This is a genomic window from Flavobacterium fluviale (assembly GCF_003312915.1).
GTDB lineage: Bacteria > Bacteroidota > Bacteroidia > Flavobacteriales > Flavobacteriaceae > Flavobacterium > Flavobacterium fluviale.
The window spans coordinates 1,730,142-1,787,812 of record NZ_CP030261.1; the positions used below are offsets into that span (position 1 = coordinate 1,730,142).

The window sequence follows — 57,671 nt, forward strand, 5'->3', positions numbered from 1 at the left end:
TTTAAGAGTTTCAACTGTTACTACAACAAGTGCAACTCCAAGTTGTAGCACTAGTGTCAATAAAGATGTTGTTTTAAATGTAAACGCAGCTTCAGTTGGAGGAACAATTGCATCAGTAGCGGCAATTTGCTCTGGAACTTCGCCGGCTAATCTGGTATTAAGCGGTAATAATGGTTCGGTTTTAAGATGGCAAAAATCGACAGATTCAAATTTTTCAACCCGAACAGATATTAATGTGGCTTCGGCAACATTAACAAGTACTAACATAGGAAACTTAACAGCAAATACTTATTTTAGAGCTATCGTACAAAATGGCGCTTGTGCTGCTGTTTTCTCAGATCCTGTTTTAGTAACTGTAAATGCATTGCCGGCAGTTCTTTCTCTAATAGGAAATACAATTTGCGTTTCGCCTGGCGGTAATGGAACTATTACTTCTTCAACTTCAGCAAATGGTATAAGTTATCAATTATATAATTCAGGTAATACCGCAGTTCAATCTGCAAAATCAGGTAACGGATCTGCATTAACTTGGACAAATCTCCCTGCAGCAAATGGTTATTATGTAATTGGAACAAACAATGCAACAACTTGTTCATCTAAAAGTAGTTCAGTAAATATCTTAACTACTCCAGATCCCGACGCTCTTGTTTTAACAGGAAGTACAATCTGTGTTTCACCTGGCGGTAACGGTACAATAACATCTTCAACTTCGGTAACCGGAATAGATTATCAATTATACAATTCTACCAATGCTACAGTTCAAGTCGCAAAATCGGGAACAGGATCAGCTTTAACTTGGACAAATCTTGCTGCCGGAAATAGTTATTATGTAATTGGAACGAACACTACAACTACATGTTCTTCTACAAGTAATACAGTAAATGTTGCCACTACTTTAAATCCCACAGCGCCTGTATTAACTGGAAGTGTAATTTGTGCATTACCTGGAGGAGATGGGACTATTTCTTTTACAGCCTCGGTAAATAACGTAAATTACCAATTATTTGATTCAAATGATGTTGCAGTTCAGTCTGTAAAATCTGGTAACGGATCTGCATTAACATGGACTAATCTTAATGCAGCAAACGGATATTATGTAATTGCAACCAATACAGCAAATTGTACAGTAAAAAGTAATGTAGTTAACATTACAACTAATCCAAATCCAACAATTTCGATTGGAGGGACATTAACAGCTTGCTTAACAACTACTTTAACGACAAATACAAATGTGAGTTCGCCAACTTATGTTTGGTATAAAAATAATATTGTAATTTCTGATGAAACATCATCATCATTAGTAGTGAATACTGATGGGGATTATAAAGTAAAAGTTACGAATACTTCGACTGGATGCGAAACAACTTCTGCTGCTGCAACTGTCAAAGTTAGTGATACAGAAAAGCCGGCAAAACCAATTTTGGCAGCTATCACAGCAGAGTGCTCAGCAACTGTAACACCTCCAACAACAACAGATAACTGTAAAGGAACAATAACAGGAACAACAAGTGATCCATTGAATTATTCAACTCAGGGAGAGTTTACTATCAATTGGAGTTTTAATGATGGAAATGGAAATACGGAAACAGCCACTCAAAAAGTAATAATTAAGGATACTCAAAAACCAACAATTACATGTCCTTCAACAGTTGTAGTTTCTGCTGATGCTAATTCATGTTCGGCGACAGCTGTAACTTTAGGCACACCAGTAACATCAGATAACTGTACGGGAACTATAACTGTAACAAATGATGCGCCTTCAAGTTTTCCAATTGGAAACACAACAGTAACTTGGAAAGCTGTAGATGCGGCCGGAAATACTGAGACTTGTACACAGACAGTAACGGTAAACGATACTCAAAAACCAACAATTACATGTCCTTCAACAGTTATAGTTTCTGCTGATGCTAATTCATGTTCGGCGACAGCTGTAACTTTAGGAACACCAGTAACATCAGATAACTGCACGGGAACTATAACCGTAATAAATGATGCACCTTCAAGTTTTCCAATCGGAAACACAACAGTAACTTGGAAAGCTGTGGACGCAGCCGGAAATACTGAGACTTGTACGCAGCTTGTAAAAGTTGTAGGACCAATTATCGCCAATAAAGACGCTGCTTCAATTAACGGATATGATGGAGGAACAGCAGTTTCAGATGTCTTAGCAAATGATCTACTTAATTGTGCTGCTATAGTAAGGAATGAAGTTATTTTAACTTTGGATTCTACTTTACCTTCAGTTTTAACTTTTGACACTACAACTGGAAAAGTTACAGTTAAACCAAATACACCAATAGGAGTATATTCATTTGACTATAAAATTTGTGAGATTGCGAATGCTGCAAATTGCAATAAAGCAACAGTTGAAGTAACAGTTACAGCGCCATCAATTTTAGCAGTAAAAGAAGATTTAGGTACAATTAACGGAAGTACAGGCGGCACGATGACATCGCTTATTGCATCTGATAAATTAAACGGTGTTCAAGCTGTTATCGGGTTATACCCAGGAGAAGTTACTTTAAGCGGAACAGCTCCGACAGGACTAACTGTAAATGCAGACGGGACAGTAAGTGTCAGCCAAGGCGTAAAAGCAGGAAGTTACGATATAAACTATACAATCTGCGACAACAATAATGCAGGAAACTGTTCATCAGCAACTTCAACAGTTACGGTAACAGCAGGGGTTCTGATTGCGAATCTTGATACAGTTTCAGGATCTGTAATCGGCGGAAACACTTCTCAGACGTTAATTAACATTTTTGAGAATGATACTCATAACGGATCAAAACTGAATCCTTCAGATGTTAAGATGACAGCAGGCGCAGATCCAAAAGGATATCTAACAATAGATACCAATGGAAATGCCGTTTTAGGAGCTAATGCACCAGCAGGAAATTATGAGATTACATATGAAATATGCGAGCTTTTAAACCCAGGAAACTGCAGTTCAAATAAAGTAGAAGTAACAGTTACAGCACCATCAATTTTAGCAGTAAAAGAAGATTTAGGTCCAATTAATGGAAGCACAGGCGGCACGACGACATCTCTTATTGCATCTGACAAACTAAACGGTGTTCAAGCTGTTATCGGGTCAAACCCAGGAGAAGTTACTCTAAGCGGAACAGCTCCAGCAGGACTAACTGTAAATGCAGACGGGACAGTAAGCGTCAGCCAAGGCGTAAAAGCAGGAAGTTACGATATAAACTATACAATCTGCGATAACAACAATCCAGGAAACTGTTCATCAGCAACTTCAACAGTTACGGTAACAGCAGGCATTCTGATTGCGAATCTTGATACGGTTTCAGGATCTGTAACCGGCGGAAATACAGCTCAGACGTTAATTAACATTTTTGAGAATGATACTGTTAACGGATCAAAACTGAATACTTCAGATGTTAAGATGACATCAGGCACAGATCCAAAAGGATATCTAACAATAGATACCAATGGGAATGCCGTTTTAGGAGCCAATGCACCAGCAGGAAATTATGAGATTACATATGAAATATGCGAGATATTGAACCCAGCAAACTGCAGTTCAAATAAAGTTGAAGTAACAGTTACTGCGCCATCAATTTTAGCAGTAAAAGAAGATTTAGGTCCAATTAATGGAAGCACAGGAGGCACGACGACATCGCTTATTGCATCTGATAAATTAAACGGTGTTCAAGCTGTTATCGGGTTAAACCCAGGAGAAGTTACTTTAAGCGGAACAGCTCCCGCAGGATTAACTGTAAATGCAGACGGGACAATAAGCGTCAGCCAAGGCTTAAAAGCAGGAAGTTACGATATAAACTATACAATCTGCGATAACAACAATCCAGGAAACTGTTCGTCAGCAACTTCAATAGTTACGGTAACAGCAGGGGTTCTGATTGCGAATCTTGATACAGTTTCAGGATCTGTAATCGGCGGAAACACTTCTCAGACGTTAATTAACATTTTTGAGAATGATACTCATAACGGATCAAAACTGAATCCTTCAGATGTTAAGATGACATCAGGCACAGATCCAAAAGGATATTTAACAATTGATACGAATGGAAATGCCGTTTTAGGAGCTAATGCACCAGCAGGAAATTATGAGATTACGTATGAAATATGTGAGCTTTTAAACCCAGGAAACTGCAGTTCAAATAAAGTTGAAGTAACAGTTACTGCACCATCAATTTTAGCCGTAAAAGAAGATTTAGGTCCAATTAACGGAAGTACAGGCGGCACGACGACGTCGCTTATTGCATCTGACAAACTAAACGGTGTTCAAGCTGTTATCGGGTCAAACCCAGCAGAAGTTACTCTAAGCGGAACAGCTCCAGCAGGACTAACTGTAAATGCAGATGGGACAGTGAGCGTCAGCCAAGGCGTAAAAGCAGGAAGTTACGATGTACAATATACAATCTGCGACAACAACAATCCAGGAAACTGTTCATCAGCAACTTCAACAGTTACGGTAACAGCAGGCGTTCTGATTGCGAATCTTGATACAGTTTCAGGATCTGTAATCGGCGGAAACACTTCTCAGACGTTAATTAACATTTTTGAGAATGATACTCATAACGGATCAAAACTGAATCCTTCAGATGTTATGATGACACCAGGCACAGATCCAAAAGGATATCTAACAATAGATACCAATGGAAATGCCGTTTTAGGAGCCAATGCACCAGCAGGAAATTATGAGATTGAGTATGAAATATGCGAGCTTTTAAACCCAGGAAACTGCAGTTCAAATAAAGTTGAAGTAACAGTTACTGGAGCAAATCTAGTAGCAAACGAAGATCTTGTTCCATCAGCAGTAGGAGTAAACGTTTCGCAAACATTAATAAATGTTTTTACAAACGATACTACAAACGGAAATGCTTTAGTACCATCAGATGTAAAACTTACGGCAGGAACAGATCCAAAAGGATATTTAACATTGGATGAAAACGGAAATGTAATCCTGGCGCCTAATGCACCAGCCGGCGATTATGAATTACTATATACTATTTGTGAAAAATTAAATACATCTAATTGCAGTTCAAATGTTGTAAAAGTAACTGTAACAGAACCAAAAATGACATTAACGGCAGATAGTTACTGTTCAAACAATGTTCCTTATGTAAATTACACAGTTACACCAGATAATTTTACAACAACAAATTTATTGACAATTAAATGGATTGACAGTGCAAATAATGTTGTAGCGACTCAGACTAACCTGCCACTAAGCGGTACTGTTATTTGGCCGGGTGCAGAAGTTGATGGAAGTGGAAATGGAGTAGACTGGCCAGGATGGGTTGTAAACAATGGACAATGGACAGAAGGTTCAGATGGTTTTGAGCTTACAAAAAATGGAGTAAAAATGGAGTTTTCGTTAAATCCAACCGTGACGGTTTCTGTAGCTTATCCTGCGGCGACATCTGGTTGTAACGCCCGCCCAACTTTCTCAATTAAAGCAAATGATGATGAAGCAGGACCAGTAGATGTGAAAAAGGGAGTGAACGCAGTAGTTAACATTTTTGCAAACGATCTTCTGAATGGTGTGAAACCAAATCCTTCAGATGTTATTCTATCAACTGTTGTTGCAAATTCAAATTTAACTCTGAATGCCAACGGTTCAATCGACATTGCAGCAAATACACCTAATGGAGTTCACGAATTAACCTATCAAATTTGTGATGCTTCCAATACAGGAAACTGCAGCCAGGCAGTAATTAAAATTACGGTATTGAATAGTGTTGATCCAGCTCCTCCAACAGCAGGTCAATTTAGCTTAGGAAACGATAGTAATATTAGTGTTGACGGAATAAATGGCTCTATAGAATTTGTGAATGTTTTAGATAATGATTTAATAAATGGACAGCCAATCAATTCTGCAGATGTTGTGGTAAAACCTATAACGATTAATGACTATTTTGAGTGGAATGCAGATGGAACTGTAAGTGTTAAACCAAACACACCTGGAGGAAATTACCCATTAACATATCAGGTTTGTGAAAAAGGAAGTGCCTTAAATTGTGCAACTGCTGTTCTAAATGTTTTTGTTGAAGTTCCAGCTATTGCAGTTGTCAAAACGGCAGTTTTTAATGATGAAAATAAGAGTGGTTTTGCAAATGCAGGCGAAACAATCACTTATAACTTTACAGTAACAAACACAGGAAATGTTCCGCTTATAAATGTATTAGTAACAGATCCTTTAACGGGAGTAGTGGTTTCAGGACAAGCAATCTCATTGGCTGTTGGTGAAACTAACAATTCTAATTTCAGTGCAGTTTACAAAATAACACAAGAAGATATCAATCGCGGTAGTGTAAGCAACCAAGCAACCGTAAAAGGAAGCAGTGCAAGAGGCGTTAATGTCGAAGATTTATCAGATGACTCGAATAACAGCGGCGATAATCCAACTGTCTTAGATTTAAACGGATGTTCAATTAAAGTCCTTAATGCTTTCTCTCCAAATGGAGACGAGAAAAATGCGAGATTCTATATTCGAGGTATAGAATGTTATCCAGAGAATACAGTAGAAATTTATAATCGCTGGGGAGTTTTAGTTTTTAGTATTGATCATTATAATAATACTGATAGATCATTTATAGGATATTCTAACGGACGTTCTACTGTTAAACAAACAGACGGTCTGCCAGTAGGAACTTATTTCTATATCCTGAAATATAAAGACAGTGCCAGTAATCCGCACCAAGAATCAAGTTACTTATACATTAATAAATAATATAGATTACCGCTTAGTGTAAGCTGAGCCGTATTAAAGCTTAATAAATGAAAAAATTAATTTTAATTTTTATGTTTTTTTCGATTGTGTCTAATGCGCAGCAGGATGCGCAGTATACTCAATATATGTATAATACAATCGAAATCAATCCCGCATACGCAGGTTCAAGAGGAGCTTTGAGCGTTTTTGGATTATATCGTACACAATGGGTTGGATTAGATGGTGCACCGGAAACAAGCACATTTTCTGTTAATACACCTTTAAGTAACAGTGATTTAGGTTTAGGGGTTTCTTTAGTGAATGATAAAATCGGACCAACGACAGAAAATACGCTGTCAGCAGATTTGTCTTATACCATTCCAACTTCAGAAACATGGAATTTATCTTTCGGAATAAAAGGAACAGCCAATCTTTTTAATCTTGACATCAATAAATTGACTATGGAAGATCAAGATGATCCACAATTTCAAAACCTAAAAAACAGATTTAGTCCAAATGTTGGTGCCGGAATTTACTATCACTCAGATCGAGCTTACATCGGATTGTCGGTTCCTAATTTCATCGAAACCAATCGTTATGACTCTGATGACACTGCTATTTTCAAAGAAAAAATCAATTATTACTTAATTGCAGGTTATGTATTTAATCTCGATCGTTTAGAATATATCAAATTCAAACCAGCTGTAATGACCAAAATGGTAGAAGGAGCACCTCTTCAGGTAGATGTTTCCGGAAATTTTATGTTTAATGATAAATTCGTTTTGGGTCTTGCTTACCGTTGGAGTGCTTCTGTAAGTGCGATGGCTGGATTTCAAGTTACAAAAGGAATGTATATAGGTTATGGATACGATCATGAAACGACAAGATTGAGAAAATACAATTCTGGATCACATGAAATTTTCCTAAGATTCGACTTCTTCAATAATTATAATAAAATGATATCTCCAAGATTCTTTTAATGATACCTATGAAAGTTAAAAAATTACTTTTGATCTTTTTACTGTCTGGCTTTTTTTCAAATATGAATGCGCAAAATCCATTCACTAATATGAATTTGAAATATGCAGATAAAAAGTACGATGAATACGCTTACGCAGATGCTATAAAAGTGTATGAAAATTTAGTAAATGCCGAAACGAATAATGAGAAAATAATACAGCGTCTTGCAAATTCATATTATTTTAATGCAGATCTGGCGAATGCTTTAAAATGGTATGAAAAATTATTTACAATAAATCCAGATCAGGAATCGGAATATTTGTACCGATATGCTCAATCTTTAAAATCTGTTGGAAATTATCGTAAATCTGATGAAGTTTTGCAAAAATTCAATGAAAAAGCAGTATTAGAAAAAAGAGCCGATTTAATTCGAAATGATAAAAATTATTTAGAGCAAATAAAAGAAAATTCAGGTCGATTCCAAATTGCAGATGCCGGAGTTAATTCTAGTTATTCAGATTACGGAAGCACAGTTTATAACAATAAAATAGTTTTTACTTCTGCGCGCGATACAGGCGGCGTGGTTAAAGCTAATTTTCAGTGGACAAACAAATCTTTTTCAAGATTATATACTGCATCTTTATTGCCGGACGGAAGTGTTGGAAAACCTGAACTTTTAGTAAAAAGAAAGAAAGACAAATTCAATGAATCAAGTCCGATTTTTACGAAAGACGGCAGAACAATGTATTTCACCCGCAATAATTTTACCGATGGTAAAAGAAGAAGCAATGATAAAAATGTTACCCTTTTAAAATTATATAAAGCAGAGTTAATTAATGACGAATGGAAAAATATTCAAGAACTTCCATTCAACAGCGATCAATACAGTACAGCGCATCCAGCTTTAAGTGTAGACGAAAAAACATTATATTTTGCTTCTGATATGCCCGGAACGTTGGGGCAGTCAGATCTTTTTAAAGCTGCAATTAAGGAAGATGGCTCTTTTGGGACACCAGAAAATTTAGGTCCTTCAATTAATACCGAAGGAAGAGAAACTTTTCCTTTTATTTCAGGAGATAACGAATTGTATTTTGCAACAGACGGGCGTCCAGGTTTGGGCGGACTTGATATTTTTGCTGTAAGAATAAAAGCAAACGGAACTTTTGATGAAGTTCTAAATGTAGGAGAGCCTGTAAATAGTAAACAAGACGATTTTACTTTCAGTATTGATAGTAAAAACCGTAATGGTTTTTTCTCTTCAAATAGAGACAGCGGTCAAGGATTGGATGATATTTACCGATTTACAGAAACCAGAAGATTAATCTGTGAGCAAAACTTAAGAGGAACAGTTACAGATGCTGAGTCTAATGAAATGCTGGCAAATACTTCTCTTACTTTGTTTAACGACAAGTTTGATCCAGTCGGAACAATTGTTACAGATGAAAGAGGAAATTACATTTTTCCTGCTGTAAAATGTGGCAGAAAGTATACTATTAGAACGTCCAAAGCAGATTATAACGCAAAAGAAGCATCAGTAAATATTCAAAAAGATACAGAAACAACTTTAATGATTGCATTAAATAAAGTGTTTGTACCTCTTGCAGCAAAAAAAATAGAAATCAAAAAAGTTGCAATCAGTCCAGTAAAATTAGGATCCATAAAAGTGGGAGTAGATTTAGCGAAACTATTAAACCTGCCAAAGAACTTTTTTGATTTGGGCAAAGCAACAATCAAAAAGACATCAGAACCGCAGTTAATGAAAGTGGTGAATCTTTTAAATGAATATCCAAATATGAAACTAGATATTCGCTCACACACAGACAGCCGTTCATCTTCAGAAAGCAATCAGATTCTTTCTGAAAAAAGAGCACAATCGACAAAAAACTGGTTTGTGCAAAAAGGAATAGGCGAAGAACGTTTGTTTGCCAAAGGTTATGGAGAAACCCAATTAGTAAACAAATGTGCAGACGGAGTTAAGTGCACCGAAAAACAACATATGCAAAATAGAAGAAGTGAATTTATCATTACAGCAATGTAAAAAAAGGAAATTTTCAATTTTTAAATTCCAAATTCCAATTGTAGAACCCTTTTCTAAATTTTAGAAAAGGGTTTTTTGCTAAAAAATGATCTATGGTTCTCTAGAATGGTCTTACTTTAATGTTTTTCCAAATATCCCTACGGGATAATATTGTGATGATCATAATTATTTTCTACCAATCCGTAACTCCTAGCGGAGTTGCTCCTCTAAATTATTATTCATATTGATATATCTACACGTGATAATTGTGGGATAATAATCAATATTTGTTCAACCAAAACATAACTTCTGAGGGATTTGCTAATTCATAATATTTAATTTCTGCAAATAACTCCGTTAGGAGTTAATGATCGGTAGAATCCCAAAAATATCGAAAAGCATTTTGTCCCATCGGGACATTTGATTACTATTTAAACAATGGAAATACATCTCATTACATATAAATCCTAAACGTTAAAAAATCAAATTTTCTTCAAAAAAGAATTGTAAAAAGTTTCTTTCTTTAAAGGATAATTTTGAAAATGTAAATTTTGGCATATTATATTTAAAATGAAATAGTTATGGTTTTAAAAAATCGATTTCGTTGCAAATTGTGTTTGTTTTTGTTTTAACTTTATAAACCTAAAAATTTTTCATTATGACTGTAGATCAAATACTTAAAGCAAAAGGAAGAAATGTCTATTCCGTTATTTCAAATTTAACGGTTTATGAAGCATTACAAGTAATGGGAGAAAAAAACATCGGAGCAATTTTAATTATTGACGACAATAATTTAAAAGGAATCTTATCTGAAAGAGATTATGCCCGTAAAATTGTTCTAAAGGATAAATCTTCTAAAGAAACTTTTGTTCATGAGATTATGGAAAGTAATGTTTTTACAGTAAAACTTTCAGATAATCTTGAAGATTGTATGGAACTTATGAGCGAAAAAAGAATACGTCACCTGCCTGTTTTAGAAGATGGAGTAGTGGTTGGAATAATCTCAATAAGCGATGTTGTTAAGGCAATTATCGAAATTCAAAAAGACACAATTAACCATTTGAATTCTTATATTTCTCAATAAAGCATAGCGAAAAGCGATAAAAATTTAAAACGAGTCCAATTTCTATTGGACTTTTTTTATTTACCAAAATGGATTTTAAGAAAAGAAAATGCTAAAAATACGCCATTTTAAAACAAGACTTATATCTTTGTAAGCTAGAATAAAAGCTAAAAATAATGAACAAAGAGAGTAAAAAGAGAGAAGCGTTACTGTACCATTCAGAACCTACTCCAGGAAAAATTCAGGTAGTTCCAACAAAAAAATATGCAACCCAAAGAGACTTATCATTGGCTTATTCGCCGGGAGTTGCAGAACCATGTTTAGCAATTGCAGAAAACATTGATGACGTTTACAAATATACAGCAAAAGGAAATTTAGTAGCCGTAATTTCAAACGGTACAGCTGTTTTAGGTCTAGGAAATATAGGTCCTGAAGCAGGAAAACCTGTAATGGAAGGAAAAGGGTTATTGTTCAAAATATTCTCTGATATCGATGTTTTTGATATTGAAATCGGTACAGAAAATGTTGAAGAATTTATTCAAACAGTAAAAAATATTGCTCCAACTTTTGGAGGTATAAATCTTGAAGATATTAAAGCACCAGAATCTTTTGAAATCGAAAGAAGACTGGTAGAAGAATTAAATATTCCGGTAATGCACGATGATCAGCACGGAACAGCAATTATCTCTTCAGCAGCTTTAATCAATGCACTTGAACTAGCAGGAAAAAAAGCCGAAGATGTAAAAGTAGTAGTTTCTGGAGCAGGATCTGCAGCAATTGCTTGTACTGATTTATACGTTTTATTAGGCGTGAAAGTTGAGAATGTTTTAATGTTCAACAGTAAAGGACTTTTAACAAAAGACAATCCTGCACTTTCAGATTTACAATTAAAATATGCAGTTGAAGGTCCAAAAATTTCTTTGGCAGATGCTGTAAAAGACGCTGATGTTTTCATCGGATTATCTTCTGGAGATATTCTTTCGCCAGAAATGTTACTAACAATGGCAAAAAGTCCGATCGTTTTTGCAATGGCAAATCCGAATCCGGAAATCGATTATAATTTAGCTGTAGAAACCCGTAAAGACGTTATTATGGCGACAGGACGTTCAGATTTTCCTAATCAGGTAAATAATGTTTTAGGTTTCCCTTATATTTTTAGAGGAGCATTAGACGTAAGAGCGACAAAAATTAACGAAGAAATGAAAATGGCTGCCGTAAAAGCGTTGGCTATTTTGGCAAAAGAACCAGTTCCAGAACAGGTTAACGTAGCTTACGGTGCAACAAAATTAGGCTTTGGACAAGAATATATTATTCCAAAACCATTTGATCCTAGATTAATTACAGTTGTTGCTCCTGCAGTTGCAAAAGCAGCGATGGAATCTGGAGTAGCAAAAAATCCTATTACAGACTGGGCAGCTTATGAAGACAATCTTCGTGAGCGTATGGGTAATGATAACAAAATGGTGCGTTTGATTACAAATCGTGCAAAATTAGACCCTAAAAGAATTGTTTTTGCTGAAGCAGATCATTTAAATGTTTTAAAAGCGGCTCAAATTGTTTATGAAGATGGAATTGGATTCCCAATTTTATTAGGAAATAAAGAAGTGATTTTAGAATTGAAAGCAGAATTAGGTTTTGATGCTGATCTAGAAATCATTGATCCTAAAACAGATGAAGAAGAAGCAAGACGTAATAGATTTGCAAATTCATTCTGGGAAACTAGAGGACGCAGAGGCGTTTCAAAATTAGACGCTGAGAAATTCATGCGCGAAAGAAACTATTTTGCAGCTATGATGGTAAATGAAGGCGAAGCAGATGCAGTAGTAACTGGACATTCAAGAAGTTATCCATCGGTTGTAAAACCAATGATGCAGTTAATTCCTAAAGCTCAAAATGCATCTCTTATTGCAACGGCAAATATGATGCTTACATCACGTGGTCCAATGTTTTTATCAGATACAGCAATAAACATTAATCCTACTGCTCAAGATTTGGTTAATATTGCAATTATGACTTCTAAAACAGCAAAAATGTTTGGAATTGAGCCGGTTATTGCAATGATTTCATTCTCAAACTTTGGTTCTTCAACTAGCGAAAGTGCTTCAAAAGTTAGAGAGGCAGTTGCTTATTTGCATAAGAATCATCCTGAAATGATTGTTGATGGAGAAATTCAAGCAGATTTTGCTTTAAATCCAGAAATGCTGCAAGAGAAATTCCCATTCTCTAAATTAGCAGGAAAGAAAGTAAATACATTGATTTTCCCTAACTTAGAATCAGCAAATATCACTTATAAACTGTTGAAAGAATTGTATAAAGTGAATTCTATAGGGCCAATTATGATGGGGATGGGCAAACCAGTTCACATTTTCCAATTGGGTGCAAGTGTTGAAGAAATGGTAAATATGGCTGCTATTGCAGTTATTGATGCACAGGAAAAAGAGAACAAAAAAAATAAAATCGCACAATAAACGTTCTAAGATGGATTGGATAAAATTGTCGTAATTATATGGCATTTTTATTATATTTGATACTAATAAATTATATTTATGATAGCACATTTGCAGGGAAGATTAGTAGAAAAAAATCCTACAGAAGTTGTGATTGATTGTGGAGGTGTTGGTTATCAGGTAAATATATCTCTTCATACCTTCTCGTTAATCCCAAATTCTGAAAATATAAAATTGTATACGCATCTTCAAATTAAAGAAGATGCGCATACTTTATATGGATTTGCCGAAAAATCTGAGCGTGAAATTTTCAGAATGTTACTTTCGGTTTCAGGAATCGGAGCAGGGATAGCAAGAACGATGCTTTCTTCCATAGAGCCACGGCAAATTATAAACGCCATTGCATCAGGAGATGTTGGTGTAATACAGTCTATCAAAGGGATAGGAAATAAAACAGCACAAAGGGTTATACTTGATTTAAAAGAAAAAGTGTTAAAGTTGTACGATTTGGATGAAGTTTCGGTAGTTCAAAACAATACAAATAGAGATGAAGCGTTATCTGCTTTGGAAGTTTTAGGTTTTGTTAGAAAAGCTTCTGAAAAAGTAGTAGAAAAGATTGTCAAAGAAGACCCTGAAGCTACTGTAGAAACAATTATCAAAAAAGCTTTAAAAAGCTTATAAATTCATTTTATATAAAAGAATTCTATGCGTAAAATTTGTATTTTGTTGCTGGTCTTGCTCTGCGGTAATGTTTTGCGTGCGCAGGTAAACCCGGCAACTCAAGATACAACTAAAACTCAGTTTTCAGTTGGTAAAATTGAGCTTGAAGATCCTCCTAGTGTACTTTCAGCTTACAGATACGATCCCATTACAGACCGTTATATTTTTACCAATTCAGTTGACGGTTTCTCCATTAATTATCCTTTAATTTTAACTCCAAAAGAATACGAAGATTTAGTTCTAAAAGAATCCAGAAGAGATTATTTTAGAAAGAAATCTGATGCTATTGACGGTAAAAAAACAGGAAGCGAAGCAGCTAAAAAAGATTTGCTTCCAAGATATTATATCAACTCCAGTTTATTTGAAAGCATTTTTGGAAGTAATACAATTGATGTAAAGCCCACAGGATCAGTAGAAATGGATTTAGGTTTACGTTACACCAAACAAGACAATCCTTCATTTTCTCCAAGAAATAGATCCAGTCTGACTTTTGACTTCGATCAAAGAATCAGTATGAGTTTAATGGGTAAAATAGGAACTCGTCTGGAGGTAAATGCCAATTACGATACACAATCAACATTTGCTTTTCAAAACCTGTTTAAATTAGCTTATACACCAACTGAGGATGATATTGTCCAGAAAGTAGAAGTTGGTAATGTGAGTATGCCCTTAAACAGTACCTTGATTAGAGGTGCACAGAGTTTATTTGGTGTTAAGACACAATTGCAATTTGGTAAAACAACAATTACCGGAGTTTTCTCAGAACAAAAATCTCAAACCAAAAGTATAGTCGCAGAAGGTGGAGGGACAGTTCAAAACTTTGATTTGTTCGCATTAGACTATGATAATGACCGACATTTCTTCTTGTCGCAATACTTTAGAAATAAATACGATTCTTCTTTACGAAATTATCCATTTATCGACAGCCGTGTTCAAATCACCAGACTTGAAGTATGGGTAACCAATAAACAGAATCGAGTATCGACAAACAATAATAACTTAAGAAATATTATTGCACTTCAAGATTTAGGTGAAGGACAGTTTACTGGAGTTCCTGATAATGAAATTGTAGTAATCACCAATTCGGCAGGATTTTTTAACAACCCGATAGATTCGCCAACAGATAACACAAATAATAAATACGATCCAGCAGGAATCGGAAGAGCGGGAAGTTATTTGAATTCTAATATTAGAGAAATTGTTACAGCAGGTTCTGGTTTTAATAATGCAAACGTAAGTGAAGGTACTGATTATTCTGTTTTAGAAAATGCTAGAAAATTAACAGCAAATGAATATACTTTCAATTCACAATTAGGGTATATCTCTTTGCAGCAGCGTCTGGCAAATGACGAAATTTTAGCCGTTGCTTTTGAGTATACCGTTGGAGGAAAAGTGTATCAAGTTGGGGAATTTGGAAGTGATGGTGTAGATGCAACTGTGGTAACAGGGAACAACAATGCTAATCAGGCTATTGTAACGCAGAGTTTGGTGTTAAAAATGCTGAAAAGCAGTTTAACAAATGTGAACAATCCTGTTTGGAACCTGATGATGAAAAACGTTTATCAAATTCCGCAGGCGTATCAAATCAAACAAGAAGATTTCAGGTTAAACATTCTTTACACAGATCCTTCTCCTATAAATTACATTACACCAGTAACAGGAAGTTCTTTTCCTGCAAATCCTTCCCCAGATAATAGAGTGGAACAGACTCCTTTATTAAATGTTTTTAATCTAGATCGCTTAAATTATAACAATGATCCACAAAGTGGAGGAGATGGTTTTTTTGATTATGTTCCAGGAATAACGGTCGATGTACAAAACGCGCGAATTATTTTTACAACTAAAGAGCCTTTTGGAGAGCTGTTGTTCAGGAAATTACAAAATACAGGTTCTGCTGAAAACTATAACGATCCAACCACTTACAATCCTAATCAGCAAAAATATGTATTCAGAAATATGTATAGAAGTACACAAGCTGGTGCTTTGCAGGATAGTGACAAAAATAAATTCTTATTAAGAGGTAAATACAAATCTTCCGGAAGTAACGGTATTCCAATTGGAGCATTCAATGTTCCGCAAGGTTCTGTTGTGGTAACTGCAGCAGGAAGAGTTTTAATTGAAGGTATTGATTACAGCGTAGATTACCAGTTGGGAAGAGTTCAGATTCTCGATCCTTCGCTTCAAGCTTCGAATACACCAATTGAAGTTTCTTTAGAGAATAATTCAATTTTTGGACAGCAGACCAGAAGGTTTATGGGGGTTAATATTGAACGTAAAATGTCTGAAAATTTTGTTTTAGGAGCAACGTTGTTAAAAATGACGGAACGCCCTTTTACGCAAAAATCAAGTTACGGTCAGGAATCTGTTAACAATACTATTTTTGGTTTTAATGGAAATTATTCGACAGAAGTTCCGTTTTTAACAAGATTAGCTAACATGCTGCCAAATGTTGATACCGATGTTCCTTCTAATCTTTCGATTCGTGGAGAAGTTGCATTTTTAAAACCTGATGCTCCAAAAGCAAGTGATTTTGAAGGAGAAGCAACTATTTATATAGATGATTTTGAAGGTTCTCAGACCACAATAGATATGAGGTCTGCATATGCATGGAGTTTGTCATCAACACCATTTGTTAATTCGATAAATGATAATACTTTTAATGCAAGTTCGAATACTTTAGAGTATGGTTATAAACGTGCAAAATTAGCTTGGTATACTATTGACCCTGTTTTTTATGCGTCAAAACCTTCTGGAATTTCAAACAATGATTTGTCTTTTAATTCCACCAGAAGAATTTACAGCAGGGAACTTTATCCAAACACAGACATTGCACAAGGGCAGATTCAAGTTATCAATACATTAGACTTGACCTATTATCCTTCAGATAGAGGACCTTATAATAACAATCCTGATTTTGCAGCAAGCAGTCCTGCAAGTAATTTTGGAGGTATCATGCGTGCGCTTAACTCTACCAATTTTGAGCAGGGAAATGTTGAGTATATTCAGTTTTGGGTACTTGATCCTTATGTTGGAACAGGAGAGTCGCAGCCAGGTAATACCGGTAAAATTTATTTCAATTTAGGTGAAGTTTCTGAAGATGTTCTAAAGGACGGAAGAAAGCAATATGAAAACGGATTAGGTCCAGATCAAATTAAAGTGAATCCCCAGCCAATTTGGGGAGATGTGCCTGCATCTCAATCTTTAATTTATGCATTTGATACAAATCCAGATAATCGTAGAAACCAAGATGTTGGTTTAGATGGTCTTCCAAATTCAAGCGAAGGATCAGTTTATAATAATTATGCAGGTGAGAGCGATCCTGCCGCAGATGATTACACGTATTATTTAAATACAGAGGGAGGAGTTCTAGATCGTTATAAAAAATATAATGGAACTGACGGAAACTCTGCGGTAAGTGTAGATGACCCAAATCGTGGTTCTACAACTCTTCCAGACGTTGAAGATATTAACCGTGATAATACTATGAGTACTATCAATGCGTATTATGAATACAGTATTGATTTAAGACCAGGAATGCAGGTTGGACAAAATTACATTACAGATATTAGAGAAGTCAGTAATGTAGAACTTCCAAATGGATCTACAACCAATGCAAGATGGATACAATTTAAAATTCCAGTTTCACAGCCTCAAAACACAATTGGTAATATTACAGATTTTAGATCAATTCGTTTCATGCGTATGTTCATGACTGGATTTAACGATCAAATGACGGTTCGTTTTGGAGCATTAGATTTGGTTAGAGGAGAATGGAGAAGATACACAGGGACATTAGATGCTAATGATACAAATCCAGAAAACGACGGAACTGAATTTGATGTTGCAGCAGTCAATATTCAAGAAAACAGCACAAAATGTCCTGTAAATTACGTTATTCCTCCAGGAGTTCAGAGAGAGCAGCTTTATAATAATAATACAATTATTAATCAAAATGAGCAGTCGCTGGCAGTAAGAATTGGAGGCTCAGGATTAGAATATCAAGATTCTAGAGCAGTTTTCAAAAATGTAAGTGTTGATATGCGTCAATACAAAAAGTTGAAAATGTTCCTTCACGCAGAATCACTTCCAAATGAAAGTCCTCTTTTAGATGATGAAATGGTAGGGTTTATTCGTTTTGGTAACGATTTTACACAAAACTTTTATCAGATCGAAATCCCATTGAAAGTGACAAGCTCTGGAGGATCATGTACGATAAGTCCAGATCAGGTCTGGCTCGATGAAAATAATATTGATTTAGCATTGTCTTTGTTAACTAGGATGAAAATACTTGCAATGAAGATCGATCCTAACGATCCTAGGCGAGATATAAATGGTATATATTATCCGGATAGAGATCCATCTGTTGAAGGAGGTGACCAAGATGGTAAATTAACTTTAGGTATAAAAGGTAATCCGAATTTTGGTTTGGTTCGAAATTTAATGGTCGGAGTAAAAAGTGCGGCAGATCATAAAGATATTAAAGGAGAGGTTTGGTTTAACGAACTTCGTATGTCTGATCTAGAGAACAAGGGCGGTATGGCAGCTTTGCTGAATGTTGATACTAACATGGCTGATGTAATGACATTATCGGCATCAGGAAAAAAGAGTACCATTGGTTTTGGTTCACTTGAACAAGGTGCAAATGAGAGAGATCGTGAAGATATTCAGCAATATAATATTGTAACAAATTTAAATTTAGGAAAATTACTTCCTCAGAAATGGGGTATCAATTTACCTTTCAATTATGCTATTGGTGAAGAAGTTATCACGCCAGAATATGATCCGTTTAATCAGGATATTAAGTTAGATCAATTAATTCGAGAAACTACAGATCCAGCAGAAAAAGAAAATATTAGAACGCGTGCGATAGATTATACGAAACGTAAAAGCATCAATTTTATCGGGGTAAGAAAAGATAGAGCTCCAGAACAGAAACCTCATGTTTATGATGTAGAGAATTTTACATTTTCTCAATCTTACAATCAGGTTGAAAGACATGATTATGAAGTTGCAGATTATCAAGATGAGCAGTCTAATACATCTGTTAATTATGCGTATACCTTTCAGCCGAAGGAAGTTGTACCTTTCAAGCAGACTAAATTCATGAAAACAAGCGAGTATTGGAAACTTTTAAGTGATTTTAATATTAATTATCTTCCTTCGAATATTTCTTTCAATACTAATATTATCAGACAAAGTAACCGCCAGCAATTTAGAGAAGTCGAACTAGAAGAGGGCAGTATTGGTATTGACCCGCTTTATAGACGAAACTTTGCATTTAATTACCAATATGGCTTCGGATTTAATTTAACCAAATCACTTAAGTTAAATTACACAGCGTCTTCTAATAATATCGTTAGGAACTTTTTGAATGATGATAATTCTCCAAAAGAAGATTTTAACATTTGGGATGATTATTTTGACATTGGTACGCCTAACCAGCATTTGCAGCAATTGGTATTAAACTATGATATTCCAATTAATAAAATTCCAATATTTAGTTTTATCAAGGCAAATTATTCTTATACTGCCGACTATAACTGGCAGAGATCTTCAACAGCATTTTCTCAATATCAAGAAGAAAATCAAGATGGAACGACAACGCTGTGGGATTTAGGAAATACAATCCAAAATGCTAATTCAAATACTTTTTCGACAACACTAAATATGAATATGCTGTATAAATATTTAGGATTAACTCCAGGTGCAAAAAAGACCGCAAAAACGAAACCAGCGGCGGCTCCAAAACCAGGCGAGAAAATTGTAAATACTGCAAAACCAGTAGTTAGCAGCAGTCCTTTTTATGATGGATTAATTGGAGTTTTGACAAGTGTTAAAAACATTCAAATCAATTACACTAAAAACAGCGGAACTGTTCTGCCAGGTTATATACCAGGAGTAGGTTTCTTTGGAACATCTAAGCCGTCATTAGGATTTGTATTTGGTAGTCAAGATGATGTAAGATACGAAGCGGCTAAAAATGGGTGGCTTACTAGTTATCAGGATTTTAATCAAAATTATACGCAGGTAAGTAATAAACTTTTGAAAGTAACGGCAAATGTTGACTTGTTCCCTGATTTTAAGATTGATCTAAATATGGATCGTGCTTATTCTGAAAATTCTTCAGAGCAATATAGTGTAGATCCGGCTACCGGTCAGTACATGCCTTTATCACCTTATACATATGGAATGTTTTCTATTTCAACAGTATTGATAAAAACATCTTTTTCAACAAGTACAGAAACAGAATCGGCTGCGTTTGATGATTTTAGAAGTAATCGTTTGGTTATTGCAAATCGCTTGGCAGAACAGCGTTATGGTGCAGGTGCTGAAATTCCAAGATATGGAGATGCAAACAATCCTATTCCTGCTGAAACAGATCCAAATTATAAAATATATGCGGCGAACGAAGGATATCCTATTGGTTTCTCAAAAAGTAATCAGGCAGTTTTGCTTCCATCTTTCTTAGCAGCATATACTGGAAGTAACGCTTCGAGCAGTTCAACAGATATTTTTAGAAGTTTCCCTATTCCAAACTGGACCATAAAATATAGTGGTTTGATGCGTTATAAATATTTTAAAGATCATTTTAAACGTTTCTCTTTACAGCATAATTACAGGGCTTCATATACTATTAGTCAGTTTAGATCAAATTTTGATTATTTTGAAACACCAAACGGACAGGATGTAAATACAAACTTCTTTAATAAAACAGTTATGTCAAATGTTAACTTAGTAGAGCAGTTTAGTCCGCTTATTAGAGTTGATTTTGAGCTTAAGAGTTCATTGCGTTTATTAACTGAAATTAAAAAAGATCGCGCACTATCTATGAGTTTTGACAACAATTTATTGACAGAAGTTAAAGGGGTAGAATATGTTGTAGGATTAGGATATCGTTTTAAAGATGTGATTTTCTCTTCAAGATTAGCAGACAATCCGACGGGAATTATTAAAAGTGATATTAATATAAAGGCAGATTTTTCATTTAGAAATAATGAAACTCTGGTTAGATATTTAGATTACGATAACAATCAGCTGGCGGCAGGACAAAATATTTGGACTTTAAAGCTAACTGCTGATTACGCTTTCAGTAAAAACTTGACAGCAATATTCTATTACGATCATTCGTTCTCGAAAGCAGTTATTTCGACTTCATTTCCGTTAACGAACATCAGATCAGGTTTCACACTTCGTTATAATTTTGGAAATTAATTTTTAGTTTCTAAACTAGATTTCATTAGAAGATTATTACATTTGTGGCTTAAATTTTAAATTATCAATTTTCAAACATACTATTATGAGCATACCAGCAAATTTAAAGTACACAAAAGATCACGAATGGGTTAGCATCGAAGGAGATGTTGCAACTGTAGGAATTACTCATTTTGCACAAAAAGAGTTAGGGGATATCGTGTATGTTGAGGTAGAAACTTTAGATCAGACGCTTTCAAAAGACGAAGTTTTTGGAACTGTTGAGGCTGTAAAAACAGTTTCAGATTTATTCTTACCATTAACAGGTGAAATCATTGCTTTTAATGAAGATTTAGAAAGTGCTCCTGAAACTGTAAACTCAGATCCTTACGGAGCGGGATGGATGATTAAAATTAAAATTGCAGACGCATCAGAAATTGATTCTTTATTATCTGATGAAGCTTATAAAACTTTAATCGGTGCCTAAACAATTATTGTTAATTTGGGCAATGATCTGCTCTGGAATAATTGCTTATTTCTGTCTAACAGATTCTAGTAATTTACCAGCGGTCAACTTTCCAAGTCTTGATAAAATTGTACATTTTTGTTTTCATTTTGGATTTACAATTTCGTGGATTTTGTTTTTCAAAAAAGAGCTAAAAGGAAAAGAGGCAGACGACTATAAAGCTTATTTGGTTTCTTTTATTTTTTCTGTTTTTTTCGGAATCACAATAGAAATTTTGCAAAATGCTTTAACTGTGAGCAGAGCTGCAGATGTTACAGATATTCTAGCAAATGCTCTAGGGGCATTCGTTGCAGTTTTTTCTGCGATAGCATTTAAAAAGCAAATCGATAAGATATAAAATTACAAACCCACTTCGGTGGGTTTTTTTTTACAAGAAAATCAAATTTTAAAAGCTCTGTTTTTTATCAATATAAAATGTACTTTTGTGCTGGTTTTCTGCAACTTCTATCATTATGAATGTAAAGCAATATTTAGATTCTACTTATTTAAAAACTGCCTCACAAGCTGGTCTTTCTGAAGCAGAAAATACTATTGTCGTTAAAAATGCAATTGAAGAAGCAATTCAGGAAGAATTTAAATTAATTATGATTCGGCCGGAATATGTTACTGTTGCTAAAGAAATGATTGCAGCAGCTAATTCTGTTTTACTTGTGGGAACGGTAATTGATTTTCCAGAAGGCAAGTCAAGTCTGGAACATAAAATTAAGGAAGCAAACGAAGCAATTGCAAATGGCGCAGACGATTTAGATTTTGTATGTAATTATGAAGCTTTCAAAAATGGTGAAATAGATTTAGTCAAACAGGAAATTTTGTTTGGAACACAAATCGGTTTAGCTAATAATAAAACAGTAAAGTGGATTATAGAAGTTGCTGCATTAACAGATAAAGAGATTATTCAATTATCTGCCTTAATAAAGAACGTTGTGGTGTCGAATTTTCAGGAAGAAGATTTTTCTTCAGTCTTTGTAAAATCTTCAACCGGTTTTTATAAAACAGAAAATGGTCAGCCAAACGGCGCGACTGTTCCAACAATAATTATAATGCTTGAAAATGCTTCGCCATTATCTGTAAAAGCAGCTGGAGGTGTGCGCTCATTTAAAGATGCATCAGAAATGATTCTTTTAGGAGTAAAGCGAATTGGTACTTCGGCAGCAAAAGCAATAGCAAACGGGGAAAATGCCCCAAATCAATATTAAATAAATATCTATATTTTAAGTGAATAAGTTTTTTTTAGCCCTTGTTTTCATTTTTTCATTTTTCATTGTTTATTCACAGCAAAATGGCAGTTCTTCAATTCAGCCAGGTTTTACTGCAGAAATGTTTCCTGTTTTTCCAAACTGTGAAAATTTAGACGGTAAAAAATTAGAAAATTGTTTTTACAAAGAAGTTCAAGACTTTGTATTTAATACTTTTCAAGTTCCTGAAAATTTAAAACAAAATAATTACAAAGGACAAGTAAAAGTTCTTTTTGAAGTTAATGTCGAAGGAGAATTTAAAGTGATTTATGTTTCAGCGGGTAATGATGAATTGTCTGAAGAAGCGAAAAGAGTATTTGGGAAATTTCCAAAAATCAAACCTTCAACCTATAATGGAAAAGCCACTTATTCTAAATATACTATTTCTATTGATGTGCCCCTTAAAAGTTCAGAACAGCTTGCTTCTGAAGCGTTGGCGGCAGCTGAAATTTTAAAGCCAATCGAAAAACCGATGACAGAACTCGATAGTATTGTATATAAAAAATACAATAATCCGGAATTCGAAAGTCATTTAAATATTCCTTTTTCTCATAGTTATTATGCTCAGTTTGACGGAGCAATGAATCAAGTAGGAAGTAATAATCATACTGCTTCTAAACCGTATACTTATGCTGAGGTTTCTAAATATTATAATCTAAAAGCAGTTAATGAATCGCTGCAAAAAAATGTATCGAGCTGGCTGGGAAGAAAATGGTGGAACGAAAACATGGTGCAGATTCAGGGAGAAGATTATTGGTTTTCCTTAAATCCAATTGTCGATTTGCAAATGGGTAAAGCTTCAGATATTGATGCGTCATATACGTATGTAAACACTAGGGCTTTAAATTTTAGAGGAGGTTTAGGAAAGCAGATTAATTTTACAACCACGTTTTTTGAAAGTCAAGGAAGATTTGCAGGTTATTTCAATGATTATGCAGAGTCAATTAAGCCATCTGGAGGTAATCCTGCAATTGTTCCAGGAATTGGAATTGCAAAACGTTTTAAAACAGATGCATATGATTTTCCTTTAGCAGATGCTAATATTACTTTTGCGCCAAGTAAAATTTTTGATCTTCAATTAGGATATGGAAGAAATTTTATAGGTGATGGATATCGATCTCTATTAGAAGGAGATGGAGCGAGTCCGTATCCGTATTTTAAAATTAATACCAATTTCTGGAAAATAAAGTATACTAATACTTATATGTGGATGAAAGATGTCCGTCCAGAAGTCACTGAAGAAAGAACGTATGCTACAAAATTCATGGCCAATCATTACTTGAGCTGGAATGTTTCAAATAGATTAAATTTAGGGTTCTTCGAATCTGTGGTTTGGACAGATTCAAATAACAGAGGTTTCGATATTAATTTTGTTAATCCTATTATTTTTTATCGTGCCGTAGAGTTTGGTTCTTCTTCTAGAAGTGGAAATGCGTTATTAGGCTTAACAGGTAAATATAAATGGAATAACAGCATCAATTTATATTCTCAATTCTTGATTGATGAATTTTCTGTGTCTGATGTAGGGGCAGGAAACCAAAGCTGGAAAAATAAATTTGGTTTTCAAATTGGGGCAAAGTATTTCAATGCATTTAATGTAAAAGACTTATTGTTCCAAGTTGAGTTTAACCATGTTCGTCCTTATGTTTATTCTCACAGTGCTGTTATTACCAATTACGGACATAACAATCAAAGTGTTGGACATCAATGGGGAGGAAATTTTAAAGAGTTAATTGTAATCGGCCGTTACAATAAAGGACGCTTGTTTGGAGATGCTAAATTTACAATGGGAACAAGAGGTTTAGATTTTGATACAGCCGAGGATTCTTTTAATTATGGTGGAAACATTTATAAAAGTTACGATGAAAAACGTCCATACGATACAGGTGTAAAAGTAGGTCAGGGAAATAAAACGAGTATTTTTATTGCAGATATTCAAGGGGGGTATTTAATTAATCCGATGACGAATTTGAAATTATTTGGAAGTCTTATTTATAGAAATTTTGATCCAACGCAGGAAACAGCGGCAACATTTAAGCAAAGTACAACTTGGTTTAGTATAGGATTGCGTTCAGATATTTTCAATTGGTATTTTGATTACTAGTTTTTAATAAGATTTTTCGAAATAATAGTGTTAAAGTATGACGAGTTCTTAATTTGTAAAGGTTTTATTCAAAAAAATCTATTTTTATAGGCCTAAATTCTACAATCTAATTTGTACATTTGCAGCACTCAAAAAAATACACAAACAACAACGGTATTGAACGCTGCAAAAAATACATTATCAATCAAATCAATATTTCTAGATTTTAAAGAGATTACTAAAGCTGGATTGGCTATTAGTGTTTTGTTCTCATCTATTGCAGGATATTTATTAGGGGTTGATTCTGAACATCCTTTTAAATGGAGTGTTTTGGCAGTTTTGGCTATTGGCGGTTATTGCATGGTTGGGGCTTCGAATGCTTTTAATCAGGTAATTGAAAAAGATATTGACTCGCTGATGGATCGAACTAAAAATCGTCCAGTTCCTTCCGGTCGTATGTCTCCAAAAATGGCTTTGCTGGTGGCAAGTCTGCTTACAATTGTAGGTATTGCACTACTTTATACTATAAACGCTAAGTCGGCAATGTTTGCTGCTATTTCTATATTTTTATATACAAGTGTTTATACACCATTAAAAACCGTAACTTCATTGTCTGTTTTTGTTGGGGCTTTTCCGGGTGCAATTCCATTTATGCTTGGCTGGGTCGCTGCAACAGGAGAATTTGGTATCGAAGCTGGGACTTTATTTTTAATTCAGTTTTTTTGGCAGTTTCCGCATTTTTGGGCTATTGGATGGTTTTTATATGAAGATTATGAGAAAGCAGGCATATTTATGCTTCCAACAGGTAAGAAAGATAAAGGAACTGCGTTACAAATTATTTTATACACAATCTGGCTTATAATTGCATCGCTGCTGCCTGTTTTAGGTTTTACAGGACAGTTGTTTATTTCTCCAATTGCGGCGGTTTTGGTATTCCTTTTAGGGATTTGGATGCTTTTTTATGCAGTTCGTTTATATAATTTAAGGACCGCAAAAGCAGCAAGAACATTAATGCTGGTAAGTGTTTCTTATATTTCGCTTTTACAAATTGTGTTTATAGTAGATAAATTTTTAAGATAGTTATGGAAATGACATTGAAAACAAATGAAGAACAAGTAAGAAAGTCGAAATCAGCAAAACTGATTCTTCTTTTCGCAATGGTTAGTATGACCATGATGTTTGCTGGCTTAACAAGTGCATTTGTGGTAAGTAAATCAAGAGCAGATTGGTTGAAGAATTTTGAGCTTCCTTCTGCATTTTATTGGAGTACAGCTGTAATTATTGGCTGTAGTGTTACTTTTTATTTAGCAAAAAAAGCTATTCAAAAAGACAATAGAAGTGCTGTTACTGGATTGCTTTTGGGAACTTTAGCGTTAGGGATTTTATTTGTAGTGTTACAATTTCAAGGATTTGGACAAATCGTTGAACAAGGATATTATTTTACAGGAGAAGGTAGTTCAATTACTACAACTTTTCTTTATGTGGTAACAGTTACGCACTTGTTACATTTAGCTGGCGGATTAATTTCACTTTTAATTATAATTTATAATCATTTTAAACAAAAATACAATTCGACTCAAACTCTTGGTATAGAACTAGGTGCGATGTATTGGCACTTTTTGGATTTATTATGGGTATATTTATTTTTATTTTTATTTTTCTTTAAATAAGAAAAAAACGTAAATTTGGGAACTTTTTAACGAATATCTTTTATGGGAGCGACAGTTACTACTGCAAACAACGACGAAAAAACTTGGGGAGGCGGTCATGAGATCCAGCCACTAGGATCAAGTTATGGTAAAATGATGATGTGGTTTTTTATCGTATCAGATGCCTTAACATTCTCTGGATTTCTAGGAGCTTACGGTTTTTCTAGATTTAAATTTATTGAAACTTGGCCTTTGGCTGATGAAGTGTTTACTCACTTTCCATTTATGCATGGTGTTGCGGCTCCAATGTATTATGTAGCTTTAATGACTTTTATTTTGATCTTTTCATCTGTAACAATGGTTTTAGCTGTTGATGCAGGTCACCAATTGAAAAAGACTAAAGTTGCAATTTATATGTTCTTAACAATTATTGGAGGTATAATTTTCGTTGGTTCTCAAGCTTGGGAATGGAAAAACTTCATTAAAGGGGAATATGGTGCTGTTGAAACTGTAGGAGGCAGCTTATTACAATTTGTTGATAAAGATGGTAGAAGAGTAGCTCTAGCTGATTTTGCTGTTAAATTACCAGAACAAAGAGAAGCTCTAACAAGAAGTCATTCAACTTGGTTTGTAGAAGATGCTCAATCTCTTCCAACTTACACAGTTGCTGAAGTTCAGGAAGGATTTAAAAACCATCCAGAAATTTTAATTAGAACTGAAAAACTTACTGATAAAAAGAAAAAAACTGTTTTATCAAGAGAAGAATCTGAAGCTCATTTAGCAAATGCTAAATATGTTGTAGAAGGTGCTAACTTGATTAGAAACGAGTATGGTAATAAGTTATTTGCTGATTTCTTCTTCTTCATTACTGGTTTCCACGGATTCCACGTATTGTCTGGAGTTATCATCAACATCATTATTTTCTTTAATGTATTATTAGGTACTTATGAGAAGAGAAGAAGCTACGAAATGGTAGAGAAAGTTGGTTTATACTGGCACTTCGTAGATTTAGTTTGGGTATTTGTATTTACAGTTTTCTACCTAGTTTAATTTTAGAATTTAATTATTATGTCACACGAGCACGTATCAAATACAAAAAGAATCTGGTTTGTTTTTGGATTACTTTCATTAGTAACTACAGTAGAAGTTATTTTAGGTATCTACAAACCTGCATCATTAGAATTTACTCATTTTATCGGTTTGAATTTGTTAAACTGGATTTTCTATATCCTTACAATTTTCAAAGCATATTATATTGTATGGGCATTTATGCACATGGAAGGTGAAAAAAGCAGTCTTAGATGGTCTGTTGTATCATCAGTTGTCTTCCTTGTTTTATATTTATTGTTTATTCTATTGACAGAAGGACATTATATTTATGGGGTTTTTAAAGATTCTACTATTAAATGGAATTTTTAACATGATATTAATTCGAAAAGAGTCCCGATAACATCGGGATTTTTTTATTTTTGTACCTCAATAATTTCCGTTAATACAATGAAAAAAAATATAGTTCTCTTTGTACTTTTTGTTCTGCCAATTGTAGCTTATTTATTTTTTGCTTCTGGTGTAAATAGTTTTACAACACTTCCTGTAATAACACCAAAAGTGGCTGATTTTGGAGATTGGAAATCATTAAACGGAAAAAAAGTTTCTCTTGATAAAAAGATAACTGTGCTTGGATTCTCGGGTTCGAATATTTTAGAAAACCGAGGAAATTATTTTAACTTAAATGAAAAGATCTATAAACGCTATAATGGTTTTGAGGATCTTCAGTTTGTAATTTTATGCCCGATTGGGACAGAGAAAGAAGCTCAAAAAATCGTAGATGCTTTATCTCCTTTTACAGATGTAAAAAATTGGAATTTCGTATTTGCTTCAAACGAAGAAATCCAAAAATTTTATGACCAGCTTCATTTAAAAGAAAAACTAAATCAAAATCTTGGAACTTCGAATGTTTATATCATAGATAAGGATCGCAGTTTAAGAGGACGAAAAGATAAAGAAGAGTATAAGGAAGGTTATGATACTTTTCATCCATCAGAATTAAGTAACGAGATGCTGGATGACTTCAAAATCATTTTATACGAATACCGCGCAGCTTTAAAGAAAAATCATAACGCTACAAAGCAACTTTAAAATCATTTATAATGTTCAAAAATAAATCATACATAGGGATTTCCTTTATCATTTTGATTTTTGGGATATATGCCATTCCTAAAATTGTTGATCGGGTTAAAAACGGGGAAATTGTAAAAGGAAACCGTTTAGATAATGTTGAAGCAAAATCTTCAAAGGAAGCTAAACTTTTAACAATTGGACCAGCTCCAAAGTTTGAATTGACGAACCAGGATAATGTAAAAGTTTCAAATGAAACCTATAAAGGGAAAGTGTATGTTTTAGAGTTCTTTTTTACAACATGTCCTTCTATTTGTCCAAAGATGAATATGAGTATGCTTGAGATTGAAAAGACTTTTTTTGGTAATCCAAATTTTGGGATTGTTTCTATAACGATAGATCCAAAACATGATACACCTCAAGTTTTAAAAGATCATGCCAAATTGCTGGGTGTAAAATCTTCAAACTGGAATTTCTTAACTGGGGATAAAAGTGTAATTATGGACTTGTCGAATAAAGGTTTTAATCTTTATGCGGGCGAAAATGACAAAGTAAGCGGCGGTTTTGAACATTCTGGTTTATTTGCTTTAATTGATAAAGACGGGAATATTCGCTGCAGAAAAGATGAATACGGAAATCCAACTATTTATTATGATGGTTTAGACAAAAAAGGAGTCCGAGATATTCAACAGGATATTAAAATTTTATTAGAAGAATAATAATGGAAGATAATACTTTAGAGAAAAAATACAGCAAACTTATTGTTGCAGTTTCAATTGTAATTCCGGTTGTTGTGGCAATTTTGTTTGGTGTAAAACTTAAAGATTTTGGTTTTGATGTAGAGCCTTTGTCATTTCTGCCTCCTATTTATGCTACTACAAATGGTATTACTGCGGTTGTATTGGTTTGGGCGGTTTTGGCTATTAAAAATGGAAAACAGAAATTACACGAACGACTAATGACTTTTGCTATCGCTTTGTCAGTTGCATTCTTGGTTATGTATGTTGCTTATCACATGACTGCTGATTCTACAAAATTTGGAGATTTGAATCATGATGGTGTACTTGATGCTGTTGAAAGTGCTAAAGTAGGATCGTTGCGATTGGTATATTTTGTTATTTTAATCACTCATATTTTACTTTCTATCGCAATTATTCCATTGGTTTTAATTACGTATGTGAGAGCGCTGGCTCAACGATTTGACAGACATAGAAAGATTGCGAAAATAACATTTCCAATTTGGTTATATGTTGCTGTAACGGGAGTTGTAGTATTTTTAATGATTTCTCCGTATTATGCTAATTAAATATAAAAATCAAAAATCGAATTCCAAGTTTCAAACTTTAATCTTTGGAATTTGTTTTTTCTTTATTGGGATTTCAATAAATGCTCAATGCGCGATGTGCCGTGCAGCTTTATCGGGTGATTCTAATACTAAAAAAGCCGAAGCGGTAAATGATGGAATTGTTTATTTAATGGTTATTCCATATTTGCTGGTCGTTATTATAGGATATCTAATTTATAGAATGTATAAAAAGAAAAAAGCAGTGTAATTTACACTGCTTTTTTTTTATTTAAGTCCGTTTACCGAAACATTTACAGTTCCGTTTATCTTTATAAAAGCGATTACGGCTTGATTGGTGAGCTGAATTTTATCGAACTGTATGTCTTCCATTTTTCCGTTTACAAACACACCTGGCATGGGAGAATAGTTTTTTAGATAGTCTGCCATCGTTTTTTTACCTTCTTCTAAATTAGGCTGAATAGAATATCTACAGCTTTCTTCCATTTTTCGCAGTACGTATCCCTGTACAAGCCAATTTGCTGTTCGCATTAATTTGCTTTTTGTATCTAGTACATAATCTAGTTTGTCAAAATAAATTTCCTTTGTTTGCGGATTATATTGAGGAAATCCGTTCAAGTAAAGCATTCCGTTTATAGATCCTAAAACATCTAAAGCAATTACCATTTTTCCGTTTTTATGCCAAATAGTAACATTTTTAACAGTTACTTTTTTACTTCCCGATCCAAATTCCTGTCCGGCAAAATTCTTGGTCATAATCTTGGAGGCATCTACATAGCTTGAAATCGCGGCAATATTAGCAGAAATCTGATTTGGAATTTTGGCAACTGGCTTTAATGCAATTTTGCTGGCGTTAAATTTAGATTCCGGCTGTTTTCCAACAATAGTCTCCATGTTGCATTTCATCCCCATGTCAAGTAAAAATGAATCATTTTTAAGTTTGGCATTTGTCGAGTAAATTTCGATAGGAACAATTCGAAGCCAGCTTTCATAAGTGTCGCTCATTTGAAATGGCGTACAGATTTTTTCTACTGCCTGAAGAACGTTAGGTTTAAAATCCATTGATTTTTCAATTGCTTCGTCTATTTTTTTCTCGAGTTTATCTTTAAAAATAGAGATTGCTGGATTGATCAAATAAGTAATCGGCATGTTTTTACCAAAAACAGTCATCGTTGGACTTTCGTTCCAATCAAGAGATTTAAATTCTGTTTTTGTAGTAAGTTTCCAATTTGTGAGGGCAGTTTCACTTGACAGTGTTATGATTCCGTTTAAGTTGAATTCTCTAACATCGTATAATTCTACACCAAGTTTTTTAGTGCCTATACGGTATTTGATGGTAGCCTTAAGCGGTAAAATAGTTTTTATTCTTTTATCTCGATTTGAAGGATCATTTTGAATTTTAATAGGCGCTTGTTTCCAGATCTTCATTTCAATGTCATCATCTTCGATAATATTGTCCTCATAAATTAATCCATTTAGGATAGCATTAGTTTGGTTTTCGATATCACTAAGCTTAATCGTAATTGGTAAATTGATAAAAGAAGGACTGCTGTCGTACACTAACGGAATAGCATCATCTGGTTCTGGTTTTAATGTCTCTAATTTTTGAGCGGAAGAACAGCTCGTTAGTACTACAAGTACTGCAAACATTGAAAGAATTGAAGAAAGCTTCATTAATATGAATTTTTATTACAAGGTAAAATTACGAAAACAATCATATTTTATTAAAAAAGTGTAACAATTAATAAAGATTGAAGTCTTATACAAAAGGGTAACGAAATTATTAACTTTTTATTATCATAATTTACTTAATAAAAATGTTATTATTGTCTCAAAATTTAACAATACCATGATCGAAATTAAAGATTTACACAAATCCTATAAAATGGGAAGTTCAGAGTTGCACGTGTTAAAAGGTATTAATTTTAATATCGAGGAAGGTGAATTAGTCGCGATCATGGGATCATCTGGTTCTGGCAAATCAACTCTTCTAAATATCCTAGGAATTTTAGATGAAGCCGATTCTGGAAGTTATATTTTAGATAAAACTCCAATAAAAAAATTAAACGAAACAATTGCTTCAAAATATCGTAATAAATTTTTAGGTTTTGTTTTTCAATCTTTTAACTTAATTAATTACAAATCGGCACTAGACAATGTTGCGATGCCATTGTATTATCAAGGGGTTAAAAGAAAAGAGCGATATGAAATTGCAATGAAATATCTTGAAAAAGTAGGTCTTGGGTCTCACTCTCACCACTTACCAAATGAGCTTTCAGGAGGGCAGAAACAACGTGTGGCTATTGCAAGGGCATTGGCCTCTAATCCTAAAGTTTTGCTGGCAGATGAACCGACAGGAGCTCTTGATACCAAGACGTCTTACGAGGTTATGGAACTGATTCAGGGAATTAATGACGAAGGCAAAACAATTTTGATTGTTACACACGAACCTGATATTGCTGCAATGTGCAAAAGAAATGTAGTCCTAAAAGATGGATTAATTATCGATGATAAAAAAGTAGAACAAGTTAGAGCTTCGTCTTATGTTTAATATTGAACGCTGGCAGGAAATATTTGAAGCCATTTCAAAAAACAGATTAAGAACATTCTTAACTGGAATTTCTGTGGCATCGGGAATTTTTATTTTGGTGATCCTGCTTGGTGCAGGTAAGGGTCTTCAAAATGGAATTGAAAAACAATTCGAACGCGATGCAGCAGGAATTATAGAGGTTTGGTCTGGTACAACAACTAAAGAATATAAAGGTTTGAATCCAGGCAGACAAGTACAATTTCGCAATAGCGATTATAATCAGTCTGTTCAGAAATTTGAAGATAAACTAGATTTGAGAGCTTCTACAAATAATTATTGGGGACAGTCTTTTAGTTATGGAAAAGAATCTGGGAATTATCAGTTTAGAGGAGTTGATCCTGATTATGGAGGAATAGAAAATCTGGTTATAGTTCAAGGACGATATATAAATAGTAAAGATTTACAGAATAACGAAAAGGTTGCTGTTATTGGAATGAAAGTAAAGACCGATTTGTTTAAAGATAAAGAGGCTCTTGGACAGGAAATATTAATTAATAATATCAATTTTAAAGTTGTCGGAATTTTTACAGATCCAGGAGGAGAGCGTGAAGAAGCTAGAGCTTATCTGCCATTAACAACGGTACAGCGAACTTTTGGAGGAGGAGATAAAATCACTAATTTGTTTTTTACCCTTAAAAAGACAAATGATTATGACGAAGCATTGGCACAATCTGAAAAATTTACACAAGACTTAAAAGACTTATTGAAAAGTAAAAATATGGTAGCTCCAGAGGATGACGGCGGAGTTGGAGTTTATAATTCGGTTAAAGATGCAAAACAGTTCTACGACTTGAATTTATATATCAGATTGTTTTTTTGGTGGGTGGGTATTTGTACAATAATTGCGGGTGTTGTTGGTGTGAGTAATATCATGCTGATTATTGTAAAAGAAAGAACAAAAGAAATCGGAATTAGAAAAGCGTTAGGAGCATCTCCATTTTCTATTATCACAATGATACTTCACGAATCCATTTTTATTACAACAATTGCTGGTTTTGTTGGGCTTTTAGGAAGCTTACTCCTGCTTGAATTTGTTGGACCGATGGTTCAGAGTGAATATTTTAGAAACCCGGAAGTTGATTTTAATGTGGCATTAACAACACTATTTCTATTGGTGTTTGCTGGTGCCGTTGCAGGTTTTTTTCCAGCATATAGAGCAGCTAAAATTAAACCTATTGTAGCACTTAGAGACGAATAGTTATGTTTAAAAAAGATAATTGGGACGAGATTTTACAGGCCTTAACGGCCAACCCTTTCAGAACTATTCTGACAGCTTTTGGTGTTTTTTGGGGAATATTTATTTTGGTGATTTTACTTGCTGCAGGTAATGGTTTGGAAAATGGCATAAAAAAAGGATTTGACGGAATTGCGACAAATACAATGTTTATGTGGAGCCAGACTACCTCTAAAGCTTACAAAGGTTTGCCAAAAACGAGAAGATATGATTTTAGAAACAGTGATGTTGCAGCTTTAAAGGCTGCACTGCCGGATTTACTATATGTTTCTCCACGAAATCAATTAGGTGATTTTAATGGAACAAACAATGTGGTTAGAGGAACCAAAACTTCTTCATTTACGATATATGGAGATTACCCAGAGCTTATAAAACAACAGCCAATGGATATCATCAAAGGCCGGTTTGTAAATCAGCAGGATATTCAGGAAAAGAGAAAAGTGGCTGTTATTGGTAAGGGAGTTATAAGCGAGCTTTATGGAAAAGAAGAAGAAGCTATAGGGACTTATGTTAAAATTAATGGCATAAATTTTATGGTGGTTGGAGTTTATAAATCCAAACAACAAGGCGGAAATGCAGAGCAGGAACAGAAAAATATTTTCATTCCTTTTACAACTTTTCAGCAGTCTTTTAATTATGGAGACAAAGTAGGATGGATGGCACTTACTGCAAAAGATGAAACTTCTATTACGGAATTAAAACCTAAAATTTTAGAAATAATCAAATCATTGCATTCTATAAATCCAACAGATGATAGAGCGGTTGGAAATTTCGATTTGTACGAACAATTTAATAAAGTGCAAAGCTTATTTAATATCCTAAAAGTGATTGCTTATTTTGTGGGAACACTAGTTTTGATTTCGGGAGTAATCGGGATTTCAAACATCATGCTTATTGTAGTAAAAGAGCGTACAAAAGAAATTGGAATAAGAAGAGCATTGGGCGCAACGCCGGGAGCTATTCGCGGACAGATATTATCAGAATCTATATTTTTGACCATAATCTCTGGAATGCTTGGTATTGCCGTTGCAACTGGAATTATTGCACTTTTAAATCTAGCCTTGGATTCGATGCCTCCGGGAGAAAACACCATGTTTGCTAATCCAAGTGTGGACTTGGGAGTTGTATTTGTTGCTTTATTAATATTAGTTGGATCAGGGTTGCTGGCAGGATTTATTCCGGCGCAGACCGCGATCAATGTTAAACCTGTAGATGCTTTAAGAACAGAATAAATTATCAATCAAAATAAATCGATTAAACCAAAAACAAATGAAAAAAGGAGTAACTGTAACCATTTTAATATTTATTGCGATCGTGTTTTTTGGCGCACTTTACTATTTGTATGCCAAAAATCAGGAGTCGCCAATTGTGTTTAAAACGGAGAAACCAGAAATTAAGACTATTGTAAAAAATACAATTGCAACTGGTAATATTCAGCCAGATGAAGAGGTTTTAATCAAACCAAATATCTCTGGGATTATTGAACAAGTATATATCAAAGCGGGTGAGAAAATCAAAGCTGGTGATATGATCGCAAAAATTCGAGTTGTTGCAAACGTTTCTAATGTGAGCAGTACGCAGAATCAAGTTCAGACAGCAAAAATTGCTTTGGACAATCAGGAAAGACTTTACAAAAGACAAAGAACATTATTTGAAAAAGATGTAATTTCTGCAAATGATTTTGATGCTGCACAAGTAGCTTACAATCAGGCAAAACAAACTTATCTGGCTGCAAAACAAAGTTTGGATATTGTTAAAACAGGAACGACATCTTCTTTAGGAAGTTATGCCAATACTTTAATACGTTCTACTGTTAACGGAATGGTTTTAGACGTTCCAGTAAAAGTTGGAAACCAAGTTATTGAAAGCAATAATTTTAATGAAGGAACTACAATTGCCAGCGTTGCTGATGTTGGAAGAATGATCTTTATTGGGAAAATTGATGAGTCTGAAGTAGGTAAAATCAAAGAAAAAATGCCTATTGAAATTACAATTGGTGCTATTGAAAATAAAAAATTTGATGCAGTTCTAAATTATATTGCACCAAAAGGTGTTACAGAGAATGGAGCAATTCAGTTTGAAATTAAAGCTCAGATGGTTAATAGAGATGATACTTTTATTAGAGCTGGCTTGAGTGCAAATGCTTCTATTATTTTGGAAAAAGCGGATAAGATTCTGGCAATAAAAGAATCACTAGTGCAATTTGACAAAAAGACACAAAAGCCTTATGTTGAGATTGAAACGGCTCCACAGAAATTTCAAAGAAAAGATTTAGTTCTTGGAGTGAGTGATGGAATCTACGTTCAAGTTAAAAGCGGCGTGAAGAGTTCAGATAAAATAAAAATCTGGAATCAAGGTTTGATTAATGAAGGAGAAAAAAAATAATTTAATTTGAAGTTTTAGGGATCCTTTTGGTTTTAAAAAATGTTAAATTTGCGTAGTTACATTTACTGCGCTTTCATTTAAAATATATGAAAATAAATAAAATTAATAGTCTGGTTTTTGCAATGTTATTCGGTTTTGGATTAGCTGGACATGCGCAATCAAAACAATGGACACTAGAAGAATGTGTGCGATATGCATTAGAAAATAACATCACAATAAAATTGACAGAATTAGATGTTAAAAATGCAGAGATTGATAAAAGAGGTGCGTTAGGGAGTTACCTTCCGTCTGTAAATGGAAATGCATCGCACTCTTGGAATATTGGTTTGAATCAAAATATTACAACAGGTTTACTTGAGAATCAAACAACACAATATTCGTCTGTCGGTGCTTCGGTAGGAGTTGATATTTACCGAGGACTTCAAAATCAAAATACATACAGAAGAGCGAAGTTATCTATTATTGCGTCAAAATATCAATTATTAAAGATGCAGGAAGATATTTCTTTGAATGTAGCTAGTGCTTTTTTACAGATTTTATCTAACAAAGAAGATTTAAAAGTTAAAAAAGAACAGTTAGTAATTGATGAAAAACGATATGCGCGTTCTGAAGAAATGGTAAATGCTGGAACAATTCCTCGTGGTGATTTATTTGACCTAAAAGCTACAGTGGCTACAGATAAACAAAATATTGCTGTTTCTGAAAATAATTTATTGATTTCTAAATTGAGTCTGGCACAGCTCTTACAGTTAAAGGAGTTCGCAGATTTTGATGTTATTGATGATACGAATTTGGAAGACGAAAACAATATCATGGCACAGAGTCCGATTGAGATTTATAGTAAAGCTAAAGAAATAAGAACAGATCTTAAATTGGCACAAACTAATCTTGAAATTGCTGAAAAAAATGTAACTATTGCGAGGGGTGCATATCAGCCTACTTTAAGCGCTTTTTATAATTTTAATACAAGAGCGAGTTATTCTGATATCGTTACAGGTGCCACTTTAAATACTGCGAACCCAACATCTCAAATTGGATATGTTCAGGGAACAAATCAAGCAGTTTTGCAAAATAATTACTCACCAGTTCTTGGCAATGCAGCTCCTATTTTTGATCAGTTTAATGACAATAAGGGACAATCTTTCGGCTTACAGCTTTCTGTTCCTATATTCAATGGTTGGTCAGTTAAGAACAATGTAGAACGCAGCAAAGTAAATTTAGAAAAATCTAAAATAGATTTAGAACAAAAAAGTTTAGATTTGCAGCGTGACGTTTATACCGCATTTACTGATGCAAGAGCAGCTTTAAACACTTACGAAGCGTCAGCTGTTACTCTAGAAGCTAGACAGCAGGCATACAATTATGCAAAAGAAAAATATGATGTAGGTTTGATGAATTCATTTGATTTTACCCAAGCTCAAACATTGTTGACCAATGCGCAGTCTGATGTTATCAGAACAAAATATGATTACATGTTCAAAATTAAGATAATTGAATTTTATTTCGGAATTCCAATCGTTCCAATTATTACAAAATAATTTATTATGTCAAAAAAAACAATTTATTTCTTAGTAGGTGGTGCAGTAGTACTTATTGCAATTTTAATCGGTCTTTCGAAATCGGGCGTAATAGGAAATAAGGATGAAGGAAAAGAAGTAGAGACAGCCAAAGTAACTGCTTCAACAATTGTTGAAACAGTTTCAGCAACAGGTAAAATTCAACCAGAAATTGAAGTAAAAATTTCTCCAGAAGTATCTGGGGAAATTATTTTGCTTAATGTAAAAGAAGGTCAGGTTGTTAAAAAAGGAGATTTGCTGGTTAAAATTAATCCGGATTTATATACCTCTAGTTATAACCGTTCGGTATCTAACTTATCAGGTTCTAAAGCTGGTTTAACACAATCTGAGGCTAGTTTTAAAGAAGCAAAAGCTAATTATGATCGTAACAAAACATTATACGACAAAGGTGTAATCTCAAGATCTGACTGGGATAAAGCCATAGCTTCGTTTGAAGTGGCAAAAGCGACTAAGCAAAATTCTTATTACAGCGTACAAAGTGCTTCGGCTTCTGTAAGTGAAGCAAGAGACAACTTAGGGCGTACAACTATTTATTCTCCAGCAGACGGGACAATTTCTGTTCTAAATGTAGAATTAGGAGAAAGAGTTTTAGGAACGCAGCAAATGGCTGGAACCGAACTTTTACGTGTAGCAAACCTTAACAACATGGAGGTTGAAGTTGATGTAAACGAAAATGACATTGTAAAAATTAAAATTGGAGACGAAGCAAACGTTGAAGTTGATGCTTATCTAAAAAAGAAATTTAAAGGAACGGTGACTAGTATTTCTAACTCTGCCAGCACAACTTTAACTTCAGATCAGGTAACGAATTTTAAAGTTAAAGTTCGTATTTTGAAAGAATCGTATCAAGATTTATTAGAAGGAAAACCAAGTACGTATTCTCCTTTTAGACCTGGAATGACAGCTACTGTTGATATCATTACAACAACAAAAACAAACGTTTTGGCAGTGCCAATTAGTTCTGTTGTTGTAAAATCAGATACTACAGCGGTCAAAGATTTTAAAGTTGAAGATCCGAATGAAGATAAAAAAGCGGCTCCGAAAAATGATAAAAAATTCGAATGTGTTTTTGTAAAAGTGGGAGATAAAGCTAAAATTAGAGTTATAAAAACAGGAATTCAAGACGATACTAATATTGAAGTAATGTCTGGTTTAAAGCCTGGAGATGTTGTAATTACAGGCCCTTACACAACCGTTTCTAAAGATCTTAATTCTGGAGATAAGGTCAAGCTTAAAAAAGCTGATGCTCCGAAGAAATAAAAATACCATTCAATACTAATTTTAAAATTTAATACTTTGTCTTTTATCCTCAACATCGAAACGGCCACTAAAAATTGTTCTGTATCTGTTGCAAAAGATGGAAAAACCATTGTTTGCAGCGAACTAGCAGATGAAGGCTATTCGCATGCAGAAAAACTTCATGTTTTTATTGAAGAAGTAATTGCAAAAGCAGGCATTTCTGTTCAGGATTTAAATGCAATTGCAGTCAGCCAGGGTCCAGGATCTTATACAGGATTAAGGATTGGTGTTTCTGCCGCAAAAGGATTGTGTTATGCTTTAAATATACCTTTAATCGCTGTCGATACGCTTAAAACTTTGGCTTCTCAGGCCGAAGTTACAGATGGAAAAATTATTCCAATGTTAGACGCACGCCGTATGGAAGTTTACAGTGCTGTTTTTAATCCAGACTTGACAGTTGAAAGAGCGATTAAAGCCGAAATAATTGACGAAAATTCCTTTCAAGAATATACAGACAAGCTTTACTTTGTAGGCGATTGTGCTGACAAATGTAAAGCTGTTTTAACTGAAGATAATTTTGTGTTTTTAGAAGATATCAAATATCCTTCGGCACAAGCTATGAGTGAAATCAGTTTTGATAAATATCAAAAAAGCGACACTGTAGATGTCGCTTATTTTGAACCTTATTATTTAAAAGATTTTATGATTACTGCTCCTTCAAAAAAATAATGAGAATTATTTTTGAAGTGTAAACGGCTGAACCGATATTCCTGCTGCATCCAGTGCAACTTTGCAATTTTCCAAAGTATCTGAAACTACAGAACCAAAGTCTGCCTTTGCGGCCCACGGACGAACTGCAAAATCAACAGAACTCGCAGATAGGTTTTTTACGAAAACTTCTGGTGCTGGATTTTTAAGAACCTTTGGATTTGATAGTAAAACCTCTAAAAGAATATCTTTCGCTTTTTTGATATCCGAGTCATAAGAAACTGAAAATGTCAAGTCGGCTTTTCTTTCAGCCTGCATCGAATAATTAATGATCGTTCCGTTTGATAATGCACCATTCGGCACAAAAACGGTCTGATTAGTTCCAGTAATCATTTTTGTTACAAAAATTTGAATTTCTTCAACAGTTGCAATAACGCCTTGTGCCTCAATTGTATCGCCAACTTTAAAAGGCTTAAAAACAATAATCAGCATTCCTCCTGCAAAGTTCGAAAGCGATCCTTGTAACGACAAACCAACAGCAAGGCCCATTGCTCCTAAAATCGCAACAAAAGAAGAAGTTTCGATTCCTAGTTTTGAGATAAAAGTAACAAATAGAAGAATTCTAAGTGCCCATAATAAAATGTCTGCCAGAAATTTTGTTAAAGTTGGGTCAAGATTTCTCTTTACCATTATTCTTCTAATTAATCTGTTTATCAGGCGGATCGCGTATAAACCAATAAATAAAATTAGAAATGCAGAGATTAATTTAGGAGAATAATCAACTAAGATGTTAATAAATCTGGCGATGTAAGTACCAACTTGATCTGAAGTAACTTCGTTCATGATTTTAAAATAAAAAAAACCTTCTCAAAAGTAGAGAAGGTATGTTTGTGCTGCAAATATAATTGAAATTCTTATATAAGAAAAAAGGCATTAAGCATTAACCGCCTCAACCTTTATAGCTTCATCATTCAACATACTTTTAAGCATATTTTCGATACCGCTTTTTAAAGTAAATGTTGATGAAGGACATCCGCTGCAAGCGCCTTGTAAAAGTACTTTTACCGTTTTGTCGTCTTCATTGTAAGATTCGAAAGCAATATTTCCACCGTCAGCAGCTACCGCAGGTTTTACATATTCTTCTAGGATATTAATAATTTGTTGAGAAGTAACATCCAGTTTATCAAATGCTTCGTCTTTGGTTACTTCATTTTTTGTTGTAGTTTGAATTAGAGTCTCATCTAAAACAGTTCCGCCGTTTTCGATAAACTGTTTGATAAATGTTCTCAGCTCTAGTGTAATTTCAGACCAGTCATTAATTTCATATTTTGTAACAGAAATATAATTTTCATCAATAAAAATTTCTTTTACATAAGGAAATTTAAATAATTCCTGAGCCAATGGAGAAGAAGCAGTCTGGTCGATATTTTTGTATTCTACCGCGTTGCGTGTCAGCATTCTGCTCACTACAAATTTTAATGCAGAAGGATTTGGAGTAGTTTCTCCGTAAACTGTTATAGGCTGTTTTTTTGCTTTAGTTTCATCAGCTTTAATGATTACTCCTCCTTTTTCAACAAAAGAACTAATTTGTTCAGCAACAGCATCTTTAACATCGTCCCAGTCTACAATACTGTATCTTTCGATTGCAATAAAATTTCCAGAAATATAAACTGTTTTTACAAATGGTAAATAGAATAATTGCTGTGCAAGAGGAGACGCTTGTGCCTCATCGATATTTTTGAACTCAAAGTTTTGATTTTGAGTAATAAAATCTTCAAATTCAAACTTTAATATAGTAGGATTTTGAGTTTCTTTTATGGTGATTTTTGTCATGGTATTATATTTTTTGCAAATTTACTAAAGTTATTTTCTACTAATAGCTATATTTGATTTTTTAATAAAATAATTAAGACTCTTTTCAAATAAATCGTACTAAATTGCAGGAGTGAAAATTATATAGATACAAAATTGCCTTTATGGAATTAAAAATCAAGGTTTTATTAATTTTTATCATTACATCATTTTATTCTTATTCTCAAGAGGGAATACCTGTCTATTCGGATTATTTGTCGGATAATTATTATTTAATTCACCCGTCAATGGCTGGTGCTGCTAATTGCGCGAAGATTCGATTAACTGCCAGAAAACAATGGTTTGGACAGGAAGATGCTCCGTCTTTGCAGACTTTAAGTTTTAATGGAAGAGTGGGAGAACGCTCTGGAGCTGGTATTATTGTTTTTAACGATAAAAATGGATATCACTCTCAGAAAGGCGTTAAGTTAACTTATGCGCATCATATAATGTTTTCCAGAGACGAAATTGATCTGAATCAACTGTCTTTTGGAATAAGCGGAGGGTTGATACAGAATCAATTGGATGAAACGAAATTTGGCGGCACTTTTGATCCAATAGTTTTCGGTTCTATTCAAAAAGATTCTTATTTTAATATTGATGTTGGAGCATCTTATAACTTTCTGGATTTTTATGCACATGCAACTGTTCAGGGATTATTAGAAACTCGAAGAGAATTGTATACAGATTACGAGAGTGATAACCTTAGAAAATTTCTATTAAGTGTAGGATATGTTTTTGGGAAAGATGATAAAATTACCTGGGAACCTTCTATACTTTTTCAACTGTTTGATCAAACGAAAGAAAAAACAATCGATATTAACTTGAAAGCTTACAAAACTGTTGATTTTGGAAGTATTTGGGCAGCGCTTTCTTATAGAAGAGGTTTTGATGGTGCTCAGTATCTATCTAACAGTGGTGTTGCTTCTCAAAAATTACAATTTGTAACACCAATTGTGGGTGTCAATTTTAAGAATTTTATGTTTGCCTACACGTATTCTCAAGTGATGGGAGATGTAAAATTTGATACAGGCGGTTATCATCAAATTACTTTAGGAATTAATTTATTTTGTAAAAAAGAACGTTACGACTGTAAATGTCCTGCAATTAACTAAATTTTATCTTTTATGCTGATTAAATCTGTAAACGGAAAATCACCTTTGATTCCAGACGATTGTTATGTTGCCGAAAATGCCACTATTGTGGGAGATGTAACTTTTGGCGATTCCTGCAGTGTTTGGTTCAATGCTGTTATTCGAGGAGATGTGCATTTTATTAAAATTGGCAACAAAGTAAATGTTCAAGATGGCGCTGTTATTCACTGCACTTATCAAAAACACCCAACTATAATTGGTAATAATGTCTCTATCGGACATAATGCCATTGTACACGGATGCACGATTCACGATAACGTGTTGATCGGAATGGGGGCTATCGTAATGGACAACTGCGTGGTTGAAAGTAATGCGATCATTGCGGCAGGAGCCGTGGTGACTCAAAACACTGTTGTGACTTCTGGAAGTATTTATGCAGGCGTTCCTGCTAAAAAAGTAAAAGATATAGATCAGTCTAATTTTGCAGGTGAAATCGAACGTATTTCCAATAATTATGTAATGTATTCAAGCTGGTTTAAAGACGAAGAATAAACTTAAAAAAATCCAATAAAAAAATTCCAAATTCCAAAAGAGTAGAATCTTGGAATTTGGAATTTTTCTTTTTTTGAATTTAAAAAACTTATAGGTTGATTTTTTCGAAAAAAGTATTTTTATAGCTTTCGCTGATAGGAATTCGTTTGTCGCTTATTAAAACTTTATTCTTCTGAATAGATTTCACATGTTTGATATTGATAATATACGATCTGTGAATCCTCGCAAATCCTTTGGTAGAAAGTAAATTTTCTAATTTAATCAAGCTGATTAAGGTCAAAATAAATTTATTATCTGTTGTATAAATTTTGACATAATCTTTTAAACCTTCAATAAAAAGAATATCGGCAAAATTCAATTTTACATTTTCATATTCTGCACGAACAAACATAAAATCCTGCTCAATTTCTGGAACATTTGTGTTTTCAGCAATTGCCTGATTGGTAATTGCAGGCTGTAAAACCTGCTGTGCTCGAACTACTGCTTTTAAAAAGCGATGAAAAGGAATTGGTTTTACCAAATAATCGACCGCACCAAGATTAAATCCCTCTACAGCATAATCTGAGTATGCAGTCGTAAAAATAACTAAAGGCTTTTTTTCTATCGTATTTAAAAAGTCGATGCCAGAAAAATGAGGCATTTGAATATCTAAGAAAACTAAATCAACATTATTCTGATTGATAAATGAAACGGCATCAATTGCGTTGTTAAAAGAATTTATCAATTCGAGCGAATCTATTTTTTTAACAAAATCCTGCAGTAATTCTACGGCTAAAGGCTCATCATCAATAATTACACATTTCATTTTTTTGGGAGTTTAGGTTATAATTTGTTTTGGCGTTCAAAAGTAATTTGAAACCAGTAAATTAAGTTTTAAAGTTTTCATAAAAACTGGTTCACAAATCACAATTATGCGTTAACTGTAATAGTTTTAGTGAGCGTATAACCATCTGTTAAATTGCCAGTTATAACAGCCAATTCGTCAGATAAACTGTCTGCAAAAACATTGTCTTTTGTATTTGCAGTATCGGCTTGTCCGTGTGCCGCATAATTAGTACTTGAATATACTTGACTGGAAATGGTTTCTGGAAAAGCAATTTGAGTTACTAATAAAGAACTTCCAGAACTCGATAAAACTTCAACATGTATATGCGGTGCCCTTCCTTGATACCAGCCAGGATAAATCGAAATAAAAGAAACATTCCCGTTAGTATCCGAAGTTTGTCTTCCTCTTAAAAAATGAACAGAAGTGTAATCTGTCTGCTGCATTGATGTGCCTCCGTACTCTGAATAATTTCCGTCTTTGTCGCAGTGCCAAACATCTACCAAAATCCCCGAAAGAGGTTCGCAGTTGTTATTTTTATTTTCAATTTTTAAATTAATCAGAAGTGCGATTCCAACACGGTCAGATTTAATATTTTCTAAAACCAGCTGACTTGGTGTTTTTATTGGAAAAGGACCTTTTGTTTCTGATGGTGAAACCGTACAGCTGCCATCTCCAGAATTGCCTGTGTTAGTTTTGTCATGGTCACTTTTGGAGCATGATTCTAATAATGTTGAAGCTGTTGCTAATGAAGCAATGCCTAAGATCCCATTTCGGAGGAATTTTTTTCTGTCCATAATCAGTTTCGTTTAATGAATTGCGGTTTTGATCTCATCTAATTTTAAATTCAAATGAACTCTGTAATAGGCATTATCCTGAGTGATGGTTAGTTCGTGTGCATTAGGGTAAAGTAAATCGAGACGACTTTGGATATTTACCAATCCAATTCCTGAATTTTCAGGGTCTTTCACATAATTTTCGATCGTATTTTCAATCCAAAAATCAAGATTATTATCTGTAATAAGGATTTTAATTTTTACGTGAGCTGCACCTTTGTAATCTGTTCCATATTTAAAGGCGTTTTCGACAAATGAAATCAATAGTAATGGTTCAATAAATTTGTTTCTAGTGTCGCCATGTACATTAATTACAATATCTTCAATGTTGTTTAATCTCAGTTTCTGCAATTCAATGTAATTCTGAATATAGTTTACCTCTTTTTCTAAAGCCACTGTTTTATTATCTGTCTCATAGAGCATATAGCGCATAAGTTCAGATAAGGTCACGATGGCATCAGGGACCAAATCAGATTTTTTGTGTGCCAAAGAATAAATACTATTCAAAGAATTAAATAAGAAATGCGGATTGGTTTGTTTACGCAGATATATTAATTCGGTATTTGTTCTATGTGTTTCGGCAATCAGCTTATTCTGCTGATTATTATAAAATTCAGTTAGTGTTCTAATAATAGCGCTGATCGTAATGATCAAAATATAGAAAAATGACGGACCTATTTTAAAGAAAATCGGTTGTTTCATCTCAATTCTGCCCCTTGGAAAAAAATGCGGATCGTGCGGCATCATTTGCGGAGGCATTACATTTTCGGGTCTTAAATGTCTAAATTCTGGAATAAAATAATTTATTCTGATAATCATAAAAGCGGCAATAAGTCCGAAAGCGGCGATAAAATAAAGCCAGTATTTTTTTTGTAAAAGATAGATTGGAACCAAGTAAAAATAATTCAGATAAAACAAGACAATCCCTGTTCCCCATTGTACATAGAAATCATTATTGATTTTAAATGGACTTTCATAAAACTGAATCAGCGAAGTCAAAATAAAGAAAACCCATATCGCACAATGAAATAAGATTTTGTTATAGCTGTTATTTTTAATGGTATCTATCTGCATTTACAATTTTATTTTTAATAAAATTAAATCTTTTTTGGTTACCGTTGGAGATAAGTTTTCTAGGAGCTTTTCTTTAACAAGATTGGCAGTTTTTAGGGCATCGTCTTGTGTCGCAAAACTTTTATTTTCACTTATCACCGGAATGATGGATTGCTTAATGATTATTTTTTCTTTGTATGAAATGGTGTAGCCCCATCCAGAATTTGTTTTAAAAACCTCAGATCTTAGTACTTCTTTTTTGGTGCAGGAAGCAAAGAGCAGCAGCAATAAAATAAGTATCAAATTCTTCTGGAATATTTTCCAGAAGAATTTTTGAGTATTAATTATCATCGTCATTTTGTTCTTCTAAAGGTCTAAATTCCCACGCATCATCAAAATAAGTAGTGCCAATTCTTCCTAACATATAAAAACCACGATTGTTGATAGTAAAGCCTACAGCATCAGTTCTGGTAGCACCTTCCATTGGAGTTCTTTCAACCCACAAATCAGTTGTCGGATTGTATTCCCAAATTGTTTTGATGTTTTCTCCACCCACAACATATCCTAAATTATTCATAGAAAAACTCGATGCATTAGAGCGTACAATTGCATATTCGTCATTATACGTATAATCATCGTCAGTGTCTTTGTCAATATCTCGTTTTCTTGTCCAAACATCAGTTGATGGATCAAACTCCCAAAAATCTTCTTGGTAAACGCCGTTGTTTACACCTGTTGCCAAATAAGCTTTATCTGAAATAACAAAAACAGTTGCATTACGTCTTTTGTTTCCGCTGAAACCATTTACAAGCGTCCAAGAATTGGCTTGATCATCATATTGATAAAAATCTTTTAAATAATTTCCGTCATAACCAGTCCCAAAATAAGCTTTGCCTCCAACTTGAAAACCAACCGCAGCATAACGGGCCGTTCCTGCAAAATCAGTTTTTTGTGTCCAGCTGTTCGCAGCAGGATCATACTGATAAAAATCTTTCAGTTTATTTGTTCCGTCGTAACCAAGGCCAACATATCCTTTGTCATTTAATGCAAAACTAGATGCAGAACTTCTTCCTACGCCGGCAAAATCTGCTTTTTGTTCCCAATAATCACCAGTAGAGTTGTAAGCCCATAAATCTTTTAAATAAACATCGCCTGTATAACCACCGGCAACATAAGCATAATCTCCAATAACGAAACTAGTCGCACTAGATCTTGCAGGACCGTCAAAGGCCGATTTTTTAATCCAGTTTCCCATCAAATCGTCATCATCGTCATCATTACTGCAGCTTATAAAAAAGAGGCTCGAAAATAGAGCTGTGAATAGAATTCCTTTTTTTAGATTAATCATAGTGTATTTAATATTTATTGTTTGTATTTGATCCCCAATCCTAAAATGTAACCGTTGCCTGTATTGTAGTCATAAACTTTATGGTCACTGTTGTTTAATAAGTTGTATTTTTTATTAAAATCATAACCAGCTTTGAAGTTTAAAAACAAATTTTTGGTTACGTTTCTTTCATATTCAAAAGCAGATGTCATTTGTGATAGAACTGCTTTTTCAGCGGTACTATTTTGATTAGATATCGCATCCAAATGATAGAAATTTCCATTAAAGCTATTCGTCAGACTAAATATGTTTCTGTCATTATTTGAAAACGAAAATTTTGAATCTGGAAAACCAATTTTTAAATTTGTTCTTTCATTCATTTTATAATCAAAAGCAATAATTGGAGTAAATTTTGGTGCACCAAATATTGATGTTCGGCCAGCTCCAAGTATTACATTTAGCTTTGAACTAAGTTTTTGGTTGATCTCCAGATCTCCTAAAACAGTAAGATCTGAGAAATCTAAATTTCCCTGAAAATTTGCTGTAGGAATTACAGAAACCTGCCATTTTGTTTTTTCTGATATTACTCCAGAATATTGAAATGTATTTTTAATCTGATTGAATTTATCCTGATCAGCATAAAAATTATAAGGATTAAATTCATAGTTCACTTTCAAATTCGAGTATTCTAATGTGTTAGTTATCTTATTTTTTGTTCCTAATTGTTTTTGGTAAAAAAGAGAAATATCACTTTCGTTGAAATTTATTTTTTCTGTCGGCTCAGTTTTTATAGTGACAGAAGCACCAAAATTTTCTTGGGCTTTTGTGCTTAAAACCGAAATCAAGAAAAGAGCATAAATTAAAAACCGTACTTTCATTATTTATTTTATTGGCTCAAAATTAGGCGGATGACTGTCTTAAAAAAAAGAAGATATATGTATGAGGTGTTTTGATAGACAAAATCGTCTTTTTTAAGGTCGAATAAAATTTTATCAGACGAATTGCCATCATAGATCATTTTGTGCGATCTGTAGCTTAAAAATGCACGATAGTATATGTTATAGTGTGTCGGCAAAGCTTGCATTTTATATTTGCTCAAAAAATAAATTATGCACAAGTTTATATTGATTCTTCTTTTTGTACTAACCTTATTTTCGTGTGGTACAGATACTGATACAGGTGAATTTACTGTTGGATCAGATTATTTGGCTTTAAGCAATAAAGTGATTATGATCGATACTGTGACGGTCGAAATGTCAACTATAAATTTTGATTCGCTGATAACATCAAGCCGAAGCAGAATTCTGATAGGAAATTACGATGATCCCATTTTTGGGAAAGTGAAGTCAGACAGTTATTTTCAGCTTTCTACTACTTCTTATGCATTAAATGGCTCTACTTCAGATACACAGGCAATCAATTATGTCTTCGATTCGATTTCCATGATTCTTAAATATGATAATTATTACTATGGTGATACCACAAAGGTTCAAACTTTTAATATTCATCGACTAATTCAAAAAGTTAAACCTAACACCGATAACGACAGCTTTTATAATAATTCAACTTTAAACTACAGCCCAGAAAGCCTCGGAACAATATCATTTACACCAAGACCGACTCAAAAAGATTCTATTAATATTAGAATGAATGATGAATTTGGAGAAGCTCTTTTTCAAAAAATTAAAAAAAGAGAAATTACAGATTTTGACAGTTTTACAGAATACTTAAAGGGACTTGTTTTAGTTCCTGAAACTGGCAGTTCTTCTAATGTTATTGGATTTAGCGTTCCAGAAAGTAAAGTGAGGATGTACTATTCAAAATATCATGCAGACGCAGATGAGTTGTCGTATATAATTGATTTTACGATAGCTGATATTGCAAAGCAGTTTAACTCTATTTCGTTGGATAAAACGGGCACTTTATTGCAAAATCTCCCCATTTCCAGCAGTTATCTTCCAAGTACGCAGACCAATAATCAAGGATTTATACAGTCAGGGACTGGTGTGGCGTGTCGAATAGATTTTCCAAATATAAAGCAGTTTAAAAATATTTCGACCAACGGAGCAATTGTTAATGCAGAACTTATTCTAAAACCAGTAAATAATTCGTATTCAGAAAAATATCCTTTAGAAGATTCTCTTGCGGTTTATGTGGGTGATAATCTCAATAGAGTCAGCAGTGCATTAGTAAATTCTGCGGGTACAACCGTTTATGGGTTATTAAATAAAAAGAGTGATGAATTTAACGAAAATGTAGCCTACACAATTCCAATTGGAAGTTTTCTGCAAAGCGAAATGCTCAAAAAAGCAGATTCCAGATCATCGCTCATATTAACACTTCCTGGAATTTCTAAATCTGTTGACCGAATAGTTTTGGCAGATCAAAAAAATCCGAATAATAAAATTCAGCTGAAAGTTTATTACATCTCTTACTAAATGAAAAATAAAATAATTTTATGGAGCTGCTTCATTTTGATGTCGCTGACTTCTTTTTCTCAAAGTATTTCCAGTTCTCCATATTCATTGTATGGAGTGGGAAGTTTATATGAATCAGATTTTGGATATCTGCCATCTACAGGTTCTTCAGGAATTGCACTGCCATCAGATATTTTTATCAATAATTTAAATCCGGCATCTTTGGGCTTTATGTATCAAAATCACTTTCTTTTTGATATTGGAGGAAAAGCTATAGCGACAACCTATCAAAGTGGTAATAGATCAGAGAAACGAAACAATTTTCAATTTTCACATATTGCTTTTGCCTTTCCAGTTACAAAAAAATCTGGTTTTAGTCTTTCGCTTCGTCCTTACTCAAGTTCCGTTTTTAAAATCTCAAATTTGAAACTGCCAATTGCGGACAGTCAGGAATACTATTATGTAACAGCTGAAGGATCAGGCGGATTAAATAATTTAGATTTTTCGTATGGATACCGCTTCGGAAAGAAATTGACATTAGGAGCAACCGCAACAGTTCTTTTTGGAAACACGGTTGATGATCGTGCGTTTTTAATTGCAAATACAATTACAACAATACACAAAAAAACTGATTACAGCGGCGTTCGTGCCCTATTAGGTGCTCAATACAAAATAGATTCTACTTTTACAATTGGTACAACATTTAAGGCTCCTACACGGGTAAATGCATCTAAAGTGCAATCTGTAACGAGTATTGCAGATGAAGTTGAAACGGCTGTAGAATCGGATAAAGCCTCAGATACAGACGATTATTACATGCCATTAGAAATGGGCTTTGGAATTAGTAAAAGATTTAAGAATAACTTGAATGTGACTTTCGATTATGAAAAAAGTTTTTGGGAAGATACAAAGCAGTCTGAATTATATGGTGATTTTGTAAACCAAGATCGTTTTGCGTTTGGACTGACTTACAGCACAAAAAAAAATGTTCGAAAATATTGGGATAGGGTAGGATATGCAGCTGGTATAAGCTACGATACAGGTTATCTTGAAGTGGATGGAAAACGTGTGAATAATGCATCGTTTTCAATCGGACTTAATCTTCCTGTTGATAACACTTTTTCTTCTTTGAATGTTTCGTATTCTTACGGACAAAAAGGAAGAATCGCAAATGATCTAATCAAGGAAAACTACCATAAAATATCGCTTAATTTATCGCTGGACGGAATTTGGTTCGTCAAGCGAAAGATCGAATAATCCTAAAAATCTTTTCGGATTACAGGATATTTATGCTCTAAAATTGACTCTAAAACTTTAGGGTTAGAATTGACATAAAAAACAGGATCATTTTCTGTACTATCCGAAAATCCAACTTTATCGCGAAGTAAATTTTTAGTCTGGCGTGCAACAGCTTCTCCTGAATCAATAATTTTAATATGATCTGGGAGAATTTTTTTAATCTGAGGAATTAGATAAGGATAATGACTGCAGCCCAAAACAAGATAATCGATATTAGCTTCTATCATAGGCTGTAAATACGATTCTAGTAATTGTGTCATTTCTGGAGAATATAGATTTCCATCTTCAATAAGCTGTACCAATCCGTGACCCACTTGTTCAATTATTGTGGTGTGTTGAAACATCTCGGCAGTCTTGTTAAACAATTCACTGTTTAAAGTTCCTTTTGTGGCAAGGATTCCTATTACCTGAGTCTGCGAATTGTTTGCTGCAGGTTTAATTGCCGGTTCTATTCCAACAAACGGAACGTCATACGCTTCGCGAAGTTCAAATATTGCATTTGTAGTAGCTGTGTTGCAGGCAACAACAATTAATTTGCAATTATTCTCTAGTAAAAACTCTACATTTTTTTTGCTTAAATCAACAATTTCATCTTTGCTTTTTTGACCGTATGGTGCATTTTTGCTATCAGCCAGATATATAGTTTTCTCGTTTGGAAGAAGATCATGAATAGCGCTCCAGATGGAAGTTCCGCCAATGCCAGAATCAAAAACGCCTATAGGATTGTTGTTTATCATAAAGCAAATTTAATATTTTTTGATACAATTTGTTAGTCTAAGTTAATTCAAATCTAGAAAATATACGAGAGATTGGTTTTAAATTTTTGTAAAAAAAAACTGCTCAAAAATAAATTGAGCAGTTTAATTATTCGAGTTGGAATTTCTTAGAATCCTAAATCTTTTTTAACGTCAGCAGTGATGTTTGGACCATCAGCTAATAATAAAGTAGAACCGTCTAAAACGTATTGGAAACCTTTAGCTTTTCCAACTTTTTGGATAGAAGCTCTAACTTTTTCCATTAAAGGTTTTACGATATCAGTTTCTTTTTGTTGAAGTTCTTTTTGTGCATTGTCTCTGTAATCAACAATTCTTTTTTGCATATCTTGAACTTCTTTAGAACGCTCACCGTTAACAGCATCAGTTACTGTAGCAGCTTCTGCTTCATACTTTTTGATTTTTACTTGATATTCATCAACCATCTTTTTGTATTCAGCATCATATGTTCCACTTAATTTTTGCAGTTGATTTTGAGCATCTAACATAGCAGGCATTTTCGACATGATCTCGCTTACATCAACATGGGCAACTTTAGCCTGTGCGTTCATTGTGTTACTTGCTCCTAAAATTAAAATCGCAGCAATTAGTAAAGTTTTGATTTGTTTCATCATTTTTAAAAATATTAATTAATTATTGGTCGTATTTGTTTTCTGTGTTCCGGCTTCTTTTGCTTTTTTAGCCGCTTCTCTTTCTTCTAAAATTTTCTTTCTTTTCTCTTCTAATTCTTTTTTGCGCTGCTCGTAAAGTAATTGTCTTTCTTCTGCTTTTGTCATTGCAGGCTCAGCAGTTGTTGTTCCTTCAGTTGCATTTGCTGCAGGTTTCGCCGTTGCATTTGTTTTAGCAGCCTCTGTTGCTGCAGGTGTTTCTGATGCTGTTTTAGCTGTTCCAGAAACCGTGCCATTTTTTTTAGCTTCCCTTTCGGCTGCGATGGCATTTCTTCTGTCTTCGTATTCTTTTTTCTTAGCTTCCTGCTCTAATTTTCGATCTTGAATTAGTTTCTCTCTAGCCGCTTTTTTCTCGTCAAGAGCTTTTTGACGATCTGCCATTGCTGGATTTTCATCTATTGCATTTTCAAGATTTTCTTTAGCTTCCTGCTCTTTCAATTGTTTTTTTGTCAGCTGCTCACGTTTTTCCGTACGGTTTAAAACTCTTAAAACCTGATCGCTGATGTCAAATCTTTTATTACTGAAAAGCATTGTTAGATCTGATGATTTGTCAAAAACAAAGTCATAATTTTTAGCCTCTGCGATATCTTGTACAGCAGTAAAAACCTGATCTTGTATTGGTTTTGCCAAAGCTGCTTTCTGACGCATTAAATTACCATCAGCACCAAACTGCTTCTGCTGATAATCCATCATTTCTTGTTCCTGAAACTTGATTTCAGTTTCTCTTTCTTCTATTAATTCTTTAGTAAGTAAAGCTTTTTCAGCTTTTAAACTTTCCTTTAGGGTATTAATATTTAATTTTTTAGCCTCAACTTCCTGTTTCCACTTTTGAGCTTTTAACTCTAATTGTGATTTAGCTTCTTTGTAATCGGAAACATTTTCTAAAATATATTCCATGTCGATGTAGCCTATCCTAGTCGTCTTACCTTGTGCCTGACTTGTATTTGCTACAATCAAGGCTAAAAATATAAATAAAAATTGTTTTCTCATAACATAACTTTATTTGATGATTTTTAACCAAACGTTATTTCTTTAAAATTGTTGTCCAATGATAAAGTGAGTTTCCCATCCATTAGCTTTTGTTTGTCCAGGAAGAGCATCAAATCCGTAACCAAAGTCAATACCTAACAATCCAAATGCAGGCATAAATACACGTAAACCAGCACCAGCAGAACGACTCAAGTCAAACGGATTATAATCTTTAAATGTTGGATATGATGAACCAGCTTCTAAAAATGTTAAGGCGTATATAGATGCAGATGGTTTTAATGTAATTGGATAACGTAACTCCATAGAGAATTTGTTATAAATTGTCGCTCCAATTGCATCTCCATTTGCGTTTACTGGAGTTAAAGAGTTGTTAGGATAACCTCTCAACTGAATCGTCTCTCTACCATCCATTGAGTAGTTGGCCATACCATCTCCTCCTAAATAAAAACGCTCAAAAGGAATTACACCTCTATCTTGATTATAAGCTCCTAAGAAACCAAATTCTGTTAAAGTTCTTAATACTAATTTTCCATAAACTTTAGTATACCAGTCACCTTTAAATTTAACTTTATAATATTCTAACCAATTATATTTTTTCTGATCGACTTTTGCAACATCAGTATCAGCGCTTGAGTAATCAGATCCGACACTTACGTAACCAGTTTGTCCGTTTACAGTTTCTGTTTTAACATAATCACCATTGTTAAGTGGTTTTCCGTCTACACCACTTCCCGATGTTCCAGTATACTGTGTTTTATAATCTTTTTGATTTTGTAAATCGCTGTAATCAATTCCATTAAACAATGAGTAAGGCGCTGTAACTTTAGCAGAGATGCTGAATTCAGAACCATACATAGGGAATATCGGGTTTACCCCTTTATTACTTCTTGAAAGTCCGATAGTATAAGCTAAGTTTCTTGATGCACCGTCACCAAATGTAAATAGACCTATGTTATAATTGTTCAAATCATAATGCTGATAACTTACAGATTGTGATAATACAAAGTAATCATCCGGCACAGTTAGTCTTTTTGCTAAACCAACTTGTATTGTAAAAATATTAAAACTTTTGCTTCTGTCAACAGTTCTGGTGATGTAATTGTTAAGAAATTGCTTACTGTATGAGATAGATGAACTAAATTGTACTGGTTTTTTTCCTCCAAACCAAGGTTCTGAGAATGAAACACTATAGGTTTGAAAGTATGTACTTCCTTGTAAACGAAGTGCAACTTTTTGACCGTCTCCCATTGGTAAGGGCTTATAGGCTTCTTTGTCAAATAACTTTCTTGCAGAGAAGTTGTTAAACGAAAGTCCTAACGTTCCGATGAAACCGCCGCCACCATAACCTCCTTGAAGCTCCACCTGGCTCGATCCTTTTTCGACAACATTATATTCAATATCAACAGTTCCTGCTCCAGCATCTACATTTTTGAACTTTGGATCAATAGCTTCAGGGTCAAAGAAACCTAACTGCCCGATCTCACGTATCGTTCTTACTAATTGTTCTTTACTATATTTTTCACCTGGTTTTGTTCTCAACTCACGGTAAATAACATGGTCATTTGTTTTATCGTTTCCAACAACTGTGATTTTGTTGAAATAGGCAATTGGACCTTCTGTAACTCTAATCTCAAAATCGATTGTATCATTTACTGTTTTAACCTCTACAGCATTGATATTAGAGAATAGATAACCATTGTTTTGGTATAAATTCGTAATATCCTCAGCATCTGGTTTTGTTTTGTCAGCAATTCTTTTTTCCAGCAAAACACCGTTGTAAGTCTCTCCTTTTTTAATCCCTAAATAACGGCTTAAAAGTTGATCGGAATAAACAGTATTTCCTAAGAATTTAATATTTCCAAAGTAGTATTTATTTCCTTCTTCTACATTAATCTTAATTGCTAGAGTATTTTTTTGCTTATTGTATTGTACAGAATCGTAAATAATACGAGCATCACGATATCCTTTTTCTTTATAAGAAGCAATTACTTTTTCTAAGTCAGTTTTGTATTTTTCTGGAATAAATTTAGAAGCTTTAAAGACACGAATAAAGTTTTTCTGTTTAGTGTCTTTCATTGCAGAGCGCAGCTGGCTGTCTGTAAGCTGCTTGTTTCCAATGAAGTCAATATTGCTTATTTTTACTTTATCTCCTTTGTCTACCCTTACAAGCATATTAACCTGATGTCCGTTAATAGTGTCTGGAGTATTGGTTATAGTAACTTTTGTATTATAAAAACCTTCTTTTTTGTATTTGTTTTCAATGTAGTTTTTTGTCGTAGTAATTAAGTTTTCGTTGACAATTTTGTTTTTTGTCAAATTGTTATCTTTAATTAAGCCTTCTACTTTGCTTTTCTTGACACCAACGAATTTAACTTCGTTTAACTTAGGAAGTTCGATAATATTTAAATCTAAATAAATACTGTCATTTTCTACTTTGTTAACGTAGAAAGCAATTTCGTCAAAAAGACCAAGCTTGCCTAATTTTTTAATTGCGCTGCTAATTTCTTCTCCAGGGACAGTAATTTCCTGACCTTTTTGAAGGCCTGAAAAGGTTACAACTGTCTGTTCATTGAAGCTTATTTTACCAACAACGGAAACTTTTGCCAGAATATATTTTTTTCCTTGATCAAAAGGAACTCTTTCTTGTGCTTTAATTTGTGAAAAACTACCCAAAAGTAATAGGGTAAGGGCTATTTGTATTTTTTTTTGCAACACTAAAAAATTATTTAATTTGTTCACTGGTCTTTCCAAATCTACGTTCTCTTTTTTGATAACTAATAATAGCCTCATATAAATCTTGGTCTTTAAAGTCTGGCCACAAGACATTAGTAAAATACAATTCTGCATAGGCGATCTGCCACAGCAAAAAATTACTTATTCTATGTTCTCCACTTGTTCGTATTAATAAATCTACGTCTGGTAAATTTTGCGTGTAAAGATGCTCATTTATAATTGAATCGTCAATAGTGTCTATTGAAATTATATTATTTTTAACTTTATCGCTAATCGCCTTTACAGCGTTTACCAGCTCCTCTCTAGATCCATAGCTTAAGGCAAGAGTTAACGTTAATCGAGAATTGTTTTTAGTTTTTTCCATAACATCCAAAAGTTCTTTTTGGGCTGTTTTTGGTAATTTATCAAGATTTCCAATAGCATTAAGTCTAATATTGTTTTCTTGAAGCGTACCGAGTTCTTTTTTTAATGAATTGATCAATATTTTCATCAAAGCTTGAACCTCAAGTTTGGGGCGGTTCCAGTTTTCTGTAGAGAAAGCATAAAGCGTTAAGTATTCAATTCCCAGCTTAGCGGAGGTTTTGATTATTTCTTTTACAGATTTTGTGCCGTTTTCATGTCCAAACGCTCGTAAAAACCCTTGTTGTTTTGCCCAGCGTCCGTTACCGTCCATGATAATGGCAAGGTGTTTTGGCAAGTTTGTGTGATCTATTGATTCTATTAAATTCATTTTATTCTGCGCAATAGCAAGGTTTTTGTCCAAAGGTATACGTTAAAGTAAGGCCTGAAAAGACATACCAGTCATTATTATTTAAATTTCCAAATTTTAAAATATTTGGATTGTCTGTATTAGGGTTGCTTCCGTCAATGTTGTCTGTAAAAGTGTAACGTACTCCAGCTTCAAGTCCTAAAACAAGCCGCGGTGTTACATTCGATTTTATACCTAATATAATAGGTATAGCAAAAGAGTGTGAGTTTTCAGAATAAATTGTGTTTGGGCTTGTATCGTATCGGTATAAGTTGTCGAAGATAAAGAAATTTAAACCTGAATAAACATAGGGAGTAATTTTTGTGTGATAATCGTGCAGATTAAAATCAAAAAAATTAAACTCAAGTCCTGCAGAAAGTTCTTTTATATTGTTTTTAAAACGGTAACCTCTTTGGTTTCGTCCTGTTTCTTCTGATTTGTAATCATTTCCAATAACACTTGATTGTGTATAAGAAAACCTCCAGGAATGCCTTGGGCTTCTGTTCCATTTGTAAAGAACACCAAAAGCTGGTTTTTCTGGGGCGATATAAGTTGTTTTCCCAACGTCGCCTACAAAGTTGCTTCCGCCGAGAAAAACACCAATCTCATTGATCTGAGCATTAAGTGTAATAAAGGGGAAAAAACATAACAATAAATTAAAAATTTTCTTCATTTAATTCAAAATTGCGTGCAAATATAATAATTATCAATACGAATCAAAGTTCCTTTGGTTAAATGTGCTTCTTTTTCAATTTACAATATGAT

General features: G+C 33.8%; 45 protein-coding genes (1 of these 45 only partly in view). 30 read left to right on the forward strand and 15 right to left on the reverse strand.

What is annotated here, in order from left to right; translation table 11 throughout:
* From HYN86_RS07705 to HYN86_RS07795, 19 genes are all read left to right on the forward strand, one after another.
* Positions 1-6,718, forward strand: the 3' portion of a protein-coding gene (locus HYN86_RS07705) for a T9SS type B sorting domain-containing protein (protein WP_113677516.1). 2,306 nt of this gene lie to the left of the window's left edge; only the last 6,718 of its 9,024 coding nucleotides appear in the window; its start codon lies beyond the left edge, outside the window; the stop codon is at positions 6,716-6,718.
* A 47-nt stretch (positions 6,719-6,765) separates the two neighbouring features.
* Positions 6,766-7,677 (forward strand): PorP/SprF family type IX secretion system membrane protein, encoded by a 912-nt coding sequence (locus HYN86_RS07710; protein WP_113677517.1) that lies wholly within the window; start codon positions 6,766-6,768, stop codon positions 7,675-7,677.
* Positions 7,678-7,685: 8 nt separating this feature from the next.
* A complete protein-coding gene (locus HYN86_RS07715; RefSeq protein WP_113677518.1) occupies positions 7,686-9,695 on the forward strand; it encodes an OmpA family protein in 2,010 nt (669 codons plus the stop codon).
* Positions 9,696-10,332: 637 nt separating this feature from the next.
* The gene (locus tag HYN86_RS07720) at positions 10,333-10,758 is read left to right on the forward strand and encodes a CBS domain-containing protein (protein WP_113677519.1); all 426 of its coding nucleotides are present in this window, start codon (positions 10,333-10,335) and stop codon (positions 10,756-10,758) included.
* A gap of 155 nt (positions 10,759-10,913) precedes the next feature.
* Entirely contained in the window at positions 10,914-13,205 is a 2,292-nt protein-coding gene (locus tag HYN86_RS07725) for an NADP-dependent malic enzyme (RefSeq protein WP_113677520.1), read from the forward strand.
* A 78-nt stretch (positions 13,206-13,283) separates the two neighbouring features.
* The gene (gene ruvA, locus HYN86_RS07730) at positions 13,284-13,865 is read left to right on the forward strand and encodes a Holliday junction branch migration protein RuvA (protein WP_095953346.1); all 582 of its coding nucleotides are present in this window, start codon (positions 13,284-13,286) and stop codon (positions 13,863-13,865) included.
* A 24-nt stretch (positions 13,866-13,889) separates the two neighbouring features.
* Entirely contained in the window at positions 13,890-21,116 is a 7,227-nt protein-coding gene (gene sov / locus HYN86_RS07735; protein WP_113677521.1) for a T9SS outer membrane translocon Sov/SprA, read from the forward strand.
* 85 nt (positions 21,117-21,201) lie between these two features.
* Positions 21,202-21,582: a glycine cleavage system protein GcvH gene (gcvH, locus tag HYN86_RS07740; RefSeq protein WP_057117438.1), complete on the forward strand. Its 381-nt coding sequence runs from the start codon at positions 21,202-21,204 to the stop codon at positions 21,580-21,582.
* Positions 21,575-21,958: a VanZ family protein gene (locus tag HYN86_RS07745; RefSeq protein ID WP_113677522.1), complete on the forward strand. Its 384-nt coding sequence runs from the start codon at positions 21,575-21,577 to the stop codon at positions 21,956-21,958. The genes gcvH and HYN86_RS07745 overlap by 8 nt, the downstream gene beginning before the upstream one ends.
* A 115-nt stretch (positions 21,959-22,073) precedes the next feature.
* Positions 22,074-22,817 (forward strand): deoxyribose-phosphate aldolase, encoded by a 744-nt coding sequence (gene deoC / locus HYN86_RS07750; RefSeq protein WP_113677523.1) that lies wholly within the window; start codon positions 22,074-22,076, stop codon positions 22,815-22,817.
* A gap of 19 nt (positions 22,818-22,836) precedes the next feature.
* Positions 22,837-24,960, forward strand: a complete 2,124-nt coding sequence (locus HYN86_RS07755) for an energy transducer TonB (RefSeq protein WP_113677524.1) — start codon at positions 22,837-22,839, stop codon at positions 24,958-24,960.
* A 156-nt stretch (positions 24,961-25,116) separates the two neighbouring features.
* On the forward strand, positions 25,117-26,019 hold the full coding sequence (gene cyoE / locus HYN86_RS07760) for a heme o synthase (protein ID WP_113677525.1): 903 nt from the start codon (positions 25,117-25,119) through the stop codon (positions 26,017-26,019).
* A gap of 2 nt (positions 26,020-26,021) precedes the next feature.
* Positions 26,022-26,609, forward strand: a complete 588-nt coding sequence (locus tag HYN86_RS07765) for a cytochrome c oxidase subunit 3 (protein WP_113677526.1) — start codon at positions 26,022-26,024, stop codon at positions 26,607-26,609.
* A 42-nt stretch (positions 26,610-26,651) separates the two neighbouring features.
* Positions 26,652-27,638 (forward strand): cytochrome c oxidase subunit 3, encoded by a 987-nt coding sequence (locus tag HYN86_RS07770; RefSeq protein ID WP_113677527.1) that lies wholly within the window; start codon positions 26,652-26,654, stop codon positions 27,636-27,638.
* A gap of 18 nt (positions 27,639-27,656) precedes the next feature.
* The gene (locus tag HYN86_RS07775) at positions 27,657-28,007 is read left to right on the forward strand and encodes a cytochrome C oxidase subunit IV family protein (RefSeq protein ID WP_113677528.1); all 351 of its coding nucleotides are present in this window, start codon (positions 27,657-27,659) and stop codon (positions 28,005-28,007) included.
* A 78-nt stretch (positions 28,008-28,085) separates the two neighbouring features.
* Positions 28,086-28,727 (forward strand): hypothetical protein, encoded by a 642-nt coding sequence (locus HYN86_RS07780; protein ID WP_113677529.1) that lies wholly within the window; start codon positions 28,086-28,088, stop codon positions 28,725-28,727.
* Between the two features lie 11 nt (positions 28,728-28,738).
* Complete coding sequence (locus HYN86_RS07785; RefSeq protein ID WP_113677530.1) at positions 28,739-29,425, forward strand: SCO family protein; 687 nt, start codon at positions 28,739-28,741, stop codon at positions 29,423-29,425.
* 2 nt (positions 29,426-29,427) lie between these two features.
* Positions 29,428-30,012, forward strand: coding sequence for a DUF420 domain-containing protein (locus tag HYN86_RS07790; protein WP_113677531.1), 585 nt, complete (start codon positions 29,428-29,430; stop codon positions 30,010-30,012).
* Complete coding sequence (locus HYN86_RS07795; RefSeq protein WP_113677532.1) at positions 30,002-30,259, forward strand: hypothetical protein; 258 nt, start codon at positions 30,002-30,004, stop codon at positions 30,257-30,259. The genes HYN86_RS07790 and HYN86_RS07795 overlap by 11 nt, the downstream gene beginning before the upstream one ends.
* Positions 30,260-30,276: 17 nt before the next feature.
* On the opposite strand, the gene HYN86_RS07800 is transcribed toward HYN86_RS07795, so the two are convergent.
* A complete protein-coding gene (locus HYN86_RS07800; RefSeq protein WP_113677533.1) occupies positions 30,277-31,683 on the reverse strand; it encodes a DUF4403 family protein in 1,407 nt (468 codons plus the stop codon).
* Positions 31,684-31,858: 175 nt separating this feature from the next.
* On the opposite strand from HYN86_RS07800, the gene HYN86_RS07805 reads away from it, so the two are divergent.
* The 7 genes from HYN86_RS07805 to tsaB all read left to right on the forward strand — a co-directional run bounded on the left by HYN86_RS07805 (position 31,859) and on the right by tsaB (position 39,763).
* Positions 31,859-32,560, forward strand: coding sequence for an ABC transporter ATP-binding protein (locus HYN86_RS07805; RefSeq protein WP_095953361.1), 702 nt, complete (start codon positions 31,859-31,861; stop codon positions 32,558-32,560).
* Entirely contained in the window at positions 32,553-33,797 is a 1,245-nt protein-coding gene (locus HYN86_RS07810; protein ID WP_113677534.1) for an ABC transporter permease, read from the forward strand. The genes HYN86_RS07805 and HYN86_RS07810 overlap by 8 nt, the downstream gene beginning before the upstream one ends.
* Before the next feature lie 2 nt (positions 33,798-33,799).
* The gene (locus HYN86_RS07815; protein ID WP_113677535.1) at positions 33,800-35,065 is read left to right on the forward strand and encodes an ABC transporter permease; all 1,266 of its coding nucleotides are present in this window, start codon (positions 33,800-33,802) and stop codon (positions 35,063-35,065) included.
* A 37-nt stretch (positions 35,066-35,102) separates the two neighbouring features.
* Positions 35,103-36,218, forward strand: a complete 1,116-nt coding sequence (locus tag HYN86_RS07820) for an efflux RND transporter periplasmic adaptor subunit (protein ID WP_113677536.1) — start codon at positions 35,103-35,105, stop codon at positions 36,216-36,218.
* An 86-nt stretch (positions 36,219-36,304) separates the two neighbouring features.
* On the forward strand, positions 36,305-37,756 hold the full coding sequence (locus HYN86_RS07825) for a TolC family protein (protein ID WP_113677537.1): 1,452 nt from the start codon (positions 36,305-36,307) through the stop codon (positions 37,754-37,756).
* A 6-nt stretch (positions 37,757-37,762) separates the two neighbouring features.
* On the forward strand, positions 37,763-39,055 hold the full coding sequence (locus tag HYN86_RS07830) for an efflux RND transporter periplasmic adaptor subunit (protein WP_113677538.1): 1,293 nt from the start codon (positions 37,763-37,765) through the stop codon (positions 39,053-39,055).
* Positions 39,056-39,091: 36 nt separating this feature from the next.
* Positions 39,092-39,763, forward strand: a complete 672-nt coding sequence (gene tsaB, locus HYN86_RS07835) for a tRNA (adenosine(37)-N6)-threonylcarbamoyltransferase complex dimerization subunit type 1 TsaB (protein WP_113677539.1) — start codon at positions 39,092-39,094, stop codon at positions 39,761-39,763.
* A gap of 6 nt (positions 39,764-39,769) precedes the next feature.
* On the opposite strand, the gene HYN86_RS07840 is transcribed toward tsaB, so the two are convergent.
* Positions 39,770-40,585: a mechanosensitive ion channel family protein gene (locus tag HYN86_RS07840; RefSeq protein WP_113677540.1), complete on the reverse strand. Its 816-nt coding sequence runs from the start codon at positions 40,583-40,585 to the stop codon at positions 39,770-39,772.
* 90 nt (positions 40,586-40,675) lie between these two features.
* Positions 40,676-41,575, reverse strand: coding sequence for a NifU family protein (locus HYN86_RS07845; RefSeq protein WP_113677541.1), 900 nt, complete (start codon positions 41,573-41,575; stop codon positions 40,676-40,678).
* 143 nt (positions 41,576-41,718) lie between these two features.
* On the opposite strand from HYN86_RS07845, the gene HYN86_RS07850 reads away from it, so the two are divergent.
* Together HYN86_RS07850 and HYN86_RS07855 are read left to right on the forward strand one after the other, a co-directional pair.
* Positions 41,719-42,708: a PorP/SprF family type IX secretion system membrane protein gene (locus HYN86_RS07850; RefSeq protein WP_113677542.1), complete on the forward strand. Its 990-nt coding sequence runs from the start codon at positions 41,719-41,721 to the stop codon at positions 42,706-42,708.
* 12 nt (positions 42,709-42,720) lie between these two features.
* Complete coding sequence (locus HYN86_RS07855; RefSeq protein WP_113677543.1) at positions 42,721-43,239, forward strand: gamma carbonic anhydrase family protein; 519 nt, start codon at positions 42,721-42,723, stop codon at positions 43,237-43,239.
* Between the two features lie 88 nt (positions 43,240-43,327).
* Here HYN86_RS07855 and HYN86_RS07860 read toward each other — a convergent pair whose 3' ends face one another.
* The 6 genes from HYN86_RS07860 to HYN86_RS07885 form a co-directional block, all read right to left on the reverse strand.
* The gene (locus HYN86_RS07860; protein ID WP_113677544.1) at positions 43,328-44,044 is read right to left on the reverse strand and encodes a LytR/AlgR family response regulator transcription factor; all 717 of its coding nucleotides are present in this window, start codon (positions 44,042-44,044) and stop codon (positions 43,328-43,330) included.
* A gap of 104 nt (positions 44,045-44,148) precedes the next feature.
* The gene (locus tag HYN86_RS07865) at positions 44,149-44,859 is read right to left on the reverse strand and encodes a dioxygenase family protein (protein ID WP_113677545.1); all 711 of its coding nucleotides are present in this window, start codon (positions 44,857-44,859) and stop codon (positions 44,149-44,151) included.
* A 12-nt stretch (positions 44,860-44,871) separates the two neighbouring features.
* On the reverse strand, positions 44,872-45,972 hold the full coding sequence (locus tag HYN86_RS07870; protein ID WP_113677546.1) for a sensor histidine kinase: 1,101 nt from the start codon (positions 45,970-45,972) through the stop codon (positions 44,872-44,874).
* Positions 45,973-46,302 carry a DUF4907 domain-containing protein gene (locus tag HYN86_RS07875; protein ID WP_113679880.1) on the reverse strand — a complete coding sequence of 110 codons (330 nt, stop codon included), beginning with the start codon at positions 46,300-46,302 and terminating at the stop codon, positions 45,973-45,975.
* Positions 46,292-47,299: a Kelch repeat-containing protein gene (locus HYN86_RS07880; protein ID WP_113677547.1), complete on the reverse strand. Its 1,008-nt coding sequence runs from the start codon at positions 47,297-47,299 to the stop codon at positions 46,292-46,294. Before HYN86_RS07880 ends, HYN86_RS07875 begins: the two co-directional genes overlap by 11 nt.
* Before the next feature lie 14 nt (positions 47,300-47,313).
* A complete protein-coding gene (locus HYN86_RS07885; protein ID WP_113677548.1) occupies positions 47,314-48,156 on the reverse strand; it encodes a DUF6268 family outer membrane beta-barrel protein in 843 nt (280 codons plus the stop codon).
* A gap of 231 nt (positions 48,157-48,387) precedes the next feature.
* On the opposite strand from HYN86_RS07885, the gene HYN86_RS07890 reads away from it, so the two are divergent.
* Together HYN86_RS07890 and HYN86_RS07895 are read left to right on the forward strand one after the other, a co-directional pair.
* On the forward strand, positions 48,388-49,716 hold the full coding sequence (locus HYN86_RS07890; protein WP_113677549.1) for a DUF4270 family protein: 1,329 nt from the start codon (positions 48,388-48,390) through the stop codon (positions 49,714-49,716).
* Positions 49,717-50,952 (forward strand): aromatic hydrocarbon degradation protein, encoded by a 1,236-nt coding sequence (locus HYN86_RS07895; RefSeq protein WP_113677550.1) that lies wholly within the window; start codon positions 49,717-49,719, stop codon positions 50,950-50,952.
* Positions 50,953-50,954: 2 nt separating this feature from the next.
* Here HYN86_RS07895 and murI read toward each other — a convergent pair whose 3' ends face one another.
* The 6 genes from murI to porG all read right to left on the reverse strand — a co-directional run bounded on the left by murI (position 50,955) and on the right by porG (position 57,579).
* Positions 50,955-51,731 (reverse strand): glutamate racemase, encoded by a 777-nt coding sequence (gene murI / locus HYN86_RS07900; RefSeq protein WP_113677551.1) that lies wholly within the window; start codon positions 51,729-51,731, stop codon positions 50,955-50,957.
* Positions 51,732-51,877: 146 nt separating this feature from the next.
* Positions 51,878-52,381, reverse strand: coding sequence for an OmpH family outer membrane protein (locus HYN86_RS07905; protein ID WP_170830271.1), 504 nt, complete (start codon positions 52,379-52,381; stop codon positions 51,878-51,880).
* Between the two features lie 15 nt (positions 52,382-52,396).
* Positions 52,397-53,425 (reverse strand): OmpH family outer membrane protein, encoded by a 1,029-nt coding sequence (locus HYN86_RS07910; RefSeq protein WP_113677552.1) that lies wholly within the window; start codon positions 53,423-53,425, stop codon positions 52,397-52,399.
* 42 nt (positions 53,426-53,467) lie between these two features.
* Positions 53,468-56,215 carry an outer membrane protein assembly factor BamA gene (gene bamA, locus HYN86_RS07915; RefSeq protein WP_113677553.1) on the reverse strand — a complete coding sequence of 916 codons (2,748 nt, stop codon included), beginning with the start codon at positions 56,213-56,215 and terminating at the stop codon, positions 53,468-53,470.
* Complete coding sequence (locus tag HYN86_RS07920; RefSeq protein WP_113679881.1) at positions 56,148-56,888, reverse strand: isoprenyl transferase; 741 nt, start codon at positions 56,886-56,888, stop codon at positions 56,148-56,150. The genes bamA and HYN86_RS07920 overlap by 68 nt, the downstream gene beginning before the upstream one ends.
* A 1-nt stretch (position 56,889) precedes the next feature.
* Positions 56,890-57,579: a type IX secretion system protein PorG gene (gene porG / locus HYN86_RS07925; RefSeq protein ID WP_113677554.1), complete on the reverse strand. Its 690-nt coding sequence runs from the start codon at positions 57,577-57,579 to the stop codon at positions 56,890-56,892.
* Positions 57,580-57,671 lie beyond the last annotated feature (92 nt).

Bases quoted from the DNA above. Each gene is read 5' to 3' on its own strand.
- porG (WP_113677554.1), bottom strand. From the start codon at position 57,579: ATGAAGAAAATTTTTAATTTATTGTTATGTTTTTTCCCCTTTATTACA.
- HYN86_RS07875 (WP_113679880.1), bottom strand. From the start codon at position 46,302: ATGATAATTAATACTCAAAAATTCTTCTGGAAAATATTCCAGAAGAAT.
- bamA (WP_113677553.1), bottom strand. From the start codon at position 56,215: ATGAGGCTATTATTAGTTATCAAAAAAGAGAACGTAGATTTGGAAAGA.
- HYN86_RS07810 (WP_113677534.1), top strand. From the start codon at position 32,553: ATGTTTAATATTGAACGCTGGCAGGAAATATTTGAAGCCATTTCAAAA.
- HYN86_RS07855 (WP_113677543.1), top strand. From the start codon at position 42,721: ATGCTGATTAAATCTGTAAACGGAAAATCACCTTTGATTCCAGACGAT.
- HYN86_RS07785 (WP_113677530.1), top strand. From the start codon at position 28,739: ATGTTCAAAAATAAATCATACATAGGGATTTCCTTTATCATTTTGATT.
- HYN86_RS07910 (WP_113677552.1), bottom strand. From the start codon at position 53,425: ATGAGAAAACAATTTTTATTTATATTTTTAGCCTTGATTGTAGCAAAT.
- HYN86_RS07840 (WP_113677540.1), bottom strand. From the start codon at position 40,585: ATGAACGAAGTTACTTCAGATCAAGTTGGTACTTACATCGCCAGATTT.
- HYN86_RS07710 (WP_113677517.1), top strand. From the start codon at position 6,766: ATGAAAAAATTAATTTTAATTTTTATGTTTTTTTCGATTGTGTCTAAT.
- HYN86_RS07880 (WP_113677547.1), bottom strand. From the start codon at position 47,299: ATGATTAATCTAAAAAAAGGAATTCTATTCACAGCTCTATTTTCGAGC.
- HYN86_RS07820 (WP_113677536.1), top strand. From the start codon at position 35,103: ATGAAAAAAGGAGTAACTGTAACCATTTTAATATTTATTGCGATCGTG.
- HYN86_RS07905 (WP_170830271.1), bottom strand. From the start codon at position 52,381: ATGATGAAACAAATCAAAACTTTACTAATTGCTGCGATTTTAATTTTA.
- HYN86_RS07890 (WP_113677549.1), top strand. From the start codon at position 48,388: ATGCACAAGTTTATATTGATTCTTCTTTTTGTACTAACCTTATTTTCG.
- HYN86_RS07805 (WP_095953361.1), top strand. From the start codon at position 31,859: ATGATCGAAATTAAAGATTTACACAAATCCTATAAAATGGGAAGTTCA.
- HYN86_RS07920 (WP_113679881.1), bottom strand. From the start codon at position 56,888: ATGAATTTAATAGAATCAATAGATCACACAAACTTGCCAAAACACCTT.
- HYN86_RS07795 (WP_113677532.1), top strand. From the start codon at position 30,002: ATGCTAATTAAATATAAAAATCAAAAATCGAATTCCAAGTTTCAAACT.
- deoC (WP_113677523.1), top strand. From the start codon at position 22,074: ATGAATGTAAAGCAATATTTAGATTCTACTTATTTAAAAACTGCCTCA.
- HYN86_RS07790 (WP_113677531.1), top strand. From the start codon at position 29,428: ATGGAAGATAATACTTTAGAGAAAAAATACAGCAAACTTATTGTTGCA.
- HYN86_RS07765 (WP_113677526.1), top strand. From the start codon at position 26,022: ATGGAAATGACATTGAAAACAAATGAAGAACAAGTAAGAAAGTCGAAA.
- HYN86_RS07885 (WP_113677548.1), bottom strand. From the start codon at position 48,156: ATGAAAGTACGGTTTTTAATTTATGCTCTTTTCTTGATTTCGGTTTTA.
- HYN86_RS07870 (WP_113677546.1), bottom strand. From the start codon at position 45,972: ATGCAGATAGATACCATTAAAAATAACAGCTATAACAAAATCTTATTT.
- HYN86_RS07845 (WP_113677541.1), bottom strand. From the start codon at position 41,575: ATGACAAAAATCACCATAAAAGAAACTCAAAATCCTACTATATTAAAG.
- HYN86_RS07800 (WP_113677533.1), bottom strand. From the start codon at position 31,683: ATGAAGCTTTCTTCAATTCTTTCAATGTTTGCAGTACTTGTAGTACTA.
- HYN86_RS07775 (WP_113677528.1), top strand. From the start codon at position 27,657: ATGTCACACGAGCACGTATCAAATACAAAAAGAATCTGGTTTGTTTTT.
- HYN86_RS07770 (WP_113677527.1), top strand. From the start codon at position 26,652: ATGGGAGCGACAGTTACTACTGCAAACAACGACGAAAAAACTTGGGGA.
- murI (WP_113677551.1), bottom strand. From the start codon at position 51,731: ATGATAAACAACAATCCTATAGGCGTTTTTGATTCTGGCATTGGCGGA.
- ruvA (WP_095953346.1), top strand. From the start codon at position 13,284: ATGATAGCACATTTGCAGGGAAGATTAGTAGAAAAAAATCCTACAGAA.
- HYN86_RS07895 (WP_113677550.1), top strand. From the start codon at position 49,717: ATGAAAAATAAAATAATTTTATGGAGCTGCTTCATTTTGATGTCGCTG.
- HYN86_RS07815 (WP_113677535.1), top strand. From the start codon at position 33,800: ATGTTTAAAAAAGATAATTGGGACGAGATTTTACAGGCCTTAACGGCC.
- HYN86_RS07715 (WP_113677518.1), top strand. From the start codon at position 7,686: ATGAAAGTTAAAAAATTACTTTTGATCTTTTTACTGTCTGGCTTTTTT.
- HYN86_RS07780 (WP_113677529.1), top strand. From the start codon at position 28,086: ATGAAAAAAAATATAGTTCTCTTTGTACTTTTTGTTCTGCCAATTGTA.
- HYN86_RS07830 (WP_113677538.1), top strand. From the start codon at position 37,763: ATGTCAAAAAAAACAATTTATTTCTTAGTAGGTGGTGCAGTAGTACTT.
- HYN86_RS07725 (WP_113677520.1), top strand. From the start codon at position 10,914: ATGAACAAAGAGAGTAAAAAGAGAGAAGCGTTACTGTACCATTCAGAA.
- gcvH (WP_057117438.1), top strand. From the start codon at position 21,202: ATGAGCATACCAGCAAATTTAAAGTACACAAAAGATCACGAATGGGTT.
- HYN86_RS07865 (WP_113677545.1), bottom strand. From the start codon at position 44,859: ATGGACAGAAAAAAATTCCTCCGAAATGGGATCTTAGGCATTGCTTCA.
- sov (WP_113677521.1), top strand. From the start codon at position 13,890: ATGCGTAAAATTTGTATTTTGTTGCTGGTCTTGCTCTGCGGTAATGTT.
- HYN86_RS07850 (WP_113677542.1), top strand. From the start codon at position 41,719: ATGGAATTAAAAATCAAGGTTTTATTAATTTTTATCATTACATCATTT.
- HYN86_RS07825 (WP_113677537.1), top strand. From the start codon at position 36,305: ATGAAAATAAATAAAATTAATAGTCTGGTTTTTGCAATGTTATTCGGT.
- HYN86_RS07720 (WP_113677519.1), top strand. From the start codon at position 10,333: ATGACTGTAGATCAAATACTTAAAGCAAAAGGAAGAAATGTCTATTCC.
- HYN86_RS07860 (WP_113677544.1), bottom strand. From the start codon at position 44,044: ATGAAATGTGTAATTATTGATGATGAGCCTTTAGCCGTAGAATTACTG.